The sequence below is a fragment of the Flavobacterium psychrophilum genome, assembly GCA_001708385.1.
GTDB classification, from domain to species: domain Bacteria; phylum Bacteroidota; class Bacteroidia; order Flavobacteriales; family Flavobacteriaceae; genus Flavobacterium; species Flavobacterium psychrophilum_A.
Window position 1 is genome coordinate 2,422,206 of sequence record CP012388.1, and the last position, 57,671, is coordinate 2,479,876.

Consider the following 57,671-nt stretch of genomic DNA (forward strand, 5'->3'; position numbering starts at 1 on the left):
AGTAAATTAGACCTGAGAGGATAAGTGCTAAATATAGTATGCATGCGTGCAGTCTGATCTGGGGTAAAAGTATTGGCACATTCTTCACCACTGTAATTCATGTAATTGTTTTTTACACTATCATCAATGCTATTGTTATCGCAAACGTTAGGCCCATTATTTCCGCAACCCATGCCCATCCTGTGTGGAGCAGTATCTTCGCAACAATCGCCTCCGCCATTCAGGTTTCCGCATCCGTTAGCAGAAGGGCAGGTAGTGGAAGTACTTCCTTCAAAAGTATGGTACAATCCCAGGGCATGTCCAAGTTCGTGAGCGGTAACTTGAGAGTCTATATCAGTAAAGCCATTATAGGGTATAACCGCACCATTATAACTTCCTGTCCACGGATAATCGGCATAACCTGCGGAGCCATCGCCAATACCCGAAACGATCCAAATATTATAATAAGGCCCTTTTTTCCAGTAAGAGAGATCCTTTACTTCCCAGTCAGGCATGCCATTATAGCTTTGGGAAATGCCGCTCTGCATATACTTAGGGTAACCGGACATATCTACACGATTTATAGCAGTAGTGCATTCACCTTCAAAAGTTCGCACCGCCAGCGAGAATTCAATTTTAGTATCAACTCCGTTGCCATCACCATTTGTTCCCGCTACTTTTCGGTAACGTTCGTTTATCCGGCGTATGGCGTTTTTTACATCATCGTCAGATATATTAGTTCCAACGCCTATAGGTTCGCCTTTATGCATTATGTGTACTACAACCGGAACGCGGAAAATAGTTTCTTCGCCATCTTTTTGGGGGATGTATTTAATAGTTCCGTCCATAAAAGCACGGTCAAAAGTTTCTACTTCTTTGGCATAGGCAGAATCAGTTGCCATTTTTAATTCATGCAGATGGCTTGTGCCGCATTGCAACTCTTGTGAATAGGCTAAGTGAACGCAGCAGATTACAATTAGCAACAAATAAAATTTTTTCATAGTAGGTTGGTTTAAGTTAAAACATTAACAGGATTAAACCTAATTACCCTACATTGGTTAAAATATTTTCTTCTACGAACAAAAGGCTTGATTTTTGTTGTGTAAAAAATCGTTAACAATTGCAGTTTTTTATACGATTTACCTTAACAACTCGTTAACAAGGTGTAATAATATTAAAATAGTACTTGTTTCGTTACTTTAACATTGCTAAATTCACACTCCAAAAAATTTTATAAGGATATGGAAGAAAACACATCAACGCTCGATATTAGGGCGATTAATGAAAAGATAGAGAGGGAAAGTGCCTTTGTAGATTTACTTGTCATGGAAATGAACAAGGTTATTGTAGGCCAAAAGTATATGATAGAACGCCTTTTGATCGGTCTTTTAGGGCAGGGGCATATACTACTTGAGGGTGTACCCGGGCTTGCAAAAACGCTTGCCATCAATACGTTATCTCAGGCGGTTCACGGTTCATTCAGCCGTATACAGTTTACTCCCGATTTGCTTCCTGCCGATGTAGTAGGTACCATGATTTATAATGTTAAGCAAAACGAATTTACCATAAAAAAAGGGCCAATATTTGCCAACTTCGTGCTTGCCGATGAGATTAACAGGGCTCCTGCAAAAGTGCAGTCTGCACTGCTTGAGGCGATGCAGGAAAAGCAGGTAACTATTGGTGAAGAAACCTTTAAACTACAAAAGCCATTTCTTGTAATGGCAACCATGAACCCGGTAGAGCAGGAAGGTACCTATCCGCTTCCTGAAGCGCAGGTAGACCGTTTTATGCTTAAAGCGGTTATCGACTATCCTAAAATGGAAGACGAGCGCCTTGTTATCCGCCAAAATCTTAAAGGTGCTTTCGAAAAAGTGAACCAGGTAGTTTCTGTAGAGCAGATTCTGCGTGCGCAGGAAGCTGTGCGTGAGGTGTACATGGACGAAAAAATAGAAAAATACATACTTGATATCATTTTTGCTACCCGTTATCCTGAAAATTATAAGCTGGAAAAACTAAAACCGCTTATTAGTTTCGGTTCATCTCCAAGGGGTAGTATCAATCTTGCTACTGCGGCAAAATGTTATGCATTTATCAAACGCAGGGGCTTTGTTATTCCTGAAGACGTAAGGGCTGTTGTACACGATGTACTCCGCCACAGGATTGGTGTTACCTATGAGGCTGAAGCAGAAAACATCACCTCTATGGACATCATCAACAAAATCGTTAACGAGATTGAAGTGCCATAAAAATTTGTTTCGAGTTTAAGGTTTAAAGTTCAACGTTTTTTGCACGTTACCCAACTTTAAACCTCAAACATTAAACTTTAAACAAAAGAAGAATGGATACAAAAGATATATTAAAAAAGGTTCGCAAAATAGAGATTAAGACCAGGAGGCTGAGCAATCATATCTTTTCTGGCGAGTACCATTCATCCTTTAAAGGGAGGGGTATGACCTTTAGCGAGGTAAGGCAGTACCAGTTTGGCGACGACGTTCGTGCGATAGACTGGAATGTTACCGCCCGCTATAATGAGCCATACATAAAAGTTTTTGAAGAAGAGCGGGAGCTTACCATGATGCTTATGGTAGACGTTTCGGGTTCTGAACACTTTGGTACACAGGAAAGCTTTAAAAAAGATATTGTTACCGAGATTGCCGCTACTATGGCCTTTAGTGCTACGCAGAATAACGACAAGATCGGGCTTATTCTTTTCTCAGATCAGGTAGAGCTTTTTATTCCGCCTAAAAAAGGAAAGTCGCATGTGTTGCGCATTATTCGCGAGCTCATAGAGTTTCAGCCCAAAAGCAGGAAGACTGATGTTGGGCAGGCACTTAAATTTTTAAGCGGTGTGCTTAAAAAGAGGGCTATTGTTTTCCTGATATCAGATTTTATGGCAACGCCCGATTATGAGCAAACCCTAAAAATAGCATCTAAAAAACATGATATTACCGGTGTAAGGGTTTATGATAACCGTGAAGAAGAAATTCCGAATATAGGTTTGGTAAACATGCTTGACGCCGAAACGGGAGAGAGTATGCTGGTAAACACAGGGTCTAAATCGGTAAGGCTGCAATACGCTGCCTATTACCAGGAAAGGCTTAAATATTTCAGGGATACTTTTAGCCGTTGCGGTGCCGGTACTGTAAGCACAAGGGTAGATGAATCGTATGTAACCAAACTGCTGGGCTACTTTAAGTCCAGATAGATAACCATTGGTTAAAACAAGATAAAAATGATTAGGACTAAATTATATACCATACTATTCCTGCTGGCTGGCATAACTGTTTTTGCACAGCAAAAGCAGGTTCAGGCAAGTATAGATTCTACTAAAATAAGAATAGGCTCTCAGGTTAACCTTACGCTAAAAACCAAAGTAGATACGTCGGCAAAGGTAAATTTTCCCGAAGGTAAAAACTTTGGACAGCTGGAGGTACTGGAATCGTATCCGGTAGATACCATAAGGGATGGCGCAATGTACGAGCTCGTAAAAAAATACGGGCTTACCCAGTTTGATTCCGGGCGTTATGTAATTCCGTCGCTTCCGGTATTTATCAACAACAAAAATATCAGGACAGATTCACTTCTTGTTGAGGTAAATAACATTAAGATAGATACCCTTAAACGCAAGATGTATGATATTAAGCCTGTGCTTAAGGCAAAGTCTGACTCTTCGTTCTGGCTATGGCTTTTCGCTATACTTGTTGCACTTGGTGCGGCGGGCTATGGTGTTTGGTATTATCTTAAAAACAGGAAAAAAACCGAACCTAAAGCGAAAAAAGAAGAAATTATTACTCCGATTGAAAGGGCAACGCGCGAGCTTAAAAATCTTGAGCAGCAAGACCTGCTTTCAAAAGGCGCGGTAAAAGACTACTACAGCCAGCTTACCGATATTGCCCGTACATATATAGAAGAGGCTATTCACGTTCCCGCAATGGAGAGCACAACTAGCGAGCTTATTGAAGCCATGCGTGCGGCAGTGCTTAAAAAGCGAATGAACCTTACTCAGGAAACTTTTGAGCAGCTTGAAAAAATACTTCGCACTGCCGATATGGTGAAGTTTGCCAAATCGCGACCGCTTGATTTTGAAATTGCCGAAGACCGCAGCAGGATAGAAAAAACTATTGTGGTAATTGACCGTAGTATCCCCGAAGAAAAAGAGGACGATGATATGCATACCCAGCTTTGGCTGGAGGCGCAACGTAAAAAGAAAGCCAGAAAGCGCAAAAACCGTGTCATAATAGGGAGTATAGCAGCAGTTGTGCTTGCTTTTGGAATTTCGGTCTACATTTTTGGTATGGACTATTTAAGGGATAACTTCCTGGGCTATCCTACTAAAGAACTGCTGGAGGGCGACTGGGTTAAAAGTGAATACGGTTATCCGTCGGTAATTGTAGAAACCCCTAAAGTGCTTAAGCGTTCAGATTTGTCAGGAACGGTGCCTAAGGAAGCTATGGCAAATATTAAAAATTTAAGTACGTTTAGCTACGGTGCCTTGTTGGAGAAATTCTATATACTGGTTTCAACAACAACGTATAAGCAGCCTATTGATGCAGATCTTAATGCAACGGTTGAGAATACCCTAAAAGCTATGGAAGCACAGGGAGCAAGCAATATCTTAGTTAAAAGCGAAGAATTTAATACTGATAAAGGTATTACAGGTTTAAGGTCTTACGGAAACATGACCCTTCCCGATCCTATTACAAAGAAGCCCGGCAGGGCCTATTATGAGATACTGTACTTTAAACAGGCACAAGGCCTTCAGCAGGTCATGATAATTCATGAAGAAGGCGATGAATATGCCATGCAGATATTAGAACGTATTAAGAACTCAGTTGAATTAAGGGTAAATTAATTATGAAAGACGTTACTTTTTTACATCCGGGTTTCTTTTGGCTGTTTGCTGTACTTCCGCTGGCTATTGGCTGGTACATCTGGAAAAGAAAACAACAAACGGCAACGCTTAAAATAAGTTCAATAAATGCCTTTAAGGCAAAGCCATCATTACTGGGCAGATTAAAACCGGTACTTTTTGTACTAAGGATTTTAGCTTTAAGCTCTATTATAGTAGCTATGGCAAGGCCCAGAACGGTAGACGTAAACAACAGGACAAAAACCACACGCGGTATAGATATTGTTATAGCAATGGACGTTTCGGGTAGTATGCTTGCCAAAGACCTTAAACCTAACCGTATGGAAGCGCTTAAAGATGTGGCAGAGGATTTTGTTGATGGGCGCCCTAACGACCGTATTGGCCTTGTGGTATATGCTGGCGAAGCCTACACCAAAACGCCTGTTACAAGCGATAAGGCTTTGGTTATAGATGCTATAAAATCGGTTAAGTATGATGAAACTGTGCTTAAAGACGGTACGGGTATAGGCACGGGACTTGCAACGGCTATAAACCGTTTAAAAGAAAGCAAAGCCAAAAGCCGCGTTATTATACTCCTTACCGATGGTGTAAATAACGCCGGGGTTATAGACCCGCGAATGGCAGCAGATATTGCTAAAGAATACGGCATTAAAGTATATACAATTGGTATTGGTACTAACGGTAATGCTATGTTTCCGTATGCTAAAAGGCCCGATGGCAAGTTTGAATACAAAATGCAAAAGGTAGAAATAGATGAGCAGTTAATGAAAGAGATTGCTAAAAAGACCGAAGGTAAATACTTTAGGGCTACATCTAACACTAAACTTAAGTCTATTTACGAAGAGATCAATAAACTCGAAACTACAGAGATCGAGGAGATGAAATATTATAATTACGACGAGAAATTCCGTCCGTTTGCATGGGCGGCGTTAGGATTGCTGCTGGCAGAGATCGTATTGAGAAAAACACTTTACAGAAGCTTTATTTAGTATGTACGAATTAGACGAACCAAGATATTTATACCTGCTGGGCATAGTGCCGGTACTGTTACTGCTGTTCTTTTTTAACCTGTACTGGCAGAAGAGGAAACAGCGTGAGTTTGGTAACCCCGAGCTGGTAAAGAAACTAACCCCGGAAAGGTCGGTGTTTAAAGCTGCACTGAAACTCGTGGTGTTGCTATTGGCACTCTCGGGTATAGTAATTGCAATTGTAAACCCTAAGGTGGGCACAAAGGTAGAAACCGTAAAACGCGAAGGTGTAGATATTGTTTTTGCAGTAGACGTTTCTAAAAGTATGCTTGCCGAAGATATGCAACCTAACAGGCTGGATAAGTCAAAGCAGATCGTGTCGCAGGTTATCAATCAATTGGGTACCGATAGAATAGGTATTGTGGCATACGCCGGAAGTGCTTACCCGGTACTGCCTATTACAGGCGATTACAGCGTAGCGAAGATGTTCCTTCAGAATATGAATACCGATATGGTTTCCTCTCAGGGTACTGCAATCAGCGATGCTTTGGAACTGGCTGTTTCGTATTTTGACGATCCGCAGACCAGTAAGCTGGTTATATTAATATCAGATGGTGAAGATCATGGCGAAGGCAGCCGCGAGGCAGCACTTGCCCTTAAAGATAAAGGCATTAAGCTGATAACTGTTGGTGTGGGTACCGAAAAAGGCGGACCAATACCTATTAAAGTTAACGGTCGTACCGAAAGCCTTAAGCGCGATAGCGAAGGCAATGTGGTAATCACAAAAATGTATCCGCAGGATCTTAAGAGTATTGCAGCAGTTACAAATGGTGGCTATGTTTACGGTAAAAGCACCCGCGAAGTATCAGATTACGTTAAGAATGCACTGGGCAACATGGAAAAAACCGAATTCGAAGCCAAACAAATGGCAGTGTACGATTCGCAATACCAGTGGTTTTTAGGAGCGGCATTTTTGCTGCTGTTTATAGAAGTGTTTTTCCTGGAAAGAAAAACAGCATGGATTAAGAAACTTAACCTGTTTAACGAAAAAGAATAATGAGAAAACTATTTACATACAGCCTGCTGTTAGTTACAGTGTTTTCATTTGCACAGCAGGCTAAAAAGCAACAGGACAAATATTTAAAAAAGGGTAACAGCGAGTTTACAAGCAAAAACTATGCTGAAGCCGAAGCCAATTACAGGATATCGCAGTCCAAATCGCCTGCAAGGGCTGCTGCTGCCTATAATCTGGCAAATTCAATTTACAGGCAAAACAAGAATGTAGAGGCGGCTTACGGGTACAGCGATGCCCTTAAAAATGCTACTACAAAACAACAAAAACACATGGCCTATCATAACTTAGGTAATGTGTTCATGAAAGAGAAAGAATACCAAAACGCAGTTGACGCTTATAAAAACGCACTGCGTAACGATCCTACCGATGAGGAGTCGCGATATAACCTTGCGGTTGCTAAGGAGATGCTGAAAAATAATCCGCCGCCACCTCAACCCAAAGACGACAAGAACAAGGATAAGGATAAGAAAGACAATAAAGATCAGCAGCCTAACAACGGCGGTAATAAGGATGATAAAAATCAGCCTCCTAAAGATAAAGGTGACAACAAGGACAAAGGAGGTAAGGGTGATGACAAGGATAAAGGTGATAAAGGCGACCAAAAAGACAAGGGCGACAAAGGCGACCAGAAAGATAAAGGAGATAATGGCGATAAACAGGATCAGGGTCAGAATGGCGGTAAGCCGAAGCCTGAAGCCGGGCAGAGCCCTTCTAAACAGCGAATGGAGAACCTGCTTGATGCCATGAATAACGAAGAAAAGAAAATTCAGGATAAGATACAGGGCAGAAAAGTGAAGGTGAAATCAACACAACAGGAGAAAGACTGGTAACATTTTTGCTGTTTTAGCTACTAATGACATGACGTTTGTCATTCTGTGTGTGGTGAAGCGGAGTCGAAGGATTTCTTAGACTTTCTCTGTCAGCAAAAATTAAAAAAGGATGAAAAGCATCCATACTAAGAACATTATAATTTGAAAACGCAATATATTTCAGGTTAAGGATAAAGAACGATGAAAAGATACATCTTACTATTATTGCTTTTTGTACAGGGCATTTATGCCCAGGTAGAATTTAAGGCGACGCCAAGCAAAACAAAGCTTGGCTTAAACGAGCGCCTTATTGTGGAGTTCGCAGTAAATGCCGATGGCGATAATTTTGCACCGCCACAGTTTCCTAACTTTAAAGTTTCGGGGCCAAGCCAGATGGTGAGCAACTCGTGGGTAAATGGTAAGCATAGCTTTAGCAAGGGCTATAAATACCTGCTGATACCTACTACTAAAGGTACATTTACCATTGGTGCAGCAACTATAGAGGTAGAGGGCAAGGAATATAAAACAGCACCTATAAAAATTACTGTAGGCGACGCTGTTGCGGGGGCCGACCCAAATCCGTACGCTAACAACCAACAGCACCAGCAACAAATGCAGCAAAATGCAGCAGATGGTGTACACCTTGTAGCTGAGGTTAGTAAGACCAATCCGTATGTAAACGAGCCGGTAACGGTAGTGTATAAAATATACGTTAGTCCGTACACATCGGTAGGCGGCTGGAAGGAAGTAGCGAGCCCACAATACAATGATTTCTGGAGTCAGAATATCGACATCAAAAATCTGGTACTACAGCAGGAAAACTATCAGGGGAAAGAGTACCGAATGGTAGTGCTTAGAAAAACCGTGCTGTATCCTCAAAAAGACGGAAGGCTGGAAATTGAACCGCTAACGCTTGATGTTTCTATGGAAGTGCCAAACGGAAGAGCTGATTTCTTTGGCCGCCAAATGATGGTGCCTACAAGCAAGGTAGTATCCGCAGGAAAGAAATTTATAAATGTAAGGCCACTTCCTGAAAAAGGTAAACCTGCCGACTTTAGCGGTGCTGTAGGTAACTTTACATTTACGGCAAAACCGTCTAAAACTACATTAAGCGATGGCGAGACCATGCAGCTTAACCTAACTGTTTCGGGTAAGGGTAACTTGAAGTTATTTACCCTGCCTAAGCCACAGGTGCCTGCTGCTTTAGAAATGTATGATCCTGAGCACACAGAAGATATCTCTACGCCGTTAAGCGGAATGCAGGGTAAGATGTCTGACAGTTACACTATAGTGCCTCAAAACAAAGGTAAATATCCTATTAAACCTATTTCATTCTCATGGTTTGACCTTGCAACAAAGTCGTACAAAACAGTGACGCAGGAAGAGATCATGGTAAATGTACTTAGCGTTTCGGGCAAAGAGAGCGATAAAGACGATTTTGCCAACAAGAAAAAAGTAGAATCGGCAGAGCCATTCCGTTTCATAGCACTGGAAACTTCGCTTAAAGAAGTTGGGCGTGATGATTTCTTTGGGTCGGGATTATTCTTCGGGTTGCTTTTTGCACCATTCTTGCTGATACCGTTCATCGTTTTAGGTAAGAAGAAAAAAGAAGCATACGATAGCGATGTTACCGGAAGCAAAATAAGACAGAACAATAAACTGGCTAAAAAATACCTTGGTGAAGCAAGGAAACAATTGGGTAATAAAGCAGCCTTTTACCTGGCACTTGAAAAAGCCCTTCATAATTTCCTCAAGGCAAAACTTAATATTGAAACCAGCGAAATGAGCAGGGACAATATTAAAGAATTGTTATTATCGCGTAATGCCAAAGAAGAGACAGTGTACGATTTCAGCAAAATAATGGACAACTGCGAGTTTGCAAGATATGCGCCTTCATCAGATTCGGCTATGCAACAGGATTATGACAGTGCCGTTGCGGTAATAACGGCATTAGAAAAACAAATGTAACGTTATGAGAAAGCTGGTAATAATATCTGTTCTTATGATAGCGCAAGGTTTGTTCGCCCAGGTTAGTTATACCCTGAAAAACGAGGAAGCCATTTTTTCACTCGAAACCAAAAGCGGAAAAATAGCGGTGCTTTCTAAAGATAAAGGCGATAGATACATAGTATACCGATTTGGTTCTAAAGATAAAATTGAACTTGAATATCCCGGAAAATCTCAAGATAGCTGGAAAAAGTTTAAGTATTCGTTTTATTTGCGCGGAGGCGGTAAAGCCAATGAGGGTATGGACTTAAATTATGTTGCTTTTGAAAATAATGGATACAAATATGTAATCTACGATACGTATAGTGCTTCTGATGAAAAAAGTGAAACCGGTATTTTAGTCACGAATTTAAAGACTTCGAAAACAAGTAATATAAAAGCTAAACGTAAAAAAGGCACGCTGATAGATTTTAGGGAGAACCATCTTTTAGAAATTAGCGACGAGCTTTATAATTAATAGTATAGCAATACAGTAATGAAAAAGTTAGCATATATATTTATCACTATATTTTTTGTGCAGTCAACCTTTGCACAAGATGCTTTTACTAAAGCAAATGAGCTGTACCGTAAGCATAAATATGCAGAGGCGGCTCAGGAGTATGAAACCATCCTGAAAGGAAAAAAAGAATCGGCAGAGGTATATTTTAACCTTGGCAATGCGTATTATAAACTGGGTAAGATAGCGCCATCGGTTTATAATTTCGAGAAAGCCCTTTTACTGAATCCAAATTATAAAGATGCACAGATAAACCTTGGCTACGCAAAAAAAATGGCTATAGACGACATTAAGGAAGTGCCTAAAGTAGGCTTCTCTAAAATGTTGTATAACCTTACCGGAACATACCATTACAACACCTGGGCCTGGATAGCTGTAGGTTTTGCCTTTGGTTTCCTTGCGCTATTTGTTGGGTATTATTTTGCAGGCACAACACTTACAAAACGTATTTTCTTTGTAGGCATGTTCGTGGCTTTACTGGTAATAGTGCTTAGTGTAGTATCGGCAGTATTTGTAAAATCGGTAACATCAAAAGAACGTCCGGCAATAGTATTTGCAGAGGTCATTGCTGTTAAGGCAGAACCTTCGCAAAATGCAGAAGACGCTTTTGTACTTCACGAAGGCACAACAGTATCTATTTTGGAAGAAGTAGACAACTGGAAAAAGATAGAACTTGCCGATGATAGTGTAGGCTGGATTGAAAGTAGCGCCATTAAGGAAGTAAAATAACCCTCACTATATTACAACCCGGATGACACAGATTGTACAGGTTAACACAGATTTTTTTGCATACTAAAAGATCTGTGAGCGTTTGTTAAAATCGGTGTCATCCGCGTTCATTTTTATATAATTTGTGAGATTTGTGTAATTCGAGTCAAAAGTATCCTCCTCACTTATTTTTATTAACTTTGTCGCACTAAATTTTTTACATGATACAGTCGATGACAGGTTTTGGTAAAGCCTCTTTACAATTACCTACAAAAAAGATTACCGTAGAAATTAAATCGCTAAACAGCAAGGGGCTTGACCTTAGTGTAAGAATGCCATCATCGTTCCGTGAAATGGAACTTGGCCTTCGAACAAAAATTGCCCAGAAGCTGGAACGCGGAAAAGTAGATTTTTCACTGTTTGTAGAAGTTACAGGCGAAGAAACCTCGTCAAAGATCAACGCACCTATCGTTAAGGCGTACATAGCCCAGATGAAAGATGTAATTCCGGATGCCGATCCTACCGAACTGATGAAAATGGCAGTGCGTATGCCCGATGCCCTTAAAACAGAACGTGAAGAGATTGATGCTAACGAATGGGAAAACATCCAGGGGGTTATAGACCAGGCACTTGAAAATATTGTGAATTTCAGGGTTACAGAAGGTGTAGCATTAGAAAAAGAATTTCTTTTACGTATAGGCAATATCCTTTCGAACATGAATGAAGCGGTATCGCTTGATGGCGAACGTATAGCTACCGTTAAAGCAAGGCTTCGTACAGCAATAGATGAACTTATTGTAAATGTAGACGAAAACCGTTTCGAGCAGGAACTTATCTATTATCTTGAGAAAATGGATATTACCGAAGAAAAGGTACGTCTTGAAAACCACCTTAACTATTTTATAGAAACCCTTGCAGGTACCGAGGCTAATGGGCGTAAGCTTGGCTTTATTACCCAGGAAATGGGTCGTGAGATAAACACAATGGGGTCTAAATCAAACCACGCTAAAATGCAAAAGCTCGTGGTACAGATGAAAGACGAACTGGAAAAGATTAAAGAACAGGTGTTGAATGTACTTTAAGATAAAAGCTTAAAGGCATAAGGCAAAAGATATAGCATGAGAAAAGGAAAATTATTAGTGTTTTCGGCGCCATCAGGGTCGGGTAAAACAACAATTGTAAAACACTTGCTGGAGCAGCCGGACCTTAACCTGGCATTCTCTGTTTCGGCAGCAACACGCGAGGCCCGCGATGGCGAAGTTCATGGTAAAGATTACCACTTTATTTCGCTGGAAGACTTTAAAAAGCATATTAAAGCCGATGAATTTGTAGAGTGGGAAGAAGTATACCGCGATAATTTTTACGGAACACTTAAAGCTGAAATTGAACGCATCTGGGCAGAAGGCAAAAACGTAATATTTGATATTGATGTAGCAGGCGGACTTCGTATTAAAAAGAAATTCCCCGATGAAACCCTTGCTGTTTTCGTGAAACCACCAAGTATAGACGAGCTTAAGATTCGTCTTAAGAAGCGCAGTACCGAAAGTGAAGATAAGATAAATATGCGTATCGCAAAGGCATCTGTAGAGCTGGCAACAGCTCCTCAGTTTGATACCATTATTAAAAACTATGACCTTGATACTGCTAAAGGCGAAGCTTACCAATTGGTTAAAGATTTCTTAGCAGATTAATTTAAGTGTATGAAAAGACAATTCATAAAATGGGCTAAGCCTGTCCTGAAACGATTGCTCGGGATGGGCGAATACAGCGTAATTGATGAATTGAAAAAGAAAGGCCTTAAAGTAGGCGACAACTTTCATATGCAGGAAGGCTGTCTCATAGACGGTTCTCATTCATATCATATACAAATAGGGAATGATGTAAGCTTAGCACCAAATGTACACATATTGGCACATGATGCCAGCACATGGTGGTTTTTAGAATATACAAGAATAGCAAATACTACTATAGGAAACACCGTTTTTATAGGTGCCGGGAGTATTATTATGCCGGGAGTTACTATAGGTGATGAAGTAATTATTGGTGCAGGGTCTGTAGTTACCAAAAATGTTCCTGATAATTGTGTGTATGCCGGTAATCCTGCAAAATTCATGATGTATACCAACGAATATATAGATCGTGAACGGGCAAAGATGAACGCCGAAAATACATTTGGCACAGACTATTCTGAAGCTAATGATGTATCATTTGAAAAGAAAGAACACCTTAAGCAGATGGCCGCAAAATACGGTACTGCCTTTTTAAAATAAAATATGAAAGTAGGATTATACTTCGGCACGTTTAACCCTATACACGTAGGGCATGTTATCATTGCCAACCACATGGCCGAATATAGCGGTCTTGACCAGATATGGCTTGTGGTAACACCTCATAATCCGCTTAAAAAGAAGAGTACGCTACTAGACGATCACCAGCGACTGCAAATGGTATTTCTTGCCACACAGGATTACCCCAAGTTAAAACCCAGCGATATAGAATTTCGCCTGCCGCAACCAAGCTACACTACAAACACACTGGTGCACCTGCAGGAGAAATTCCCAACGCATGAGTTTTCGCTAATAATGGGCGAAGACAACCTCAACTCCCTTCATAAGTGGAAGAACTATGAAGTAATACTTCAAAACCACGACGTTTATGTCTACCCACGCATAAATACCGACACCATCAATCCTGATATTGAAACCAGTGCCCGCATACATCGTGTAGAAGCACCCGTTATAGAGATATCGTCTACCTTTATCCGCGAAAGCATAAAAGACGGTAAAAATGTACAGCCGCTTTTACCGCAAAAAGTATGGCAGTATGTAGAACATAATCTTTTCTATAGAAAATAGTTTTCAGTCCTCAACCCAATCTAAATTTTCAGTCGGTGTGTCATTTTGAGCGCAGCGCAGCGGAGTCGAAAAATCTCAGAAGAAGAGATAATCTATCTGTTTTAAAGAGAGTTGGATATTTTCGTTATACTTTTTCCTCACCCCGCCACCATAAAGGAGAGAAGCAGTTTGGATATGCGGAGCTTTAAATTTTCCATTGTAGAGAGGCCACGGCGTGGGTTATCTACTATTATAAAAACTCAGTACAAACGGTTAACAATACTTTATCACACCCAATTGCGCTATTTCGTACCTTTGGGTAAATTTTATATAAATTATGCTAAACTTTGAATACTATAACCCTGTAAACTTAGTGTTTGGCAGGGGCCAGATTGCCAAATTATCTTCACTTATACCTAAAAATGCAAAAGTACTTTTAGCCTATGGTGGCGGTAGCATCTTTAAAAACGGCGTACACAAACAGGTTACTGATGCACTTGCGGGATATGACATTACCGAATTTGGAGGTATAGAGCCTAACCCACGCTATGAAACCCTTATGAACGCGGTTGAAATAGTTCGTGAAAAGAAACTGGACTTTATTCTTGCTGTTGGCGGAGGATCTGTAATAGATGGTGTTAAATTCATATCGGCGGCCGCCAAATTTGAAGGTGACCCGGTAGATATCCTTATCAAAAGAATCAGAATATTAGATAACACTGTACCATTTGGTACTGTGCTTACGCTTCCGGCAACAGGTAGTGAAATGAACTCGGGTTCGGTTATTACAATTAATAAAACGCAGGAAAAACTTAGCTTCGGTGGGCCTGCGGTATTCCCAGTGTTCTCTGTATGCGATCCCGAAACGGTTGCATCGTTACCAAAACGCCAGGTGCAGAATGGAATTATAGATGCCTACACCCACGTGCTGGAGCAATACCTTACTTATCCGCATGATGCATTGTTACAGGACAGGATTGCCGAAGGCATCCTTCAGACACTTGTAGAGATTGGTCCCGGAGTAGCAGAGAATCCTGCCGATTATAAACTGGCTGCTAATTTTATGTGGTGCGCTACAATGGCGCTTAACGGGTTAATCCAGAAAGGTGTGCCTACCGACTGGGCCACCCACATGATAGGCCACGAGCTTACAGCATTATATGAGATAGACCATGCACGTACACTGGCTATTATTGGCCCTAACCTGTACCGCGTACTATTTGATACCAAAAAAGACAAGCTAGCGCAATACGGGCGCAGGGTTTGGAATATTACTGCCGAAAATACCGATGAAGCTGCTTTGGAGGCTATTGAGAAAACGGTCCAGTTTTTCCATACTATGGGTATGGATACCAAAATATCGAACTACACTCAGGATTATGAAAAGACAGCCGATTTTATCGTAAAACGTTTTGAAGAACGTGGCTGGAAAGCATTGGGTGAACGCCAGAATGTTACGCCTGAGAAGGTGAGGGCAATTGTAGAAATGAGTTATTAAACAGCTATAAAACATAAAAGGCATTCCGGGTAAACCTGAATGCCTTTTAAACACCAAAAACAAAAAATTTTAATTAACCTTTGTTATACACCCCCAATGTAAACAGAAGTCTAAAGGATAACGGCGTCAATTGCGGTATAATTGTACTGTGGCTTCATAAAATCGTGTTAATCTTTTCTTAACGGCGTTTTTAACAATTGGTTTACAGTGCTTAACAAAAAGGGAGGGTAAAATTGTTAAATTTTGAGTATTTTTGGCGTTTCAAACAATAAAGTAAACATGAGTGATACTCCTAAGTTCGCTGTTATAGGTGGTGGTAGTTGGGCAACCGCTATTACCAAGATGCTTTGCAGTAATGTAGACCAGATTGCCTGGTATATGCGTAATGATGATGCTATAGAGCATATTAAACTGCAAAAACACAACCCTAACTACCTGAGTTCTGTTGAGTTTGATACTAATAAGCTGTTACTTACCAGCGATATTAATGAGGCTGTTGCCTACGCAGACTATGTTATATTTGCTATACCGTCGGCATTTTTAAGCAGTGAGCTCGAAAAGCTTACCGTGAGCCTGGATGATAAAGTAATATTCTCTGCCATAAAAGGTATTGTTCCTGAAACAAGCCTTATTGTGGGTGAGCATTTTCACGATAAATACGATATATCATACGATAATATTGGGGTTATTACCGGCCCATGCCATGCCGAAGAGGTAGCATTAGAGCGTTTATCTTACCTAACCATTGCCTGTGGTAATGAGAAAAAGGCTAAGATTATGGGTAAAAACCTTAATAGCCACTACATAAAAACAAAAACAAGCGACGATATTGTTGGTACAGAATATGCTGCCATGCTTAAAAATATCTACGCTATTGCTGCAGGTATTGCCCATGGCCTTGGCTATGGTGATAACTTTCAGGCACTGCTTATGAGTAATGCTATCCGCGAGATGAAGAAATTTATCCGTAAGGTGCATAAAATGAAGCGTAATATAAATAACTCTGCCTACCTTGGGGATTTACTGGTTACGGGATATTCTGTTTTTTCAAGAAACAGGATGTTTGGTAATATGATAGGCAAGGGGTATACTGTAAAATCGGCCATGATGGAGATGAGTATGGTTGCCGAAGGGTATTATGCTGCTAAGAGTGCTTATAAGCTGAATAAAGAATATGGTGCTAAAACCCCGATTATAGATGCTGTTTACAACATTTTGTACGAAGGTAAAGACGCCAAAAGTGTTTTTAATAAACTTACCGAAAAACTGGACTAACCAATACCAACCAATATGGACCATCTGATAAACCACCCCGGAGTATTAACAGCATTCTCAATAATAGTGGTTGTCATGCTCCTGCTGGATTTGGGTGTGTTTAATAAAAACAGCCATGTAGTTTCTAATAAGGAGGCATTAACATGGTCTATTGTCTGGATATCATTATCAATGGCATTTAGTGGGGTAATTTATTATTACCTGGGTTTTGAGCAGTTTACCCAATTTCAAAGTGCCTACTGGATAGAAAAAGCACTATCTGTAGATAACCTGTTTGTGTTTATACTTGTCTTTGGTTTCTTTAATGTACCCAAGCATCTTCACCATAAAGTACTGTTCTGGGGAATCATCGGTGCACTAATCTTCCGTGCTATATTCATATTTACAGGCGTAGAGCTTATAAATCTCACGTATCTGCCCGAAATGAATGTTTTTGGTGAAAATGTACGCGTCAACGTTATTCTTTCGGTATTTGGCTTCTTTTTGCTTTACGCGGGAATTAAATCGTGGTTTGCCCATGAGGATGACGATGAAAATAAAGATTTCTCTAAAAGTCCGGGTGCACGCGTTATCTACCGCTTTTTTAACGTGACAAAAAATTACGAGGGCGACCGCTTCTTTATAAAAGTAGATGGTAAAAGGCTTGCAACACCGCTTTTGGTTGTGGTTGCTGTTATAGAATTTACCGACCTTATCTTCGCGGTAGACTCTATCCCTGCGATTTTTGCAATAGCGCCAGACGATCCGTTTATACTTTATACTTCAAACATATTTGCCATATTGGGTTTAAGGGCACTGTATTTTTTACTGGCCAACTTTATGCATATGTTCAGCAGGCTGCATTATGGCCTTGCCGTTATATTGGCATTCATAGGTGTAAAAATGCTAATAGGTCCGTTTTATCATATCTCGTCACCGCATTCGCTGATAGTCGTTGCAGGTATACTTGTGGTAGCCGTAGGAGCGTCGCTGTTGTTTCCTGTTAAGAAGGCAGAATAGCTTTTTGGTTGTCAGTTATTGGTTGTCAGCAGCGCAGCAATCAAAATTGTTAGCTTGTGGATTCCGTTAACTAGACAAATTTATTTATTTCGAATCCGACAACCAACAACTATCAACCGACAACTATTTTACCGATATCTCGTCCACAAAAATAAACGCGTCGCCACCTGCACCCTGATGCCATTCGGGTAGTTTTCCAAAGTTGTATGCCTTAACTTTTACATATCGGGCTTTGGTATTCGCTAAGTCTGCGTCAAAGCTTTTAACCGTCACGGTGCCATCTTGTGCTGCCAGCGTATTATCTACAGTTTTCGCAAGTGTAAAATTGATATTATCTTCAGATGTATAATAGTCTACTTTAGATGGCATTAGTATCCACGCGCCGCTATCCTGAAGAAAACGTGCCGATACACTCCTCACAGGCGTACTTTTCTGCAAATCGATAACCGCTTCAAAATTCTGACTTTGATATCCCTGCCAATCACCTTTGCGCCAGTTTTCGCTGCCGGTTATGCCATCTATAAGTCCGCCATTACCGCCACCGTGATAACTTGGGTTGTATACCGATTTCGTAGTTATGGTATAGTTATTTGGCTTTTTTATGAAACGTGCCGATACCTGCCTGCTCTTCTCATTATAATTGCTCACATAAGCAACAACTTCTGAAGTAATATTGACTTCAAACGGCATTTGGTAGCGTATAAAGATCTTGTCTTTATTAATGTCTTTTTCATTATCCACCCTGTACATGATTATATCATCCGGATTTGCAGAACTGATGCTAACTTTCATTTTATCGGTAAACGATCGTGCAGCGGCATCAATAGCCGGAACGGTAATTATCTTTTGCCTTGGCAGTGTAGATGCAGCTGTGTTCTCTGTATTAATCTGTTCAGGGTATTGTATTTCCTGTATATAACCTTCAGATTCGTCATCCTTGCCGATTGTACCTGTTGTACCGTCCTCAAAATGAATAACTGTTTTTTCAAAATATGGTTTAGTGGTTGTCCAGTAGTCCAGCCCGGGCGTAACCTGATACAAGCCAATACTGCTAAGCACATACCAGGCACTCATTTGTCCGCAGTCTTCGTTGCCAATTAATCCGTCGGGAGTATTTTTATAGAAATTGTCTAATATGTACTGCACTTTAGCCTGCGTTTTTTCGGGCTTGTCTACAAAGTTGTACAGATAAGCCATGTGGTGACTTGGCTCATTTCCGTGTGCGTACTGACCGATAAGCCCGGTAACATCGGCCTGTTCACGGCCTGTAGTAGCACTTGGGGCATTAAACATTTCGTCCAGTTTAGCCTCAAAGTTTTTAGGTCCGCCAAAGGCATCGATCATGCCGTAAATATCCTGCGGAACAAAAAAGCTGTACTGCCAGCTGTTGCCTTCGGTAAAATTATTGTTTACTTCTCTTGCGTCAAAAGGCTTGTCCCAACCGCCGTTTTTGCGTGGTCGCATGTTTTTTGTTTCAGGGTCTAACAGGTTTTTCCAGCTTTGAGAGCGCGTCATAAAGTAATTATAATCATCGGTCTTGTTAAGCAATTTCGCCATTTGGGCAATACACCAGTCATCATAAGCATATTCCAGTGTTTTAGAAACACTTTCGTGTTCGTCATCTATACTTATAAAACCTTGTTTCTTGTAAGCGTCAAGCCCTAAATGATCCAGCATTGCACTGTGTTTTGCCGCCTGAAATGCCTTTTCGTAATCAAAGCCCTTAATGTCTTTTGCCATTGCATCGGCTATGACAGATACCGAATGGTACCCAATCATACAATCGGTTTCATTGCTTGCAAGTTCCCACACCGGAAGCCTGCCGCCCTGTTCATACTGGTTAAGAAAGGTATTTATAAAATCGGTTGTGCGTTTCTTGTCGATAAGCGTATATAACGGATGCGCCGCCCTAAACGTATCCCATAAAGAAAACACTGAATAATAGGTAAAACCATCTGCTTTATGAATTTCATTGTCACGCCCACGGTAAATACCATCTATATCCATAGCAATGTTAGGCTGCATCATGGTGTGGTATAGTGCCGTGTAAAAAACGGCGAGCTTATCTTTGTTTGTTTCGGTAATCTCAATTTTGTTCAGTTCTTTGTTCCAAAGCGCTTCGGCGGAAGCCTTAACTTTATCAAAATCAAATTTCGGCATTTCGGCAGCCATGTTTTTTGCAGCACCTTCATAGCTTGTAGGCGACAGCGCCACTTTTGCAAGGAGTTTTTCGCCTGCTTTTACATCTTTACTAAAACTTATAGCCAGTAAAGAACCTGCAAAAAAGGTATCGGTTAGCTTAGCGGGGGCAAAGGCATTGTTGTTCACTTTTGTTACCTTAACCGGACTGCTAAATTCTATACGCGCAAAAATATACTGGTCGCGTGCCCAGGCAGTACTGCGGCGCATAACCTCAATAGTTCTGTCGTTAATAATACGTACTTCACCCATAATGAGCTTGTCGCGGTGATTAAGATCAAGAATAAAATTGGCCTGCCCTTTTTTTGAGAAAGTGTATTGATGAAGCCCAACGCGCGGGGTGGTGGTAAGTTCTGCCGTGATGCCGTCATCGTTCAGCTTAACACTATAATATCCGGCGGAAGCTTTTTCTGAAGCATGCGAAAAAGTAGAAGAATAGCCTGCTTTATCAAGATCTGGTTCGCCCATAGTTGGCATGAGCATTACATCGCCATAATCGGAGCAGCCTGTGCCGTTAAGGTGGGTATGTGAAAAGCCGTAGATTGTACCGTCAGAATAATGGTATCCGCTACAACCGTCCCAACTGCCGTCAATGCGGGTGTCGGGGCTTAGCTGAACCATCCCAAAAGGCACTGTAGCGCCCGGAAATGTATGTCCGTGACCGCCTGTACCAATAAACGGATTTACATATTGCGCATAATTGTTTTGCTGTCCAAATGCAGATAATGTAAGTAAAAAGCTTACAATTACAAACGTGCCTCTCATTTCTTAAAATTTTCTTAAAGGTGTGAAAAAAATACAGACTTTGCAAAAATTTGTATTAAAATGAAAAAGGGTGTGTGGATATTTAAAGGACAAGTGAGTCCTCACCCCGATCTCTTACAGGGAAAAGACCAGGGTGAGGAAAATTATGTATCTATTCGATCATTATACCATCCTTAAAGATAAGCGGAACTTCGCTTACAAAATCTTCATGAATAGAATGTGCTTTAAAAGTATATGTCTTATCATACAGCACATTATCAATAAAAAAGGTAACCATAAACTGATTGTCTAATACAAGAACGCTGTCTTCTATCAATTCTATTTTTACGAATGATACCGGCTCAATTTCTACAAAAGCATGTCGAAGTAACGATGTTTTTCGGGGTTCCCCATCTATAATTCCCGATGCGCTGGATACTACCATAGCACCTTCCAGTTTAAAATCGCTGTCGTTTATAAGGTATGCGTACCAGGTTTTCTGCATAAAGTCGTCGTTCCATTCCTGTACTGCCGCTACATATACATTTTCTACCTGTGGAATTACTATATCTTTTTTCATTGTTTAAAGGCTTTAAGGGGCACAAAGATAACCTAAATACTTAATTGGTAAAATAGGGTAGCAGGCTATAACTTTGTACTTTATTTAGGATTTTTAGGTGTATAATTTCTATAACTTTAAGTTACTAAAAATAATTGTATGAAACTATTACAAATTACATGCCTATCGCTGCTTTTGGGTTTTGCCGTAAGCTGTAAAGATGCACCTAAACAACCGGAAGGCCAACAGGATCAGGAAACTGTTCCAGCCACAGTAACCGATACTATTACTGCTGATGCTCATAACAGTCAAAACTCGCTGGACTGGGCGGGTGCATATAGCGGCGTTACCCCTTGTGCCGACTGTCCCGGAATGAAGACAGATATAATTTTAAATAACGATAACACCTACAGTCTGCAGGAACAATATCTTGAAAAAGAGAAAGCACCACGAAGCTTTAAAGGTTCTTTTACGTGGGATGATGCCAGGAACATTATTACGCTTGACGCGGAAGGCGACCATCATAAATTTAAAGTGATGGAAGGAAGCCTTAGGCTGCTGGATAAATTTGGTGATGAAAAGCAGGGCGGCAAACCCGAAGATTTTGTGTTGCCGAAAGTGAAATAAAATAAAATCAGGATTTTAAATCTCCTGCTTTTATTTTATGTAGTTGGGAGATATGCATTTACACCAATACTCTACGATGGCCTTAATGGTATCTTTAATTTCATCGTAATCATTTGGTTTTATAAAAAACCCCTGAACCGATTTAGAATAGGCATCAATAACATTTTGCTGCTCGGCTACGGTAGAGAAAAATAGGTAAGGGATAGATTTAATTCTAAGATTTTCGTTCTCATGAATCTTTTCTCGTAGTTCCATGCCGTTTAGTTTTGGCATATTTATGTCAGAGAAAATAATAAATGGCTCAACTTCCGTATCGGTTAAATATTTTAGGGCATCTTCCCCGTCTCCAAAAAAGAGAATTTCATTTTTGCATTCCAAGTCTATAAATACTTGTGCTAAAATATCCTGGTCGTCCACGTCATCTTCAATAATTATAATGGGGCCTCCTTTGTTCATGTTATAAAGTTGTAAGGTATTAATTACTACAAGGTAAACTATTTAAGTAACATATAGGCCATATAATTGGATTAAAGAATTTTTAACTATTTCAATTAAATAAAAAACCCTTCTTAATAGAAGGGTTTGTAGTATTATATGCTGGCTTTAAACTGCTCCAGGAATCTAACGTCGTTTTCATAAAACATCCTGATGTCGCCAATCTGGTATTGTAGCATCGCTATACGCTCTACGCCCATACCAAAAGCAAAACCATTGTATTTTGTAGCATCTATACCACAGTTGGTTAAAACATGTGGGTCTACCATACCACAGCCGCCAATTTCAAGCCACCCTGTACCCTTTGTGATCCTATAGTCAGTCTCGGTCTTAAGGCCCCAGTAAATGTCAATCTCGGCACTCGGCTCGGTAAAAGGAAAGTACGACGGGCGAAGACGGATCTTACTTTTGCCGAACATCTCTTTGGTAAAGTATAAAAGTGTTTGTTTAAGGTCTGCAAACGAAACATCTTTGTCAATATAAAGACCTTCTATCTGGTGGAATATACAGTGCGAACGCGATGATATAGCCTCATTCCTAAAAACCCTTCCCGGAGAAATAGTACGGATAGGCGGTTTGTTTTCTTCCATATAACGCACCTGTACCGATGATGTATGTGTTCTTAGCAACACATCGGGGTTGGTTTGTATAAAGAAAGTATCCTGCATATCGCGAGCAGGGTGGTATTCCGGCAGGTTAAGTGCGGTAAAGTTGTGCCAGTCATCTTCAATTTCCGGACCCTCGCTTACGTTGAAGCCAATGTTCGAGAAAATATCGATAATCTGGTTCTTTACGATAGATATAGGATGGCGTGAACCTACTGCAAATGGCTCACCCGGACGGGTAAGGTCACCATAAATGCCTTTAGCCTCTTCTTTGCTTTCCAGTGCTTCTGTAATAAAAGCTACTTTTTCTTCAGCAGTTTTTTTCAGGCTGTTAACCACCTGTCCAAATTCCTTTTTTTGTTCGTTAGGAACTGCTTTAAATTCAGCAAAAAAGTCATTAAGAAGGCCTTTTTTACCCAGGAACTTAATCCTGAACGCTTCCAGTTCTTCTTTGTTTTGAGTCTGAAATGCTTCAGCCTCTGCAATATATCCTTTAATTTTCTCTATCATTGTTATTCTGTAAAGTGCTGCAAATTTAGGCATTTTTAATTTGTTGTGCTATTTGAGAGTGTCTTTAATTTTATGGTTTAGTACATAAAAATTAATGTTTACCTGCACATTTTCTTACTTAGCCTCAAAAATTATTTTTGTTGCAAAAGCGGCACTATGTTTGTCTCAGGTTTAAAGATTGATCATTGGTCATGACCACTACAGCCTCTTACTGCAAGCCCCCAGCGGTAGGTAAAGCTAAAACACAACATTAAGAACCCTGTTGGAACCACCCGCAGGGTTTTTTAATTCATATAATCACAACAGTTGTGTTAGTTAACCTGCACATTATCAGGGTTAGCCTCAAAAATTATTTCAGTTAAAAATCCTGCCGTACGTTTGCTTCAGAATTAAGAACATTACTAAAAGTTTTGATTGATATATAAATTGGTTGGTTGGTTGAAAGCCCTGTCGAAAGGCAGGCAAAATGGCAGTAATGCCCAAAGAATTACACTACTTACTACTACTTGAAAAACCGGTGTACTTACTGCACCGGTTTTTTTATTGCTGTAAGTAAGCGAAAACAGTATTTACCTGCACATTCCTGCCGGTAACCTCAAAAATTATTTTGATTGCGAAAGCTGCCGTACGTTTGTCTCAGGTTTAAGAATTTAATAGGTTTTGATTTGATTGAATTAAGTCCTGTGTTGCCCCCAAGACAGGCGGTCCGGCAGAAGTGCCGGGCGTCATAAACAGTATTCCGGAGCCCCCAACGGTATGCTGCAATAAAAAAGAGGCTGTATCATTTTTAAAATGATTACCAGCCTCTTTTTTATTATAGGTCATCACGATAATTGTTTCAATTTACTATTTCGTCAACAACTTTATTCGCCTGTGCAAACAGGGCATCATAATGCGCCTGGTCCCTTTCTCCTTCAAAACCTATAGTGTCGTACAGAAATTCAGCCTTTGCGTCGTTCACGCCACAGTATACCGACAAGCTTTCGATCATCATGTGTTTCATGTACTCGTAATTGCCCTTTGTTTCGAAAGCTTCCTCCGTTTCGCCTGTCAATGCAATCCATCTGGTTTTATTAACGGGAAGCCTGTTGCCTTTTCCATAAGCTAGTCCGTTAGTCCAGACTTTGTCTATATATCCTTTTAAAATAGCAGGGAAAGAATACCACCAAACAGGGAACACGATAAATAAGGTGTCTACACCCTTCAGGCTCTCAAACAGGGTTCTTACTTCTTTGGTGTACGGATAGTTAATATCATCCCATTTGGGCTCGTCTACTTCATTCATAACAGGATTAAAGCCATATCTGTATAGGTCGAGTTCGCTTACATGCAGGCCTTTTTCCTCGGCATGAATTTTCATCGAATTTACAATCTGTGCAGTAAGTGAGTCTATCCTGGGATGCGCCCATACAAAATGTACTTTTTTCATAGCGGTAGGGTAGCTCGTTGATGAGCAGGAAGAACAAATTTAAAGGTATCAATGGTAAAGCAGAACACATTTAACGAAGTGTTGTACTCATGGATTAGAAAGACTGTTAGCCGCGAAAACGGTTTCTCGCCCTGTTTACCTACACATTTTTAGTACTTACCTCAAAAATTATGTCGGTTAAAAATGCTGCCGTACGTTTGTCTCAGGTTTGATTGATTGGTTACAAGTCCTGCTGGTACCCCCGACAGCAGGCAATTTTAAAAAGACATACATTTTGCCCCCAAAATTATGCTGCTAAAAAAACCTGTGCTTCAGCAAGCGCAGGTTTTTTTATGCCATTTTACAGATAAAAAGTGCTGTTGGTCGATTGAATTCTGAAAATCTGCTTCAAATTTCTTCCCCTTAAAAACATATAGTAGTTTTAATATAAGTTTTAAAGTCATTTTTGGTATAAAACAAAAGTCCTGCTTCGGGGGTTGCAGGCAAACTGAAATACATTACGTGCCCCCCACGTATGTAGATTTAGTCAAAAAAAGACCTGTGTTATTACTAGCGCAGGTCTTTTTGTTCTGTTAACCGACACAATTTCTCCCTTAACCTCAAAAATTATTTTGGTTGAATATCCTACCGTAAGTTTGTCTCAGGTTTGAAATTAATACGTTTGATTTGATTGATTAAAAAGTCCTGTTTCGCCCCCAAGTGCAGGCAAAAATTACAAACAACACTTGCCCCCAAAAGTATGTTGTTACTTAAAAAACCCTGAGTTTAGCGACTCAGGGTTTTTTAATGCACTATGTTTTGATATAACAAATGTGGCCTATATCCAGAATTAAAGAATGTTTACCTGCACATTTTTACTACTGACCTCAAAAATTATGTTGGTTAAAAATACTGCCGTACGTTTGTCTCAGGTTTGATTGATTGGTTACAAGTCCTGCTGCTGCCCCCACAGCAGGCAATTTTACAAAACAACATATTTGCCCCCAAAAGTATGTTACTAAAAAATCCTGCGTTGGTAGCGCAGGATTTTTTATTTGGTGTTATAGCGTACTTCTCACTATTCAAATTCAAAAATCTAAATACCCTTTTTTCATTTCCGGATTAACCGACACATTTTTAGTGCCTACCTCAAAAATTATGTTGGTTAAAAATACTGGCGTAGGTTTGTCTCAGGTTTGATTGATTGGTTACAAGTCCTGCTGAATGCCCCCACAGCAGGCAATTTTACAAAACAACATATTTGCCCCCAAAAGTATGTTACTAAAAAATCCTGCGTTTGGTAATGCGGGATTTTTTATTTGGTGTTATATCGTACTTCTCACTATTCAGATTCAAAATCTAAATATCCTTTTTTCATTTATAGATTAACCGACACATTTTTAGCGCCTACCTCAAAAATTATGTTGGTTAAAAATACTGCCGTAGGTTTGTCTCAGGTTTGATTGATTGGTTACAAGTCCTGCTGACTGCCCCCACAGCAGGCAATTTTACAAAACAACATATTTGCCCCCAAAAATGTTGCTAAAAAATCCTGCGTTTGGTAATGCGGGATTTTTTATTTGATGTCATGACTGACTTCTCACTTATTCAGATTTAAGATCCGGTCATCTAACATCAAGTTTCCGGTTAACCGACACATTTACACCGGTAACCTCAAAAATTATTTTAGCTGAAAATCCCGCCGTACGTTTGTCTCAGGTTTGAAATTAATACGTTTGATTTGATTGATTAAAAGTCCTGTTTCGCCCCCAAGTGCAGGCAAAAAAAGAATTACAAAACGACACTTGCCCCCAAAAGTATGTTGTTATTAAAAAACCCTGAGTTTAGCGACTCAGGGTTTTTTAATGGCGTTTACCTACAAATTTGGGGGTTTCACCTCAAAAATTATAGTAACATCTAAATCTGCTATAGCTTAGCCTCAAGTTTAAGTTATTAGAGAAATTTGTAAGGAAATTTCTCTGCAAGTCCTGCCTTAACCTGCAGGCAATTACAATAAACATTACGCTTTTAAAGCAGAATGTATTTCTTTTTCACACTTAAAGCCCGTGCCTAGCACAGGCTTTTTTATTTGGTAGTGCAGCGTATTCTTAAAAACCTGAAACAAAAAAATTACTTTTGCAGTATGAAAGCTATATTTTACCTGAAAACCTGCGATACATGCAGGAAGATTCTAAAATCGTTACCTACTACCGAAGGTTTTACACTTCGTGAAATAAAATCAGAAGCCATTACACCTGCAGAGCTTGAAGAAATGAGACGCCTTGCGGGAAGTTACGAAGCGCTTTTTAGCCGTAAAACAACCCTTTATAAAGAACGCGGACTTAAAGATGCAGTGCTTACCGAAGATGATTATAAAAACCTCATCCTGGAGCATTATACCTTTTTAAGCCGACCTGTTATTGTAGATGGCGAAACTATATTTGTTGGAAACAGCAAGCCTGTAGTTGAAGCAGCTATTGCACATTTGGGATAACGTATTAAAAACCGATAACTACTTACTAGCCGCAGCAAACCATTCTTCCAGTATAGGAAAGATAACGTTAGATACTTTTAAGATAGGGTAAAAGAAAATAGACTCGTCGAGTGTTTTCTTTTCGGCTATAAAGTTGTTGTGGTTTATTTTTACAAAAAAGGTCAGTAATACACTTAGTATTAATACGGTTCTTAATAATCCGAAAATGGCACCCATAATACGGTTTACTAAACCGAGACCTGAGAAATCGGCTATTTTGGTCATGAATTTGGCAAGCAGCGTTATACCGATTACCACACCAACAAAGGTTATAATAAAGGCAACAATTGCTGCTGTTTTAGGATCGTCTGGCAAATGGCCATCGAAGAAACTGCCCACAGCCCCCGAAAATTTTATAGCAATATAAATACCCAGCAATAGCGATACCAGCGATGCCAGTTCTACAAAAAGTCCTTTGCGCACGCCGTTAAAAACGCCATAGCCAAGAATGCAGCATAAAATAATATCTAAACCTGTCATGGGGCAAAGATAGTATTCGGCACACACAAACCAAAAGGCCTGCGGGCATTAAATTTCAACTCACTATCTTTGCGTTTTTAAAACATAAAAATGTCAAGAGACGAACAATTAAAATTACGCTGGGAACAGCTTGTCACTATACTGTCTGACCGATTTGCCGATGGCGATGCGTTAGACCTTGATGCCATCATTTACCTTATCGGGGTGCAGGAACTAGGCCAGTTCAACAAAAAATTCAAAAAAGACGAAAAGGTAAACCTTATGCATATTGCCATTTGCCGCCTTTTAGAGCCTTTTGGGTATTATGAATTTGACTATTTTGATGAAGACGGATGGCCGCACTACACCGTTAAGGAAGAACTGCCACCGCTAAAAGCAGGGGAGCAGAGCATATTGATGAAAGGCGCTATAGTTGACTATTTCCTTGAAAAAGGACTTATTAAATAAGTCTCCGTATACAGAAAACTGCTTCGGAAGAAAAGCAAAAACTCCACGCACAGCGTGGGGTTTTGTATTTTTATAAAGGCACGTGTTACACCACGCCCTGAGCCAGCATAGCATCGGCAACTTTTACAAAGCCTGCAATGTTAGCACCTTTTACATAATCGGTATAGCCTTTGTCGTCCTGGCCGTAAGTAAGGCAGGCTGTGTGAATGGCCGTCATAATATCTTTAAGCCTTTCGTCTACTTCTTCTCTTGTCCAGCTAAGGCGCAATGAGTTCTGCGACATTTCTAGCCCGGATGTTGCCACTCCTCCTGCGTTTGATGCCTTGCCCGGTGCAAATAGCGTTTTTGCTTTCTGAAATTCTATAACTGCTTCCGGAGTGCATGGCATATTAGCACCTTCTGCTACGCAGATACAACCATTTTTAAGAAGCTGTTTTGCCTCGTCGCCGCTAAGTTCGTTTTGGGTAGCACACGGCAGCGCGATATCGCATTTTACCTCCCATGGCTTGCCACCTTCTACATATTTGGCTTTCTTGTATTTTTTAGCATACTCGCTTATCCTTCCGTACTGTACATTTTTAAGATCCATTACATAGGCTAGCTTATCGGCATCTATACCTTCTTCATCGTAAATATATCCTGAAGAATCAGAGAATGTAACCACCTTGCCACCAAGTTCTATAGCCTTTTCGGCAGCATATTGCGCCACATTGCCCGATCCTGAAACCACTACGATTTTGCCTTCAAAGCTTTCTTCTTTGGTTTCCAGCATGCTTTGCGCAAAATATACACAGCCGTAGCCGGTAGCCTCGGGACGGATTAATGATCCTCCAAAGCTTATGCCCTTTCCGGTTAGTACGCCTGTAAACTCATTTCGTATTCTTTTATACTGGCCAAAAAGGTAACCTACCTCACGTCCGCCCACGCCAATATCTCCGGCAGGAACATCGGTATCAGGGCCTATGTGTTTACAAAGCTCTGTCATAAAGCTTTGGCAGAAACGCATAATTTCGTTGTCGCTTTTTCCTTTAGGGTCAAAATCAGATCCTCCTTTGCCACCGCCCATTGGCAGGGTAGTAAGGCTATTTTTAAAAGTTTGCTCAAACGCCAGGAACTTTAAGATGCTTAGGTTTACCGATGGATGAAAGCGGAGCCCGCCTTTATATGGCCCAATTGCCGAATTCATCTGAATTCTGTAACCCCTGTTTACCTGCACATTGCCTTTGTCGTCTAACCAGGTAACGCGAAATAATATAATCCTTTCGGCCTCTACCATTCGTTCTAAAAGCATTTTACCTTTATACTTTGGGTTTTCTTCTATAAACGGAATCACGGTTTCGGCAACTTCGTGTACTGCCTGTAAAAATTCGGGTTCGTTAGGGTTTCTTTTGGTAACGGCGTCCATAAAAGACTGTAAGCTGTTTGACATGTTGTAAATAGTTTGGTAGTTAAAAGATGTGTGTTTGTTAAGAAGAACGTATAAAAAAGCAGCGCAGATAAGACATTTCTGAAACCCGTTTTGCAGATATTCCGTTGTAAGGGAATGTAAATCTGCAAAAAACTGTTCAAATTTGCGTTATCTGCGCTGCTAAATATATCTTAAATCTAAAACAACACTGCGTTATGCAAATGCCTGTTCTATATCTTTTAATAGATCTTCAATGTCTTCAACACCAACACTAAGGCGCACAAGATCGTCGGTAATACCAATCTCTTTACGTTTAGGTTCGGGTATAGATGCATGCGTCATCAGGGCAGGGTGGTTGGCTAAAGATTCTACACCACCAAGCGATTCTGCAAGTGTAAACACTTTTACATTTTCAAGGAAAGAAATTGCATCTGCTTTTGCTCCCGATTTAAATGTAAACGATACCATACCGCCATACTGACCGTTCATTTGCTTTTTAGCAACTTCGTGGTTAGCATGTTTTTCAAGTCCGGGATAGTATACTTTTTCAACCTTCGGATGATTTACCAGGTATTCGGCAACTTTTTGTCCGTTTTCACTGTGGCGCTGTACCCTTAGGTGCAGGGTTTTAATACCGCGAAGCACAAGGTAAGAATCCTGTGGGCCAAGGGTTGCCCCCGTAGCAAACTGAAGGAAATGCATTTTATCGCCCAGCTCTGCATCTTTAATAATTAGTGCACCCGCAATAACGTCGCTATGCCCGCCAAGGTATTTTGTAGCAGAGTGCATAACAATATCGGCACCTAGATCGATAGGTCGCTGAAGGTATGGTGTTGCAAAAGTATTATCTACAGCAAAAAGTATGTTTTTAGCCTTTGTTATCTTTCCGATAGCTTCAATATCTACTACTTTCATAAGCGGGTTAGTTGGTGTTTCTACCCAAACAAGCTTAGTGTTTTCGTTTATAAGCGACTGAAATTTATCAAGGTCATTCATATCCACAAAATGGAATTTTATACCCATATCCTGATAAATGCGTGTAAACATACGGTAGGTACCTCCATAAAGGTCGTCCATAGCAATAACCTCATCGTTAGGCTTAAGCAGCTTCATAACGCAGTCGGTTGCTGCAAGTCCCGATGAAAACGCAAGTCCGCGTGCACCGTTCTCAATGCTCGCAAGGGCATCCTCAAGAGCAGTACGTGTAGGGTTTGCACCGCGGCTATATTCGTATCCGTTTATAAGTACTCCGGGGCTTTTCTGAGCGAAGGTAGATGTTTGAAAAACCGGCGGCATTACTGCGCCCGTGTGCTCTTCATGATGCTGGCCTCCGTGTATGGTTTTAGTGTTAAATTTCATATAATCGTATATTCGTTCTCATTAATTTTAGGCAAATTTACTGTAATTTAATTTCCCGCGTATGCGGATAAGCGTGTTTTACACAACTATAACACTTATACTATGAAACAACTGCTAGTCTTAGCCCTTGCCTTTTCGCTGCTTACAGCCTGCAAGGATGATAAAGAAAAAACAACCGAAGATGTTACAGAAACTATTGTAGAAGAAGCACCTGCACTATCTTTTGAGAACAAAGAGTACAATAAAAAAACAACGTTGCCATGCAAAGGCGATGTTTGTACGTATGTATCTATAAGTGTTCCGGAGGCTAAAGGCGCACCGGAGGTTAGCGATAGCATTAATCATGAAATATTTAAGGTAACAAGAAGCATAGTATACTTTGGTGAAAAACCAACCGCTGCAAAAAGCTATAAAGAACTTATGGATTCGTTTATAGGGTCTTATGAAGAACTTGCTAAAAAATATCCTGCCGATGCCATGCCGTGGGAAGCAAAAATTAAAGCAACTATAGATTACCAAAGCGATAATATTATAAACATAAAACTTAACAATTATATGTTTACCGGAGGAGCGCACGGATACGAAGGCAACCGTTCGCTTTTGTTTGATGCGAAAACAGGAAGAACACTTACGTACGATGCCATTTTACACGACAGAAAAGCGTTTACAGCTTTTGCCGAAAAGAAGTTTCGCGAAAAATTTAATATCCCGGCAGGTAAATCTATAAATGCTACCGGATTGTTTTTTGAGAATGATAAATTTATCCTTCCACAAAATATATTTTATAAAGAAAACGGACTTCTTTTATACTACAACAGTGTAGAGATTGGCTCTTTTGCCGACGGTCCTAAAGAACTTTTATTACCGTATAGTGAAATTGGTACGTTTCTGAAAGTAAAATAACTCTGAATGTTAATTAACATTTTAAAGCTAAGTTATTGATAATCATTTTGTAACTTTATATATGACTTAAAGAAGTCGATTTGAGATTTGCCTAAGATTAAAAGGACATGATGAATTTTCATTTTAAGCAAACATCATCAGATGGGGCAAAAACTACAGAGTATTCGATCTCTATACCTATTGTTGGTATTATAACTGTAGCAATAGCCTGTCTTTACAGTATTTAAATAGAACGCCTCTTCTAAGAAGAGGCGTTCTTGTTTCCGGGTACTTTTAAACAGACTTTCATCCTTTTTTTCAGGGCTTTATACAAAAAACACAATAATGGCGTTTTAGCTTATATTTGTGCAAATAATTGCTTTTGATGAAAAAGATTTTCTTACTGTATTTCTTATTGCTTTCATTTACTTTTTTTGGGCAAAACCAGCCCTGGAGGAGTTTCTTTTCGTATAACGACATTGTAGATGTAACCCAGTCGCAAAGCAGGGTGTTTGGTGCAGCCAGTAGTGCTATGTTCGAAAAGAACTTAGGTACTAACGAGCTTAAAACAATAACCTCTGTAGATGGACTTAAAGTAGAGACAATAACAGCAGTACATCACAGTACCATATTTAACCGCACATTGGTTGGTAACACTAACGGCTTGCTTATTGTTATTAATGGTGATAATACCATTGTGAATAAAATTGGCATAGTACAGGAAAGTACTATTGCTGCTGCCAAAAAAAGGATAAATCATATTACCGAAGCCAACGGAAAGGCCTATATATCTACCGATTTTGGAATTGTAGTTTTTGACCTTGCCACTCTGGAATTTAATGATACCTATTATCTTGGCCCTAACGGATCTGAACTTGCAGTACAGCAGGCAGCTGTGTTAGGCGGCTATATTTTTGCAGCATCTCCTACACTGGGAATCAGGGCAGGTAACCTGTCTAACCCAAATCTTAATGACTATAATCAATGGGAGCAGCCGTTTGGCGGTGCTTTTTCCGGAGTATGTACTTTTAATAATATGCTCTTTGCCTGTGATACAAATGGACTTGTTTTTAGAATTCAGGACGGTTCAGCCAATATTTTTGCTACTCTTCCCTCCGGTGTTACAGATCTCAGGGAAGCAAACGGATATTTGGTAGCTACCTGTGCCAGCCGTGTAAATGTTTATAATGCGCAGTTAATGCAAGCTGCCCAAATTAATGTTATTCCGCTTCCCGAAGCAGAAGGTGCTATTTTTACAAGTGCTACAGTAGTTGCCGAAACCGTGTTTGTAGGTACACGGGATGATGGTATGTTCTCTGCAGGGTTTAACAGTCTTAGTTTTGAGAATATAACGCCAAATGGCCCTTCGAGAAGCAATATATTTGCCATTAAAAAAGCACCAAGTGCATTATGGGCTGTGTACGGAGATTATGATTATTTTTACAATCCGTATGAATTAGATTATTATGGTGTTAGTAAGTTTAACGATAAAGGATGGACAACCATACCCAATACTAAACTTTTTAATGCAGCATCTATATCAGATATTGTAATTAGTCCCGTAAATGAAAACCTAATATATGTGTCTTCTTTTCATAATGGCCTTATCAAAATTGAAAATGAAGAGCCTACAGTTCAATATACTTACCAGCCGGCTATACAAAACGGACCTGAATCTTTAGTTGATTCGGAAAATGCGAACGAACGAAGTGTAAGGATAAATAGCCTTGCCTTTGATAAAACCGGAAATTTATGGATGACAAATGCAAGAATTGAAAAGGCCATAAAAACGCTTAGGGCCGGAGGCGGATGGATATCCTATAATGTTAAAGACATACTTACTACTCCTACCGACAATAGTTATGGAAAAATGGCAATTGATAAAAATGGCACTAAGTGGATACCAAGTAGTTTTGGAGGGCTTATAGGATTTAATGAAACTGCCAACCCACAGTTTAAAGTTATTACCAATGGCGAGAATGGAAATTTACCATCGTATAACGTAAGATGTGTAGCCATAGACAATAATAATCGCTTATGGATAGGTACTGTTAGCGGATTAAGGGTGTTACAGGGAGTAGACCGTTTTAATACCGAAGACCAGCTTACTACAAATGCTATAATTATTCTTGAAGACGGACTTGCCCAGGAACTAATGTACGAGCAAAGTATAATAGATATTGCTGTTGATGGTGCAAATAACAAATGGATAGGTACAGGGGGAGCAGGAGCTTTTTTAGTATCGCCGGATGGCCAACAGACGCTTTTTCATTTTACGAAAGAGAATTCTCCACTACCAAGCAATACTATAAATGATATTGAGGTAGATAATGTTACCGGAGAGGTTTTCTTCGCTACAGATAAAGGAATGGTTTCCTACAGGGGTACATCAACTGAAGCAGCAGATGATCTTAGCAAGGTGTATGTTTTTCCAAATCCGGTACGTCCTACTTTTAACGGAGACGTAAATATTAGCGGGCTTGTAGACAATGCTAACGTTAAGATTACAGATATTGAGGGTAATCTTGTGTACGAAACTACATCTGAAGGAGGAACCGTTCTATGGGACACACGTGCTTTTGGAAAGTATAAAGTGGCATCCGGCGTGTATATGATATTTATATCTTCTGAAGATGGCACAAAAACTAAGGTTAAAAAGGTAATGATCATCAGATAATTTACTATCGGTACTTACCGGTTTTATCATCAATAATATATGCTCGTAAAGACAAAGGCTATAGTGTTAAGTGCGTTGCGGTATCAGGAAAAAAGCCTGATCGTAAAGTGCTTTACCGAATCTGACGGGCTTAAGTCATATTACGTTCGCGATGCTTTTACATCAAAAAAAAGCAGCCAGAAAACTGTGTATTTTCGGCCGCTTAATATACTTGAGATAGAAGCATCTCATAAAAATAAAGGAACACTTGAATATTTTAAGGAAGTGCGCATGGCATATCCTTACTTTTCAATCACTACAGATATTACCAAAACAACTATTGCCATTTTTATATCAGAGATGCTGCATCATTGCATTAAGGAAGAAGAAAAAAATCAAAGCCTTTATTCCTTTCTTGAAACTGCATTACTTTGGCTTGACAGTCATGATGGAGCCGCTAACTTTCACCTGATTTTGCTTTTGGAAATTACTAAATTTCTAGGGTTCTATCCGGATGGTTCAAACGAAGAATATTCTTTTTTTGAAATGACAGGAGGTGTTTTTGTGCCTTATGCTTCGGTAAGCTGCCTTTCGGCAGAGGAAACCCAGTTGTTAAGAAGACTTATTCCTTTAAAGTTTGATAACAGCACCAAAGCCTTTCATGTTTCAGAAAGGCAGGCGTTGCTAAAAATATTGCTGGACTATTATGCATTTCACCTTGATGGTTTTAAAAGACCAAAATCGCTAGAAGTACTTAAAGAGGTTTTTAGTTGATTATTTTGTAAATAGAAATCCGCTTGCAGATCCTAACATAAACCAAACGAACCATTTTTTAAACCAGGGTTGACGGATAGTAATTTCTGCGGAAGTTATATTGTTGGTTTTTAAATATGGGTTGCTGTTTGTGATATCAGTTACCAGAATTTCCTCCCCTAAAAACCAATTTCGTTTAAGTCCGTTTATCACGGTCACTGTATTTTCAAAGTGCAATGAATCGATTCTAATGCCTTTTTGGTCAGATTGCCAATTGAGTGTGTACCATTTCTCATTTATGGTTCCTGAGCGTTTAAAAACACATGGAACAGTATCTTTATATACTATTGGGATACTATCAATCAAAGTAACGGTTTCATATTTAACCAAAGATCTGATTTTTGAGAATTCAGCGGTAAGTTTTCTCAGCTCAATATCTTTGTTTATAAGTAGATTTTGTAACTGCTTATTCTCTAGTTGTAACGTTGATTTTGTTGCTGTAATAGTACCTAGTCTGTTCTTATAATAGTTTACAGTATCAGTCAATAATGAAGTGTAATTATTTGCTACACTTTTGTTTGAACTACACGTTTGAACAGATGCAAACAGCAGCACTATCAGTACTGCTGTCGCTGTTTGCCAAATGTATTTCATTAATCTAAAACTTTAAGATGTACAAACAGTACATTTTTTACACTTCGCGTACGGTTCATTACTGCTCCGCCATCACTTTGATTGGTTAATGACGTATTGCCTTCTATGGTATAAAATTCCTTATCCTTAACTTTCCATCCATTAAATATACCAACGTGATCGTGTTTGCTATCGCCATTCCAATCGAAAAATACTAAGTCTCCCATTTGTGGTGAATTTGCTACCTCTCCAGTCTTTTTAAAATGGGCTACTGCTGTCTGGCATCCGGCAAAACCTTTTGTATAGCCAATTTTACCTAAAGGAACACCTGCCTGGGCGTAAACCCAGCTGCAAAATATTCCACACCACGCTACACCGTCTAAACCAAACCACTTTCCATATTTTGTTTTATTGCTGTTAAGTGGGCTTTCTTTTTGACCGACCTCCCCGAAAGCAATCGCAATTATTTTTTCTCCTTTTGTCATTGTTATTAAATTAAATCGTTAATATCGTTTTTAATCTCTTTACTACGTTTCAGTGTGCTCTTAAGCCATTTTATTATATCCTTGCCAGTTGCTTCTTCGTAATTTTCTTTAATAGAAGTAAACTCAATACTTACCAAAACCAGAGCAATAAGCTTTGTGAAAAAATAGTCAACCGAAAACCATATCTTCATAAACTCTGATAGTAGGTAATGGTCAATTATAAACAGAAGGATTATGCAGGCCTCATAGATGATCAGCTTACCTATGATATCGGACATATACCTGCTCTTAATTGGTTTCTTTAGCTTATTGGCTTTATACAGTCCGGTTACTGTATCTAAAAAGATTGCTATGGCAACTGCGATAAGTACACCCTGTATTGGAAGTAAAAAACCTGTAACGCCTGCAGTGATCGAATAAATGAATTTCATTTTGTTATAATTTCATTGATTAAGCTGGAGTTACAACAGCAGCGATTGGACTAATAACCCATTCTGCAGATGAAAGTTTTTTACAAGCGAACGACCCACTGGTATGAATTGCGTATACCGTATAACCCAAGCGTACACTTGGATATTTAGCATTTAAGGTAGTAAACCACCCGGAACTGCCGGTATAATTATTATCAATGACAAAACCTGTTTCAAGATCCAAAATTTTAGCATCCAATTGCGACTTATTAATTGGATGACTACCTAAAGTAGCATTAGGCACAATAGGGGCATCTATGAAAGTTAAAGTTCCACTCTTCGTAGTGGCACCATTTTTTATTATATAATTAGTAGCTACATTGTTGGCAGCAGTTGCTTGCGCTGAGTCCAACTGCCCTAATGCAACATATTCATTTGCATTTTGAGCGTTAGCTCCCCATACCCTACCAGCGGCCGTTACTCCAAAAACATCTGTGTTACCAACTTTAGCCCTAAGAACATCAGAAGCGTTTCCATTATTGGTCTCAAATCTATGTGCTACAGTATTTGTAGATTGAAAATACACATTAGTACCGCTAGCATTGCCGAAACTTATTCTGCTACCTTGTGGATTTGATCCTGATATAATATTTGCATTTAAAATTACCTGATCGGCAAATGTTGTTGCAGCAAATCCTATATCAACTTTTGCTACATTGCCTCTTTCCAATACCAAGTTATATCCATTGTTTGTTCCTATAGTCATGACTGTATTGAAACTATTACCGCCTTGTAAAATAGATCCAGCTGTAACTTCGTCCAGTTGCCCTTTATTTATGGCGTGACTTGCTAACGTACCGGCAGGTACGACCGGAGCTTCAGTAAATGTTTTAGTACCGTTTACAGTTGACGCTCCGCTTGAGGGTATATAGTTGGATGCTACATTATTTGCTGCTGTATTCAATCCTGAATCGAGTTGTGATTTTATAATCACTTCCTGTGGCAACACAGCAGCAGGAGCCTGTAAAGTTCCACCGTTGATAGGTTTAGTAACACCTTGTGGGGAGACCTCAAGTCGCTCTGTATCTACACCATTTAGATATGTAGCTACCCTGGCGGCACCACTAGTATCATTACCTTGCCTCGCACCTCTAAATGATGCCATTGTTTGAACACCATTCGAACTGGAACTTTCAATTTGCACGGCTATTCCACCACCAAATCCATCCTGAGAAGCAGCGCTGGTTTTTGCTACTGCTGTAATTGCGGCAAATGACTGAGCAGCTACATCTATTTTTCTTTTGAATTGGTATAATGAATTTGAATTTGAATCCCATGTGTGTGCACCTATCCAAGTTTTGTCACCTCCAATACTACCTTGATTCGTACTTGTCGTAACAACACTAGTTGCATCAGCCTTTAAATCAAGCTGAGCTTTATTCACAGCATGCACAGCCAATGTACCGGCAGGCACCGTCGGAGCTTCAGTAAATGTTTTAGCACCACCAATTGTAGAAGCTCCACTGGATGGAACATAACTCGAAGCAATATTGTTGGCTGCTAAAGAGAGACTTGAATCTAACTGGCTCTTTATAACTACCTCATTTCCATTTGTAGCAGGAATAGTAGTTACTTTTCCTGTAAAGTTTGCACTACCATCTACACCATTTATAAACCACGTCTGACCTGTCGCAAGTCCTGAATAACCTACTAATTTAAAGCCGTAATTGTGACGTATTTCCTTAGCATTATTGTATAGTTCCCAAACAGATTCACCTAAAGTGTTGATAGAGCTAATACCAAATTGGCCTTGTAATTTTAATCTCCAAGTATTGACAGCTGCCCCTCCTATACCTAAATTATCGTTAAAAGTTTTTTGACCTGTAACTGACTCAGTGATACTTCCTAACTTATGCAGTACTTCGGAGTCGTTAGATTTTAAGTCAAGTTGTCCCTTATTTACAGCATGATTTGCTAAAGTACCCGCAGGCACCACTGGAGCTTCGGTAAAAGTTTTAGTACCACCAACTGTAGAGGCTCCAATGGATGGAACGTAGTTAGTGGCAACATTATTGGCAGCAGTTGCGAGCGCTGCCGTTACCCATGATCTTTCCGCTAGCTGTTCCCATACACTGTTAACACCGCTATATCTTGATCTGTATCTGATACCACCCGTTACAGACTGAGAGTTAGCTGCAATATGTAATTGTCCTCCAAACATCCCATCAGTAAACATCATACTTAGAATAGATCCGGATGTCGGAAAGTTTATTACGTTCGAACCTCCATAACCCATCATTGTATTTAGTGAATTTGCATCAGCTGTAGCACCCAATTGGGTCAGACCGCCTCCATTACTATTCAAGGTTAAATATTTTGAGGAAAGACCATCCATTTGTCCTTTATTGACAGCATGATTTGCCAATGTACCAGCAGGAACCATCGGAGCTTCGGTAAATGTTTTAGCTCCATTAATCGACTCCACTATTGATCCTGTTCTATGAACTACTTCTGCATCGTTTGCTAATAATTTCCAGGGCTGCCATGCGCTACCATTCAATGTCCGGATAAACAGTTGGTTGATATTGTTTCCTAAAGCATGATAGGCCTGATAAACCTGTGTCGCAGAAAATCTAACAACCTCCAATTTACCCGCTTGGATGATAGGGTAATTAAGTTCTAAAGTAACACCTGTGTTATTGCGTTTAAGATATAGTCCTGTATCTAAATATGTATTTAAATCGGTATTTTCCGGAACATCCAAAACTTTGGTATCCAAAGTACCTGCCTTATCGGCTTTTAGACCGATTGATGCAGTTATATTAGCCAAAGCGGTTACTAGCCCAGATATATCTGTGATTGCCATCGCCAACCACAGTTTGAAACTGGATAGTGTGTATCGTTTAACTCTCGTTTGAGTGCTGTCATAACCAGCAACGTGTGTTATTCCGTTTCCATCATTTAAAAAATCACCGTAAGCTCCGCCAAACTGTTCTGTTTGGGTTGCAGTGCTAGCAGAATTAACGCCAATAGGCCAAAATCCTGTAGCATTAGAACCATTTGCATTTGCCTTTGTGTTTAACGCAGCCTGCAAACCCTGAATATTGTTTATTGTAACCGCAACAGAATCTACAATATTGCCCGTAGCATCTTTAAACTCTAGAAGACTTTGGTTTGAACCGTTAAATTCGACCGAATGCATTAAATTCGAAACAAAAGCACTTACCAGTACTTGACTTAAAACTTCGCCTGCATCATTTTTAAGTTCGAGCTTTTCTGTTGTGTCATTATAAAAAAACGTTGTTCCTTCGTTGTTTAAAAAAGCAAGATTCACAGTCGCTAAAATTGTTCCTTCACTGTTTTTGAGATACATTTCTGCCGCTGCCTGATTAACTGTAACCGTAAGCCCATTAACTGCTGCCTCTGTAGTAAAAGGCGAAGTACCGTCTCCGTTATTGACTAGTTGGGAAATATTTTTATTGCCACCCTGTTCAAGTATTTTTTCGAGATTTGGGACATCGGTAATTCTGCTATCGGTACTCGATACAAAATCATTTGCTGAAAATTTATTGGTATAGCTAATTCCATATAATCCCGGTGTACCTGTAAATTGGGCAAAATACAGTACATCATCTGTTTCGTAGCTAAAGTAATAGGTCTTTTGGCCTGTACCGCCTTCCGTTCCCGAATCATAAAAGTTCCAGTTAGAAGCATTAGCCTTAGCTATAAAATTACCATCAGCTACCACACCAAGATTTTCAATTATTGCATTCGATTGCCCTAATAAATCGTCTATTAAGTAATTACGAATGGTAATTTCTTCAAGATGCCTGGTAGAAATAGTAGTACCATTTTGTCCCCAGTTGCCTTTTCCAGGTTTAAAAAGGTATTTGTATATTTTTGTAACAGACAGTCCGTTCGGACCATCGGCTAACAATGAAGCTGTGATTATTACAGGTGTTTCTTTTGCAGTAATCACAATTTCCATAGCATTTAGCTTTTCTGCTACTGCCGCTACCACCGAGTATACAGGTACGTAATTAGGAGCCGGGCCTACAAATCCAGCATCTATTGTCCTGCCGGTATTATTTTGATCGATAATAGAACTGTCGCCTCCGGTAAGCCTTGAATACGTTACATCAAGTAAAGCGGCTTGTAAAGCAGCAGCTGAGGTGTAAGACGAACCATTAACTGTAAACTCTGAAAAATGGGTTAGTGAAACAAGCACATCTTTACGTTCATAACAGTTATAGAGCTCTATTTTATTGCCGTGTACCGCCGAGACATAGTTCCTGAAATATTGTATGCCATTAAGTGTGAAGTTTTTGTCGTTTAGCGAATTTATACTGTTCATGCTATACTATTTTTTTGAATCTTAGGCCATTTGCTGAGATTTGACAATGGTTAAAGTCGGTAGAGTGGGTTCTGCTTAAATACTTTTTTACATTTTCCCAAATCTGAAAAGCGGCGTCACGGTTAAGGCCGTAGATGGTTTTTTTAGATGATGCATCCGCAGGCATGCTGTTATCGTTGAGTTTTTCAACAACAGAATATGGGGTATCGGTAACAGATGAAAACATAATAATACGCGCATAGGTAAAATAAGCAAGAACCATTTTGAGTCCGTAATTGGTGTAACTAATGCTGTCAACTTCATAAATGCCGCCATTTAATAGTTCTTCAAAATCCGATGGACTGGCGAGAAGCTTATTGTAAAGGCTTTCTCCAATGAGTGGCTGAAGATCCAACAATTGCGCATCGAGTATCATTTCGTTAAGCTTGGCATCGTTGGCCGATTTGCTTATCTGCCTGTATTTAGCAATGTCGTTACGGGTTATCAGGGGCTGGCATAGCATCGGCAATCAGGTTTTGAGGTTCAACAACAAGGCTTGAAAAATCCTGAGAGCGTGCAAAGAGCTGATTGATAACAGATGTAAGCAGGCTGCGTTCTTTAGTCGTGTTTTCCCAATACGTGCGTTTCATCTCACGGATAGCCTCTCCAGAATTACCAAACATAGAAGACTCATTGTTTTTTACCAGTCCTGACGGAAGGTTATTAAACGCTACAAGTATGTTTTCGCGGACGCTGGTTTCGGTATAATTAAAAAGCTTATCGTCTATTTTACTCTCAATTTGCTTAATTAATATGGCATCTTCCAGCTTATCTCCTGCAAAATCCATTTCCAGGCATAAAACGCCGCCAGTATTTTCGGCACCCAAACTGTCTTTAATGGCTTTCTGAAACTGTTCTCTTTCACTTTCGGCATTCAAAAGGGCTTTACTATCTAATCCTTCGCCTACAAGGGGACGCGTAACTACCAGGGTATTACCGAAAAAGCCTTTGCGAAGCAGCTTGTTTTTATAAATCGATGCCTGTGCTTCACTGTCGCAATCTTCGGCAACGGAATCAATACGCGATAAAGGATAAAGCAGCTTGGTGTCCATATTTACATAAAGTACCTGACCTTTATAATGCTCCCATCCTCCGGCTTTTTCTACCTGTGCATCAATCACTTTTTTGCGCGGGTTAAAAACATCTATCAATTGTATATCTGCTTTTTTTGGTTTGAGCCATTCTTTGCAAATTGCAATCTTTCCGGCATAGTCATTACTATCGGTACGGCCTATGCGGCACCACTCAAACGGAATAACGCTAAAGTCGCAAACCTGATACAGTGCATTCCAGTTCACATGAATAAAAACGCCGCGCTGCTTTACCAGGTCATCAGCTACATCGTCGGCAAAATCTATCAGTTTCAGTTTCTTTTCTTTATTAATGATAAGCCTGTCGTTTTCTGCGCCATATCCTTTACCGATAAGATATTGCACCATGATACTGGCAGCCGACTTTGCCGTAACACTATTGTTGATAAGCCTGTCCATACGTTCGGGGTAGGCGTTGTCGGTATCGTTAGCATAAACATCTGCCGACTTATTCCAGGGCGTTAGCCTTTTCCATACATCTATCAGCAGGGTTCTCATTCAGAGGACGGGTTGGCAGAAATACTTCCGGCGGATGCCGTATTGTTTTTAATGACTTTTGTTTTCTTAACCGGAACTTCAGTTGCTTTTGGCATTTGGGCGAAATAACGCTGACCGTTATTGTGCTGTAAAAGCTTTTGGGCATACGCATCCGTTATATTGGCGTTGTTAACCAGTATGGGAGATCCAAATTCAAGCGGAATATTTTCGTATTTGGCATGAAGCCTGTAATTGCATGAGTTTGCCATGGCTTTAAAATGGTTTTTGTACCTGTTGAGGTAGTCGGTTAAACATTTAGGGCAGGAGGGATTTACTTTTTCCTTAAAAATGGAGGTGTATTCTTTTAAAAACAACTCCAGATAGCGCTCACCGCTACCCGTAACAGAACGGGTAACGGTGGCAATATCCATAGTGGTAAAGTCCATATAGCCTTAAGCCTGTAAGAACTTGTTATTGAAAATGGTTTTGGTAGCAGCATACGTTTCGTCAAGAAGCGTACGCGGCATAGTAGTCTCTTCATAACCATCGGCAGAAGAAAGCTCGAACACGATCATGTTGTCGTTTTCTTTAGAGTTGTTGGTCATAGTCATTAGCTCAAGTCCGCTTGATAATCCTAAGATCTCAAAGGCATCTTTACTGTCGGCACCTTTCCATACCTGTTCTAAAACCACCACATATTTAGCACCTTTAGCAAGAGCGTCTGCCTGTTGTTTGTTAGCAGCGCTTGGGTTAAAAATTACACCGCTAAAAGCGTGCTTAAATTTGTCGGGGGCGTTTTCCTTTTTAACCAACTCCCACGCTTTGCCGTTGCTTTGTTTTACTCCGCTAAGCAGGTGGCCCGTTTTACCGGTCTTAAGTTGAAGGTTTGTAACCAATATACGGTTTGTAGCGTCGGTAGTGGTGTTTACTACATCTATATCGTCTTTGGCGATAAGTATAACATTTTGTTCTATACCCCCAATTGGAGCGTTAGAGCAATCGAATAATATATCTGTTGTTAGGTTTCCTGTACAATCTACTGGCATGTTGTTTTTGTTTTGTGAGAAGTATTGTTTGGTTATTTGAGCCGGGTTGAGGCCCTGAGATGTTAGGTTTGAGTAAGTAACTTTAAACTTTAAGCCTGAAACAGCGCAGCTTAATACGCTGCCACCGTCATATAGCTTTCAAGATGTTTGGCATCTATAGTATATGCAGCGTCCATAATGTTTGTTTTAAGGGTTTTGTCGTAGAAAACATCCAGTTTGGTAAGGTCTTCTTCGCTTAATGTACCCACCGGGATATTACTTTTGGTGGTAAATACCGCCCTGTGTGGAAGGTTCCATTTTGTAGCGTTATCCTGGTAGGTTTTAATGTACCTGTCCCAGTCGTAACGTACTTTAACTTCTATACCGTCAAAGTATAATTTCGGACGTCCTTCTTCAACCACTTCAAGGAAACCTGACCCTAAGTTTCTGTTACGAAGCGTAGCACGGTAGTTATCGGCTAAAGAGCGTGTGGCAAGGATAAAGCTGTCATCGGCAGACACAAGCCTTTCATCGGCAGCAGTTACCATTTTTTCAAAGATGGCAAGGGCGGCATCTTCGGCAAGTGCCTGTCCTGCGTATGACGTTCCTGCATTCGCCGAAATAGCTACGCGGTTAAGCGCATCGCTTGGAACTTCGGTAAAGATTTGTTTGAAAAGACCATCGAAAGAATCAAAGTAGCCAAGATCAGTTCCGTTCTTAAACACACCACCATTGGCAACGGTCTCGGCAGCAGTATCGTTAAACCATATCTTGCGGTGCATGTTCTCTAGCATGGCAGTTTCTACCGCAGAGATAATTACACCAAATTCCTGCGTGCCAACTGCATCAAAAAAGTCGGGGTTAATACGTTGCGATTTCCTGAACAATTTTAGCAGCGCAGGCATATCGGTCTGGCAATGTTTCAGCCTAAAGTCTTCCAGAACCGGAGTCCAGAATTTCTCTGTCAGTTCAAAACCACCCGCTTCGTTAGGAGTACAGCCAGTAGTTTTTTTACCTAGTAAACCTAACCTTCCGGCAAAGGCAATCTGGGTTTTTACGTCGATACCCGTTTCAATTTCGTGGAATTCGGCAAGTTCGGAGTCGTTATAAACCCTGTTAAAAATTACCTCGCTTACTGTTTCGGCCTCGCGGGCATTAAGTGTTAGAGCGTCTGCATTTACAAGAGCCATTATTTTGTGTTTTTATGCTTCAAATATTCTTTCATACCTGCAAGTTTGTCGCCTTCACCGGCTTTGCGATAGGTTGCTTTTTTACCATCTACGCTAAAGTTTGATGTTACCTGGCGTTTCAGTGCCAATACTTCGCTTTTTATAGCCGTAAGCTGTCTTTTAAGGGCTTTGTTTTCTGTGCGAAGAGCAGCAGCTTCTTCAGCGTCTTCTTCCGGTTCGATGATCTCTGTAAGCTCGCCCGCAGTAAACACATAAGTAAAGCCATCGGGTAAAAGGAATTCGCCTTCGGCAGGCTTGCCGTCTACAGTGGCTGTAGCACCTACTTCAATTACAGCATCATCGGGCAGGTCGGTAAAATCAATTTCGGCACCTGTAGCATCCTGAATTACTTTGTTAAACATGTTGTGGTGTTTGAACTTGCCAAGCACTTTTTCAAACAGGCTTTCCATCCAGTGCCTGTCCTTTTCGGTAAACGATCCGGTCATAGTGGTAGTTTTGGGTTTTAAGAAGGCTTTAGCGGCAGCTTTTACCTGCTGCGGGGTGGTGGTGAAGCCCAGGGCGGTGAGTTGTTTGCCCGTAAGCCAGGTTTCGTTTTTAAGTAGCGGCATTATGGCCTGCTCTTCAATACTCAGGGCTTTGGTGTAAAAGCCAACCATTTTCTTTTCTATGGATCGAAGCTGGTCTGCAAACTGTTCCAGCTCATCGGCAGTACCCATAGAGCCTCCCCAGGGAAGGTGAATCATAAATGGGGTGTTTTCGCGTATCTGCCTTTTGGTGCCTGCCATAAAAATTACGGTGGCAATACTGGCTACAATTCCGCTGCCTATGGTGGTAACGGGCTTGCCAAGAGATTTAAGGTAATGGTAAATGTCGAAACCCACATCTACCAGTCCGCCTTCGCTATTAATGTGTACGTTGTAGGCAGTTGCTTTTGGCTGTTTTTTTACCTGGCCTATTACATCAATCAGCTCTACACCGGTAACACCATCAAAAGTGCCTATCTGGCCGGAGATATAAATGTTTCCTGTCATTCATTAGATTTAAAATTGAAAAATTTAATGATTGAAAGATTGAGGAGAATTGAAAGATCTAAATATTGAAGGATTAAAAGATTGAGAAGATTGGTTAATTTGAAGATTTGAAAATGAAAACTCGGTAAGATTTTAGAATTGATTTTCCGGAAGTCAATTGAATACTTTTGGGTTGCTGTGCATTTTCAAATTGGAACATTTTCAAATCTTCAAATCCCTAATTATTACACTGCAAAGGTACGGCGGGTTTTTGGGTGTTTACTGCAATGGGTTTTGCAGTGGAAGACTAATATAGATATGTTTACTGTGTTGTATAGAGACATAGCAGCGCTACGTCGCTACCTGGATAATTGAATGGAAAGTTTGGTATATTTGGCCAGCAATACATCATTATGAAACATTTCCTTGCCCTGGCCGCTATTCTTCTTTTTATCAGTTGTAAAAAAGCTGAAACCACAACTGTAAAACAAACAACAGCAACAGATACTCTTGCTGTTACTTCCGCGGATGGCAAAACTAAGGTTTATATAAAAGACAGGTCAAAATACGACCCTTCGTTTATTAAAGCTATAGAGCGTTTTAGCGATACTTCTATTGGGTCTATTAAGGTTATCGACGGTTACGTTCAAATGGATAATGATACCATAATACACTTCCCTTCGGAATTACAAATGGATGAAACGTATGAATTTTTAGCTAACAATCAGAATCATCAGTACAGGCTTACTGTAACTAAGATTAATCATACATCAGTACATTATATATTCATTATATCTGTTGGCGAAAAAATCACCTTCACATCTAACAGTAATGCTCATCTGAATATAAGTTTTCTTTTAGCAGGCGAAGTGCCCGAAGATGAAGAAACAGGTGAGTCGTATCGTGCTAATGAATATGATAATGACTACAGTAAAGACGGACGTTTTGAACTGCTTATAGGCAGTGCAGACAAAAAAGGAAGGCTTAGGGCTGTTGTTCGCAATTACAACAAAGATAAAATGTTTCCGCCGGAACTTGAAAATATGCCAACACTCCGTCAAATTATTACAATAGGCGAATAATATAATTGTTTCCGGGTTAGACAACTATCTTCCCTCCATAAAAGCAATCACGTTAAACATGGTGCGTTCGCTTACTTTATATTCTTCGGCAACCATGCCGGCTGCCCAGGTTTTCTTTGGTTTGCCATATTGTTTTAGTAGCAGTTCGGTTTCTTTAAGGTAGGCTTCGTAGTATACTTTCCAGTCGAGTATATGCACGGGAATTATGCTCTTCCCCATAAGTTTTATAAGATCGTCTCCAAGGCTTGTTATAGTTTCATAACGGGTCATTTACCATTTATTTTCGGGACAAATATCGTTAGAGCGCACTTTGGCACTAAGAGGGCAGCTGCATATTTTGCAGTATGTGCCTTCAATCTCTTTAAGGCTGTCTTTTATAAAGGCGAGCAGTTTGCCCTGCCGCGAATGTGGACACGCAGCGCAAACAGCTGCCCTTTTTTCTGCAATGTTTTCGGTTACTTCGCTTTTATCTATATAGTTTTTCCAACCGTTAAGAATATGATCTAAAGTGTTCAATACTATTTTTTATGTAAGAAATATTGTCGGATTATATTTTTTATATATTTGCAGCATTATAAACCATTTAAATTATTTATACGCCATGAAAAAAATCATGTTATTACTTGCCTTACTGTTAAGCTTTATTGCTGTTGCTCAAAAAAAAACTACTACTAATAATTGTAGACTTGATGGGTATTTTAATGATAAAACCAATGAGATGAATTATACAACACCTCTCGTTGATGGTATTATCCTTAAAAAGATAAAAAATATTAAAGACAACATAAGCTACATAGGAATGGTAGAAGCTAAATCTACCACTAAAATTACTGGGAATGGTGTGCAACTACTTTTCGAAAACGGCGATTTTATTAGTGATCCTGAAGCAAAATTAGTAGAACAAAAGCTGGACGATGGGAGCTTTTCTTATGTTGCGGTATTTATAATTAGTGACGCAGATATTAACTCTTTTGCATTGAGCAAATTAAAAGGTGGTAAAGTTGGTACTGTTATAAAGCTGGTTTCTCAGGGAGATGAGATAAAAAAGATGGCCCGTTGCCTTATTGATAAATAAAATACCAAAAACTCCCCGAAACAGCGGGGAGTTTTTCTTTTTAAAAATTAGCCGCATCCCTTACTTTTACATAACTGTTGCCTTCTGTAATTATATCCTGTACGGCTACTACCGGAGGCGGTAAACTTCTGTTAGCTTGTGCTATTTTTAGTGCCAGTTCGTCGGTATTAAGGCTTTGCTGTGCAATTTCCCGCGACACTATACCACCTCCTGCAAAATAATTGGGAGCCGAAGCCCCACCTGCCGGGAATGCGTTATTAAATGCCATAAAGTGGCGTGCCGCATTTCGGTTCATAACGCCAATTAATTCTCCCTGTTCGGCTTCAAACTGTGTGCCGTCTGCACCGGTAAACATGGTTCCGCCTGCACTGTGCCTGTTGCCGCCAATGTTAAACAAAGCTCCTTTCTCTGCTTTAGGCGCTTTGGTAGAGGCTATCTTTTTAACGTTTGCCAGACCGGATACTACAGCTGCCCCGGCTGCAATACCACCAAGTGCCGGGCCAACAATTGGTATGCCCGACATTGCCTTGTAAGCTGCCGTTGCAGACTGATACGTATCTATAGTGGTTTGGGCTATAGCCATAGCCTTACCCGCTGCACTTTCTTTGCCCATTATAGTGGCAAGGTTGCCAAAGGTAGAAGAAGCAAGTTCCAGCTTATTATTAAGTACGGCTGCCTCTGTGTCCTGCCTCATTTTTGCATACTTTTTCTCTATAAGGTCTTTATTTGCACCTGTAGCTTCGGCGGCCTCAAGCTCTTTTGCTTTTTGCTCATCCAGGCGTGCTATTTGTACACCAAGGTTGTAATCGTAGTTTGCAGTGTCTGTTGCCATCTTGTTTTCAAGATCTATGGCATCTGCCGATTTTTGAGCTTCTTTGCGTTGAAGTTCCAGTTGTTGCTGTGCTTCTGTATCTGCTTGTTTTAAACTATTAAGCTGAAGGGTAAGATCCTGTTCGCTAATGAGGTTGTTCGCTTTTTTTTCTTCAAGAAATTTTATTTCTTCGCTAAGTGTATTGGCTAACCGCGCCTTCTCTGCGTTAAAAAGTTCTTCCGAAAGAAAAGTACCGTCTTTAAGCAGTGTCCGGTTCTTTTCTTTAAAGGCATTAAGCTCATTCTGTGCATTTTCTACAGCTACACGGCTTTGAGTTTCGGCCAACTCTTTTGTAATGTTTGCATTGGCAATATCCTGCCTAAGTTTATCATTGGCAGTTTTTTTGGAGGCATTAAATTCTGCCAGGGCAATTTGTCGTTTCTTATCGGCTACAGCCTGAGCTAACTGTAATTCATCGGTCATTGCCTTTCCTTTTATACCCTGATTTGCCAGCAGCAGTTCCAATTCCAGTTTTTGACCCTCAATAGCGTCTTGTACCTGTTGCGCCCTTTTTTGTTCTTTTTCCACACGTTTTCGGGCTTCATCCTGTTCTGCTTTTTCGCGTGCCTGCTGTTGTTTATTTAAACTGTCGGCATACTCCCGGTCTATTTTTTGCTGCCTTGCTATAGTTTCATTAGCAATTTCGTCTTTTTTCTTCTCTGCGGCTTTAAGGGCTTCTATTTCTTCATCCGAGAATTGCTTCACCTTTTGCAATTTTTGCAGGTAAGCAAAACCTTCTTTCTGAAGCCGCTTTTCTTCTTCCTGGGTTAGGTTAGCACCGTTTTTTAAAGCCCGTACAGCAAGGTTGTACGATTCATTCCCCTGTTTTACCCTTGCATCAAAGGCTTCTTGTTCTTTTTGCTCAAGCTGGGTTACGGCGTTTTCTCTTTCTTTTTCGGTAAGTGTCATGTCCTGCGATTTTCGTCGCAGTTCGTCCAGTGCATTGGCATTTTTTTGGGCGGTAACCTCCTGTAGCTCCATCGCTGCTTTTAATTCCTGCTGTGCTTTTTTAAGATTATATGCTTCGGTAGCTGCCTCTGCAGCACCTACAGTGATATTACTGAAGAAATCTGAAACAGATTCGCCGGCAGTAAATAGCCCGGTAAATGCATTTTTTACCGTTTCTATAACTGCGCCTACTCCTGCCATAACCTGTTCTACCTTTTCTATTATAGGTGTAAAGTTTTTGAATACAGCCATTCCCAATTGTACAGCAACAACAATAGCGGTAAGTATTGCACCAATAGGGTTAGAAACAAATCCCCAGGCGGCTTTAGTCATTCCCACGATACCGCTGCCTATACCTTCAAAAGCACCTTTAACCAGCGGCCCCACTCCGCCAGCCTCCTGCGCACGCGATACCAGCCCACTTAATCCTCCGTTAAATATATTTATCTGATTAAACGAATCGGCTACCTGTTGTTTGTAGTCATCCATCGTAGTAATTAATTTAGCATGTGCCGATCCGTTCTCTTCAAGCCAGTTATTGTTCTCGAGCAGCTTGGCGTTTATATTTGCCAGCCTTTTTTCGTAATCGTCATCGTTGCTGTTAAGCTGTTTCTTTAGCTCTAGGAGGCGTTTGTTATTGGCTACATAATCATTTTCGCTGTTATTAACCTCATTTACGGCTTCTTTTACAGCCTTTTTAACCGATACTAGCTTGCCATCTTCTGTAATTTGTGCCGATAGTGCCTGGGTTTGCAACCGTTGTGCTGCGGTAAGGCTTTTAAGGGCAGCCTCGTTTGCCAGAAACTGCAAAGTTCCTTCCTTGCCTTTTTGGGCAAGCTTCTCCTGCTTATCCCGTAGGTCTTCTATTTGCTGTGTAGTTTTTTGTAAGCCCTTTACCAGAGCTTCGGTGTCCATATCCAGCTTTGCAATTGTTATATTTTTTGCCATGTGGGTGCTGTATGCAAATATTAGGGAATAATTACTGTTCTCGCTGCGGGCAGCATAACTGTAACCTTGTTACTAAGCTGTCCGTTGGCTCTTACCTGTAGGTTATAATACCCTCTGTTTAGCGTAATAGTTGCCGGGCTGCTGCCATTCCACGGTAATGAAACCCAACCCATATTGTCCAGTAGGTATTCTATAACAACCCCATCAACGGTTTCGCTGGCCTGAAACGACATTTCTACAGTAAATAGGTTTACCACAACCCTTGTAATCTTTATGGTAAATGGCTCAAAAGCCTGATTGCTCACCTTTATAAGTTCGCACCGTACAGGTTTACCCGGGACATAATTTGTTATTTTATTCATTAAAAAATTTCCACCAAGCTGCTCTATGTAATACCGCTTTTTAAAATCTAAATTTATAATATCGGTATCCTTTAAAAACAGTTCGGCGGTAACAATACGTGCCTTGTCCAGTATTTTTTGAAGTGTTATGTAGTAATTGCTCACTATATCGCTAAATTTTAACCCGGCAAATGTTTCGCAAAAATAGTAGCTAAAAGGAGCGAAGTCGGCTAACAAATCCGACTTAAGCATTATCAAATCCTGTACTTTTTCCTGACGTAAAAAATAGTATCTCTTATCTAGCGATTTGTAGTTTATTGTCTGTGCATTAGTTTCTGCATCCCTGTCTATCTCTTTATCCCAAAGCTTATAAACATTGGTCTTACGGTTAAGATAATTCACCTGCGTTTTTTCGGGGCTGTATATTTTAGATTTAATTACGTCCCTGTTTTCGGCAATGTTTACGTTACTTAAGGGGATAAACGAATCGTTATGGCTGCTCTCTTTCTCATTATAATTGTAACGAAGCCAGTTTTGCTGTGCATAGTTGCTATACAGGTAATTTTCGGATATTTTCTTAGCAAATTTTCCGCTCCAGTTCACTATCTCAGATTGTTCCAGGAGTTCTTTAAGAGTTAAAAAAATGTATTTTTTGGTAGTTGTATCCTTGTACATGGTAAGCCCAAAACGATGAACAATTTCGTTAAGGAAATCGCGCATGCTAAAATCACTCAGGATAGTGTCGAAGTCAAATACCCCGGCTTCAATTTTTGTGAGCTTAACGGTTAGGCTGCTTCCGGAATCGATAGTAAATATATTATAAGGTCTCTCGGATGTTGCACTTATACCCAGACAGATGGCATCACCTTTATTGAGTGAAAGAAATAGGGTTTTAGAAAATTCGCGGTTTTGGGCAAGCCCGTTGAGCAACGTTTCTGAAGCGGGCAGGGTTAAGGGCGATTTAGATTGCGCATTCTTTCCTAAAACAATAGTACAATCAGAAGGTATAGTGCCCGACGGATTGCCCTGATACGTATACACGTATTTTTTGGTGTTTAATTTTCCTGAAATTTCCAGTTTATATCTGGCGGTTTCCGGCACTATAAGATGTGTGTTATCATGGTTTGTAATGCCTCCGCTATTCTCTTGCGTATCTATAAATCTTGCAAAATACTTTCGTATATAGTTGTAAGGCTGTTTTACCTCGCCTGTAAAGCCGTAGTTTGAGCTTTCAAACAAAAGGTCTTCATTTTCTACACTTTTTATACCCATGGGGTAGGTCATCCATAAGTTTTTAAAATCGTCCGATTCAAAGACCTTTCCCTCATAGCCGTAGCCCGTTATATCATGCACTACTTCAAATATCTTTTCGTACAGCCAGGGCACATGAACCGACGGAACCAGGTAATCAATATTAATAGAAGGCAGGTTGCCCGGTGTATAGTCGCTTTTGCCGTTAAAATCGGCCAGAATATATTTATACGGAAGTATTGTGTCGCCAACCCAGGTTGTAATAATGGTCGTTATATTTTTTTCATGCGTAAGCTTTTTCAGATCCAGATCGGCAAGCGATTTATTTTCAATAGCCTTATACAGGTCTATAATACCATCGTACACCACCACTTCATAGCTTTCTCCACCATCGGTAACTACAGCCCAGCCATTGTACACAAAGCATTCGCCGTTGTCGCTATAAAGGCTGCATTCGTTTTTTTGATAGGGTATGTTAGAGTCGTTTCCTGTAAGAGTTAAAAAGTTCATTATTCTAATGTTCGTTGCTGTTTTGGGCAGCCTGAACTTATTGGTGTAATTGGTTTGCCGGTTGTCGAGGCTGTTAAGGTCGTTAACCTGTTTTGTTTGTGCTATAACCTGCCCGGCATCGAGTTCGGCAAGCTGCCCGTTGATGTAAAGGAGCATGTATAATGTATTTGGGAAGTCTTTATTGTGAGTTGCAAAGTTTCAAAGTAGCAGGGTCCTCACCCCAGCCCTCTCCAAAGGAAAGGTGGACAGCATCACTCTTGTTTTTTTTGGTTGATAAATTTCACACAATTGTGTTCCCTACCCTGGAGAACATTAAGGGCGACTTAGGTGCATTTTTTAAAAGCAGCTGACCTTATGACTTTCGCTTTTATGACTTTCGATCTTGTGTGTTATTAAATTGTAAACAACTGGCTAACAGTTGAATCTTAACATTGGATGTAAGAAAAATTTACTACTATTGAGATGAAAAGAAAAAAATAATTTGCTATGAAAAAAATTGCTTTATTACTAGTTGCACTGCCTTTTATGGCGTGCTCTAACGACGACAGCCAGCCGGCTTCCGCGACTACGGAAAAATTTGGCGACCAGACCAATCAATTTGCACCGCCATCGTGGCTACAGGGAACATGGGCTCCCGATGCGGCTAACACTAACGGGCAGCAGTATAATTTCACTTTTACAAGTGATAACATTTGCAGTGCTTCGGCGGCGTCTAACGGTATTTGCTGGAAAGAAGCAGTAGAAGGTTTAAATGCCCAAAATGTAGAGTATACCATTAATCAGCAGGTTACTCCAACAACCTACACCGCGGGTTATATTACCAACGGAATAGTAGTCTCTGTACAATTCACCAAACTTGCCGATAATAAGATTACCGTGTTTGTACCACAGGGGGCAAACCCTCAAGGCGTGACAGGCGAACTGATTAAGCAGTAGTCAGTTTCAGAGTGTCAAAGTAGCAGAGTTTCAAAGTTATTATGACAGTTAGAGTTTCAGGGTAGCTTTTATACTTTGAAACTCTGTTACTCTGCTTCTTTGTTACTTTACATTACAAACTCTGCGTATACCTTACCGGTAACTCTATATCAAAACTAAAATTGGTTAGGGGCTGCTTAAAGTTCTTAAGTCTTGCCGAACCTGTTTTAAGTGTTACTTCTGCCCAGTTGCGATAGCTGTTCTGCGAAAATGGCTTTCCGGTAAACAGGTATATTTTAGGGCTATCAAGTATACCTTCAACAATGCGGCGTTCGTCTTCGGTAAGCAGTTCGGCAACAATTTTTAAAGAATCCTGACTCGTTTTACCTATTTGCAGTGTTCGCCCAAAGCTGTTCTCTACATTGGCATTGTCGCTGTCTATTTCCCCGTTGTATTTCGTGCTTCGGTCTATCGCGTAGGTGTCCTCAAAAAGCCAGTAGCTATAGCCTCCCAAGGCATTAAGCCATTTTAGGTACACACCGTTGCGATAGGGAATCTTTTCTACTACTGCACGTGTCTGTCTCGTGCTATACGCAAGCCGTAATCTGTTAGTGCCTTCGGCGAGCGGCAATACAGTTTCAAGGGTTTCGTCTGATCTTCCGTCAGAAAACACAAGCCGTGTTACATTACGTGCCGGAGAAAAACTTCGCGCCAGCCCATTGGTTTCATTAAACACTTCCAGTCCGTTAAAGATGATAAGAAATCCAACCGAATTAAATATCGATATATCAAACGGGTAACCCTGCCAATATTTAAGGTAGTACTCTTGTGCTGAATCTTTTTTGAAAGGCGAAAGCAACAGCATATTGTTTTTGGCAAGCCTTGTGTAGCTGTCAATCTGCTGTGAGCCTGCAATCCACGCAAGCGATTTGGTTATCGTATCCGGACTTTCGCCGTTGTGGGCAACGCTAATGCTGAGGCTTCCGGTAAGAAAAGTGCCATCGGCAAAAGAGTAGGTAAAACTCGATGCGCTTCCGCTGATGATGTTGGCCTGCAGCGTATCGTGAAAATTACGGGTATTAAGAGCCGCCGCAACATACGGCTGAAGGTTAATATAAAACTGCCCCTGTGGATTAGGATATAACCGCGCCGAAAAATATACTTGTGGCTCTGTGTCGGCAAGCAGAATTAATGAAGATTCGGTTAAGGTAACGTCGGCATATAGTGGTGGGAGTGCCTTGTTGCTATAAAACCTGATAACATCATTGTTGTATGCCATCCGCAGTTTAGCCTCGTCTATATCATTTACAAATTGTATCATGCCTGTAGGGTATCTAAATAATCAGAAATCTTTAGGGTAAATTCATTCAGCTGGCATTCGCCGATCTTGTCTAGTATCTGCTGAATACGCTCGGGTGTTACAACGCTGCTAATAAGATTCGTGCCGCCGTTTGTGTTTCGGTTCCAGCCTTCACGGCCTATTTTGCGGGCAATAAGAAATGCAAGGCTGCTAATGGTCATGTTTTTCTCCAACCGGTTGGCAATGCCTTTGTCTTTCAGCCATTGTTCTATGGCTTCGCTGGGTGGCTGCTTGCCTGGCTTTCGTCCGTTTTCCAGTTGCTCGCCATGTTCATCCTGAAGAAGCTCTGCGCCGTTATCCGAAACTTCAACCGAAAGGCTCTCCGCCCACCGCCCTGATGCCCGCATGCCCAGCTCATCATATTTGGCGATAAGCTCGTTTTTAAGGGCTTCAAATTCGGTAGCCAACAATTGACTCGTATTACTCATGGTTAGCCGGTATATGAAGCTTATAAGAACATAATAGTCCGTCCATATTAGCATCGAGGGCATCGGTAACATCTATATTGTCCCATTGGTTTACTTCAATGCCCAGGCAGGCAAGGCTGTTGCCGATGTCCTTAAACACAGCAAGCAAGGGTTCAATGTGCTGGGTGTATTTAGAGGTTGCTGCATTTCCTGTTTCGGAGAAGTAATTCTGGTCGAAGTCGCTCTGCTTTACCAAAAAGAATTTCCCTTCGTAATTGGCGGCTACAATCTGCGTACCACTTTCATTATACTCGCTTTTTCGGTTGGTGAATTCATGTAGTAGGTAAGTGGTGGCTGCTTCAGCTGATCCGTCCAACAGGTTCAGCGCGGCTTTTTTGCCGTAGTGATAGGTGAGGTTGTTATCCAGGGCTATGTCCTGTACTATGCGTACTATGTCTTTCATTTTTTGTTGTGGATTTGGTTATGTGGTAATTCGGGTATCTGAAGCTTCTTTATATCGAAATTGCTTTTTTTCCATTTCGACCGAAGCGTAGTAACGAAATCTCTAATAAGGTTGAGTAAGACTTCCCCTCCTTTGGAGGGGTGGCTGCAAGCCGGGGTGGTTGTCATAAAAAATACTACTAATGAACCACCCCACACTACGGGCACCCCTCCAAAGGAGGGGAAGGGGAGATGAATTGATCCGCCCAAATCCGCGTCATCCGCGTTCCATTTGATAATGGGAGGTTTACTATATCTTTTCAGGTTTGTTTTTAATTACATGCGCCATGTCATTTCGACCGTAACGCAGCGTAGTGGAGACTCGAGGTTGAAAACCGACAGGCAAAGCAAATCTCAGATAAGTATATGGGATTAGAAGAGATTCTTCAATTCCGCTACGCTGCATTCAGAATGACAGCAACGATGTAATCCGCGCGCTCAATCTGTTTTGAGTGAATTTCCAAACAACCAAACAACCAAATCCACAAATAACCAGATTAACCTCTACTTATCTTCCTGTACTCTGCCTCAACTTCATTCTGTGCTTTGGTTTGTGCCAGCAGGCTGAATATCTCACTATAAGCCTTTCGCCCGAGGTCAAATGGGTACTGCCCAAATAACTTGCCCAGTTGTAGTAACGGAAGCGTGTCACTATACGGTTTCAGTTTATCGGCACCGGCCATTTCCCAAAGGTGACTGTCGGTACTCAGGGAGGCGAGGAGTTTGTTTTCGGTGATAATGGCGCGTTCAAATTCGGCAATCACAAACTTTTTCGCAGCGAAAAAATCGGTTACAGTGGCTTTCCAAAATGTTTTTTCATCGATGTCAAAGCAAATTTCAAAGAGTTGGCGGACACCATTCCAGTCGGATATCTTCGGCAGCAGCCTTATGCAGTATTTTACATTGGCATAAGGCATGGTATTGATGTTCATTTCCTTACTGCAAAAACTGTTTTTTGGGTTGAGGTGATCCAGTATAAGGTCGTAGGCAATGGTATCCCGAAGGAGGGTGTATTGTTTGAGGGAGATATTTTTCATGTAGCGTTATTTGGTTATTTAACACACTCTTAGCCCCTTCCGCCGCGGCGGAGGGAACTTCATTCTTGTTCATATATAGTCAATGTTTGTCATTTCGACCGTAGCGCAACGTAGTGGAGACTCGAGGTTGAAAACCGACTGGCAAAGCAAATCTCAAACAAGTTTATGGGATTGGAAGAGATTCTTCGACTCCATTGCATTTCGCTCAGAATGACAGCAACTGAAATAAATCTGCGGTTATCAGCCTAAATCCGCAGCTTGCCCAGCTTTAGCGGGTCATCCGAGTTCGAAAACAAATAACTGAGACTGCGCTAAAAAACTATCCAACCCTTACTCTCGCCGAATAATCCTTCCTCAACGCAAACCAGTAACGCATCATGATGCTGTCCCATTCGTCGGGCGATCGTCCGATGAGTTCCTTAATACGGTCTTTGGCAATGATGCCCTGGCGTCCGTCCTTATCAATGTCTTTTAGTTTAACCTGTTCCATTTCTTCGGAGGTAGTTTGGCGAACCATAATATCATCGC

53 protein-coding genes and 1 pseudogene (2 of these 54 cut by a window edge) are annotated in these 57,671 nt (G+C 40.5%); 25 read left to right on the plus strand and 29 right to left on the minus strand.

What is annotated here, in order from left to right:
* Positions 1-881, minus strand: partial view of a hypothetical protein gene (locus ALW18_10530; GenBank protein ID AOE52908.1) — the 5' portion only. The gene continues 1,054 nt to the left of window position 1, outside the view; 881 of the gene's 1,935 nt are visible here — the first part of the coding sequence; its start codon is at positions 879-881; its stop codon lies beyond the left edge, outside the window.
* Positions 882-1,220: 339 nt separating this feature from the next.
* Here ALW18_10530 and ALW18_10535 point away from each other — a divergent pair, with 339 nt between their 5' ends.
* The 16 genes from ALW18_10535 to ALW18_10610 all read left to right on the plus strand — a co-directional run bounded on the left by ALW18_10535 (position 1,221) and on the right by ALW18_10610 (position 17,518).
* Positions 1,221-2,225 (plus strand): ATPase, encoded by a 1,005-nt coding sequence (locus ALW18_10535; GenBank protein ID AOE52909.1) that lies wholly within the window; start codon positions 1,221-1,223, stop codon positions 2,223-2,225.
* Between the two features lie 92 nt (positions 2,226-2,317).
* Complete coding sequence (locus ALW18_10540; protein ID AOE52910.1) at positions 2,318-3,184, plus strand: hypothetical protein; 867 nt, start codon at positions 2,318-2,320, stop codon at positions 3,182-3,184.
* 30 nt (positions 3,185-3,214) lie between these two features.
* Positions 3,215-4,831, plus strand: a complete 1,617-nt coding sequence (locus ALW18_10545; GenBank protein AOE54384.1) for a hypothetical protein — start codon at positions 3,215-3,217, stop codon at positions 4,829-4,831.
* Positions 4,832-4,833: 2 nt separating this feature from the next.
* The gene (locus tag ALW18_10550) at positions 4,834-5,838 is read left to right on the plus strand and encodes an aerotolerance regulator BatA (GenBank protein AOE52911.1); all 1,005 of its coding nucleotides are present in this window, start codon (positions 4,834-4,836) and stop codon (positions 5,836-5,838) included.
* Between the two features lies 1 nt (position 5,839).
* Complete coding sequence (locus ALW18_10555; protein ID AOE52912.1) at positions 5,840-6,874, plus strand: BatB protein; 1,035 nt, start codon at positions 5,840-5,842, stop codon at positions 6,872-6,874.
* Complete coding sequence (locus ALW18_10560) at positions 6,874-7,722, plus strand: BatC protein (GenBank protein ID AOE52913.1); 849 nt, start codon at positions 6,874-6,876, stop codon at positions 7,720-7,722. Before ALW18_10555 ends, ALW18_10560 begins: the two co-directional genes overlap by 1 nt.
* Positions 7,723-7,902: 180 nt before the next feature.
* Positions 7,903-9,669, plus strand: coding sequence for a BatD protein (locus tag ALW18_10565; GenBank protein ID AOE52914.1), 1,767 nt, complete (start codon positions 7,903-7,905; stop codon positions 9,667-9,669).
* Positions 9,670-9,673: 4 nt separating this feature from the next.
* The gene (locus ALW18_10570; GenBank protein AOE52915.1) at positions 9,674-10,165 is read left to right on the plus strand and encodes a hypothetical protein; all 492 of its coding nucleotides are present in this window, start codon (positions 9,674-9,676) and stop codon (positions 10,163-10,165) included.
* An 18-nt stretch (positions 10,166-10,183) separates the two neighbouring features.
* A complete protein-coding gene (locus ALW18_10575; protein AOE52916.1) occupies positions 10,184-10,933 on the plus strand; it encodes a BatE protein in 750 nt (249 codons plus the stop codon).
* Positions 10,934-11,133: 200 nt separating this feature from the next.
* Complete coding sequence (locus tag ALW18_10580; GenBank protein AOE52917.1) at positions 11,134-11,994, plus strand: hypothetical protein; 861 nt, start codon at positions 11,134-11,136, stop codon at positions 11,992-11,994.
* A 36-nt stretch (positions 11,995-12,030) separates the two neighbouring features.
* Positions 12,031-12,603, plus strand: coding sequence for a guanylate kinase (locus tag ALW18_10585; protein AOE52918.1), 573 nt, complete (start codon positions 12,031-12,033; stop codon positions 12,601-12,603).
* 9 nt (positions 12,604-12,612) lie between these two features.
* A complete protein-coding gene (locus ALW18_10590; GenBank protein AOE52919.1) occupies positions 12,613-13,182 on the plus strand; it encodes an acetyltransferase in 570 nt (189 codons plus the stop codon).
* 3 nt (positions 13,183-13,185) lie between these two features.
* Positions 13,186-13,767: a nicotinate-nucleotide adenylyltransferase gene (locus ALW18_10595; GenBank protein ID AOE52920.1), complete on the plus strand. Its 582-nt coding sequence runs from the start codon at positions 13,186-13,188 to the stop codon at positions 13,765-13,767.
* 316 nt (positions 13,768-14,083) lie between these two features.
* Positions 14,084-15,244, plus strand: a complete 1,161-nt coding sequence (locus ALW18_10600; protein AOE52921.1) for an aldehyde reductase — start codon at positions 14,084-14,086, stop codon at positions 15,242-15,244.
* Positions 15,245-15,523: 279 nt separating this feature from the next.
* Positions 15,524-16,519, plus strand: a complete 996-nt coding sequence (locus ALW18_10605; protein ID AOE52922.1) for a glycerol-3-phosphate dehydrogenase — start codon at positions 15,524-15,526, stop codon at positions 16,517-16,519.
* A 15-nt stretch (positions 16,520-16,534) separates the two neighbouring features.
* A complete protein-coding gene (locus tag ALW18_10610; GenBank protein AOE52923.1) occupies positions 16,535-17,518 on the plus strand; it encodes a hypothetical protein in 984 nt (327 codons plus the stop codon).
* A 123-nt stretch (positions 17,519-17,641) separates the two neighbouring features.
* Here the strand turns inward: ALW18_10610 and ALW18_10615 are convergent, their stop codons facing one another.
* Both ALW18_10615 and ALW18_10620 read right to left on the minus strand, forming a co-directional pair.
* A complete protein-coding gene (locus ALW18_10615) occupies positions 17,642-20,482 on the minus strand; it encodes an alpha-mannosidase (protein AOE52924.1) in 2,841 nt (946 codons plus the stop codon).
* A 151-nt stretch (positions 20,483-20,633) separates the two neighbouring features.
* Positions 20,634-21,041, minus strand: coding sequence for a phenylalanyl-tRNA synthetase subunit alpha (locus tag ALW18_10620; GenBank protein AOE52925.1), 408 nt, complete (start codon positions 21,039-21,041; stop codon positions 20,634-20,636).
* A 138-nt stretch (positions 21,042-21,179) separates the two neighbouring features.
* Here ALW18_10620 and ALW18_10625 point away from each other — a divergent pair, with 138 nt between their 5' ends.
* A complete protein-coding gene (locus ALW18_10625; protein AOE52926.1) occupies positions 21,180-21,647 on the plus strand; it encodes a hypothetical protein in 468 nt (155 codons plus the stop codon).
* Between the two features lie 30 nt (positions 21,648-21,677).
* On the opposite strand, the gene ALW18_10630 is transcribed toward ALW18_10625, so the two are convergent.
* From ALW18_10630 to ALW18_10645, 4 genes are all read right to left on the minus strand, one after another.
* Entirely contained in the window at positions 21,678-22,103 is a 426-nt protein-coding gene (locus tag ALW18_10630) for a histidine kinase (GenBank protein ID AOE52927.1), read from the minus strand.
* A 134-nt stretch (positions 22,104-22,237) separates the two neighbouring features.
* Complete coding sequence (locus ALW18_10635) at positions 22,238-23,257, minus strand: phenylalanyl-tRNA synthetase subunit alpha (protein ID AOE52928.1); 1,020 nt, start codon at positions 23,255-23,257, stop codon at positions 22,238-22,240.
* 642 nt (positions 23,258-23,899) lie between these two features.
* Positions 23,900-24,082 carry a hypothetical protein gene (locus tag ALW18_10640; GenBank protein ID AOE52929.1) on the minus strand — a complete coding sequence of 61 codons (183 nt, stop codon included), beginning with the start codon at positions 24,080-24,082 and terminating at the stop codon, positions 23,900-23,902.
* A gap of 13 nt (positions 24,083-24,095) precedes the next feature.
* On the minus strand, positions 24,096-24,686 hold the full coding sequence (locus ALW18_10645) for a hypothetical protein (GenBank protein AOE52930.1): 591 nt from the start codon (positions 24,684-24,686) through the stop codon (positions 24,096-24,098).
* A gap of 2,122 nt (positions 24,687-26,808) precedes the next feature.
* Between ALW18_10645 and ALW18_10650 the strand changes: the two genes are divergently transcribed.
* Entirely contained in the window at positions 26,809-27,159 is a 351-nt protein-coding gene (locus ALW18_10650; GenBank protein ID AOE52931.1) for an arsenate reductase, read from the plus strand.
* An 18-nt stretch (positions 27,160-27,177) separates the two neighbouring features.
* Here the strand turns inward: ALW18_10650 and ALW18_10655 are convergent, their stop codons facing one another.
* The gene (locus ALW18_10655) at positions 27,178-27,678 is read right to left on the minus strand and encodes a hypothetical protein (protein ID AOE52932.1); all 501 of its coding nucleotides are present in this window, start codon (positions 27,676-27,678) and stop codon (positions 27,178-27,180) included.
* A 90-nt stretch (positions 27,679-27,768) separates the two neighbouring features.
* Here ALW18_10655 and ALW18_10660 point away from each other — a divergent pair, with 90 nt between their 5' ends.
* A complete protein-coding gene (locus tag ALW18_10660) occupies positions 27,769-28,125 on the plus strand; it encodes a hypothetical protein (GenBank protein ID AOE52933.1) in 357 nt (118 codons plus the stop codon).
* 85 nt (positions 28,126-28,210) lie between these two features.
* Here the strand turns inward: ALW18_10660 and ALW18_10665 are convergent, their stop codons facing one another.
* Positions 28,211-29,554 (minus strand): glutamate dehydrogenase, encoded by a 1,344-nt coding sequence (locus ALW18_10665; protein AOE52934.1) that lies wholly within the window; start codon positions 29,552-29,554, stop codon positions 28,211-28,213.
* A 192-nt stretch (positions 29,555-29,746) separates the two neighbouring features.
* Positions 29,747-30,892 carry a cystathionine gamma-synthase gene (locus ALW18_10670; GenBank protein ID AOE52935.1) on the minus strand — a complete coding sequence of 382 codons (1,146 nt, stop codon included), beginning with the start codon at positions 30,890-30,892 and terminating at the stop codon, positions 29,747-29,749.
* Between the two features lie 195 nt (positions 30,893-31,087).
* On the opposite strand from ALW18_10670, the gene ALW18_10675 reads away from it, so the two are divergent.
* The 3 genes from ALW18_10675 to ALW18_10685 all read left to right on the plus strand — a co-directional run bounded on the left by ALW18_10675 (position 31,088) and on the right by ALW18_10685 (position 35,204).
* Entirely contained in the window at positions 31,088-31,795 is a 708-nt protein-coding gene (locus ALW18_10675; protein ID AOE54385.1) for a hypothetical protein, read from the plus strand.
* A gap of 364 nt (positions 31,796-32,159) precedes the next feature.
* Entirely contained in the window at positions 32,160-34,451 is a 2,292-nt protein-coding gene (locus ALW18_10680) for a hypothetical protein (protein ID AOE52936.1), read from the plus strand.
* A gap of 39 nt (positions 34,452-34,490) precedes the next feature.
* Complete coding sequence (locus ALW18_10685) at positions 34,491-35,204, plus strand: DNA recombination protein RecO (protein ID AOE52937.1); 714 nt, start codon at positions 34,491-34,493, stop codon at positions 35,202-35,204.
* Here ALW18_10685 and ALW18_10690 read toward each other — a convergent pair whose 3' ends face one another.
* The 10 genes and pseudogenes from ALW18_10690 to ALW18_10735 form a co-directional block, all read right to left on the minus strand.
* Positions 35,205-35,837, minus strand: a complete 633-nt coding sequence (locus tag ALW18_10690; GenBank protein AOE52938.1) for a hypothetical protein — start codon at positions 35,835-35,837, stop codon at positions 35,205-35,207.
* 44 nt (positions 35,838-35,881) lie between these two features.
* Positions 35,882-36,301, minus strand: a pseudogene (locus ALW18_10695) (hypothetical protein).
* A 5-nt stretch (positions 36,302-36,306) separates the two neighbouring features.
* Positions 36,307-36,732, minus strand: a complete 426-nt coding sequence (locus ALW18_10700) for a hypothetical protein (protein AOE52939.1) — start codon at positions 36,730-36,732, stop codon at positions 36,307-36,309.
* Between the two features lie 19 nt (positions 36,733-36,751).
* Positions 36,752-41,065, minus strand: a complete 4,314-nt coding sequence (locus ALW18_10705) for a hypothetical protein (protein AOE52940.1) — start codon at positions 41,063-41,065, stop codon at positions 36,752-36,754.
* 1 nt (position 41,066) lies between these two features.
* Positions 41,067-41,567, minus strand: a complete 501-nt coding sequence (locus ALW18_10710) for a hypothetical protein (GenBank protein ID AOE52941.1) — start codon at positions 41,565-41,567, stop codon at positions 41,067-41,069.
* Positions 41,539-42,693: a hypothetical protein gene (locus ALW18_10715; GenBank protein ID AOE52942.1), complete on the minus strand. Its 1,155-nt coding sequence runs from the start codon at positions 42,691-42,693 to the stop codon at positions 41,539-41,541. The genes ALW18_10710 and ALW18_10715 overlap by 29 nt, the downstream gene beginning before the upstream one ends.
* Entirely contained in the window at positions 42,690-43,118 is a 429-nt protein-coding gene (locus ALW18_10720) for a hypothetical protein (protein AOE52943.1), read from the minus strand. The genes ALW18_10715 and ALW18_10720 overlap by 4 nt, the downstream gene beginning before the upstream one ends.
* A 6-nt stretch (positions 43,119-43,124) precedes the next feature.
* Positions 43,125-43,718, minus strand: coding sequence for a hypothetical protein (locus tag ALW18_10725; GenBank protein AOE52944.1), 594 nt, complete (start codon positions 43,716-43,718; stop codon positions 43,125-43,127).
* Between the two features lie 110 nt (positions 43,719-43,828).
* A complete protein-coding gene (locus ALW18_10730; protein ID AOE52945.1) occupies positions 43,829-44,887 on the minus strand; it encodes a hypothetical protein in 1,059 nt (352 codons plus the stop codon).
* The gene (locus ALW18_10735; protein AOE52946.1) at positions 44,887-45,918 is read right to left on the minus strand and encodes a hypothetical protein; all 1,032 of its coding nucleotides are present in this window, start codon (positions 45,916-45,918) and stop codon (positions 44,887-44,889) included. Before ALW18_10735 ends, ALW18_10730 begins: the two co-directional genes overlap by 1 nt.
* 392 nt (positions 45,919-46,310) lie before the next feature.
* Here ALW18_10735 and ALW18_10740 point away from each other — a divergent pair, with 392 nt between their 5' ends.
* Positions 46,311-46,979, plus strand: coding sequence for a hypothetical protein (locus ALW18_10740; GenBank protein ID AOE52947.1), 669 nt, complete (start codon positions 46,311-46,313; stop codon positions 46,977-46,979).
* A gap of 24 nt (positions 46,980-47,003) precedes the next feature.
* Here the strand turns inward: ALW18_10740 and ALW18_10745 are convergent, their stop codons facing one another.
* On the minus strand, positions 47,004-47,249 hold the full coding sequence (locus ALW18_10745) for a hypothetical protein (GenBank protein AOE52948.1): 246 nt from the start codon (positions 47,247-47,249) through the stop codon (positions 47,004-47,006).
* Positions 47,250-47,495, minus strand: coding sequence for a hypothetical protein (locus ALW18_10750; GenBank protein ID AOE52949.1), 246 nt, complete (start codon positions 47,493-47,495; stop codon positions 47,250-47,252).
* Positions 47,496-47,580: 85 nt separating this feature from the next.
* Between ALW18_10750 and ALW18_10755 the strand changes: the two genes are divergently transcribed.
* The gene (locus ALW18_10755; protein AOE52950.1) at positions 47,581-48,054 is read left to right on the plus strand and encodes a hypothetical protein; all 474 of its coding nucleotides are present in this window, start codon (positions 47,581-47,583) and stop codon (positions 48,052-48,054) included.
* Between the two features lie 40 nt (positions 48,055-48,094).
* Here the strand turns inward: ALW18_10755 and ALW18_10760 are convergent, their stop codons facing one another.
* Together ALW18_10760 and ALW18_10765 are read right to left on the minus strand one after the other, a co-directional pair.
* Positions 48,095-50,821 carry a hypothetical protein gene (locus ALW18_10760; protein AOE52951.1) on the minus strand — a complete coding sequence of 909 codons (2,727 nt, stop codon included), beginning with the start codon at positions 50,819-50,821 and terminating at the stop codon, positions 48,095-48,097.
* 20 nt (positions 50,822-50,841) lie between these two features.
* On the minus strand, positions 50,842-53,079 hold the full coding sequence (locus ALW18_10765; GenBank protein AOE52952.1) for a hypothetical protein: 2,238 nt from the start codon (positions 53,077-53,079) through the stop codon (positions 50,842-50,844).
* 330 nt (positions 53,080-53,409) lie between these two features.
* Here ALW18_10765 and ALW18_10770 point away from each other — a divergent pair, with 330 nt between their 5' ends.
* On the plus strand, positions 53,410-53,859 hold the full coding sequence (locus tag ALW18_10770; GenBank protein AOE52953.1) for a hypothetical protein: 450 nt from the start codon (positions 53,410-53,412) through the stop codon (positions 53,857-53,859).
* 112 nt (positions 53,860-53,971) lie between these two features.
* Here the strand turns inward: ALW18_10770 and ALW18_10775 are convergent, their stop codons facing one another.
* The 5 genes from ALW18_10775 to ALW18_10795 form a co-directional block, all read right to left on the minus strand.
* Positions 53,972-55,159, minus strand: a complete 1,188-nt coding sequence (locus ALW18_10775; GenBank protein ID AOE52954.1) for a hypothetical protein — start codon at positions 55,157-55,159, stop codon at positions 53,972-53,974.
* On the minus strand, positions 55,156-55,626 hold the full coding sequence (locus ALW18_10780; protein AOE52955.1) for a hypothetical protein: 471 nt from the start codon (positions 55,624-55,626) through the stop codon (positions 55,156-55,158). Before ALW18_10780 ends, ALW18_10775 begins: the two co-directional genes overlap by 4 nt.
* Entirely contained in the window at positions 55,619-56,068 is a 450-nt protein-coding gene (locus tag ALW18_10785; GenBank protein ID AOE52956.1) for a hypothetical protein, read from the minus strand. The genes ALW18_10780 and ALW18_10785 overlap by 8 nt, the downstream gene beginning before the upstream one ends.
* Before the next feature lie 535 nt (positions 56,069-56,603).
* Positions 56,604-57,023, minus strand: a complete 420-nt coding sequence (locus ALW18_10790) for a hypothetical protein (GenBank protein AOE52957.1) — start codon at positions 57,021-57,023, stop codon at positions 56,604-56,606.
* A 439-nt stretch (positions 57,024-57,462) separates the two neighbouring features.
* Positions 57,463-57,671, minus strand: the final stretch of a protein-coding gene (locus ALW18_10795; protein ID AOE52958.1) for a hypothetical protein. Its footprint extends 1,117 nt past the window's final position; only the last 209 of its 1,326 coding nucleotides appear in the window; its start codon lies beyond the right edge, outside the window; the stop codon is at positions 57,463-57,465.

Excerpts from the sequence above, each read along its gene's own strand:
- ALW18_10755 (AOE52950.1), top strand. The coding sequence starts at position 47,581 with ATGAAAAAAATCATGTTATTACTTGCCTTACTGTTAAGCTTTATTGCT.
- ALW18_10780 (AOE52955.1), bottom strand. The coding sequence starts at position 55,626 with ATGAGTAATACGAGTCAATTGTTGGCTACCGAATTTGAAGCCCTTAAA.
- ALW18_10735 (AOE52946.1), bottom strand. The coding sequence starts at position 45,918 with ATGACAGGAAACATTTATATCTCCGGCCAGATAGGCACTTTTGATGGT.
- ALW18_10690 (AOE52938.1), bottom strand. The coding sequence starts at position 35,837 with ATGAAATACATTTGGCAAACAGCGACAGCAGTACTGATAGTGCTGCTG.
- ALW18_10725 (AOE52944.1), bottom strand. The coding sequence starts at position 43,718 with ATGCCAGTAGATTGTACAGGAAACCTAACAACAGATATATTATTCGAT.
- ALW18_10745 (AOE52948.1), bottom strand. The coding sequence starts at position 47,249 with ATGACCCGTTATGAAACTATAACAAGCCTTGGAGACGATCTTATAAAA.
- ALW18_10535 (AOE52909.1), top strand. The coding sequence starts at position 1,221 with ATGGAAGAAAACACATCAACGCTCGATATTAGGGCGATTAATGAAAAG.
- ALW18_10785 (AOE52956.1), bottom strand. The coding sequence starts at position 56,068 with ATGAAAGACATAGTACGCATAGTACAGGACATAGCCCTGGATAACAAC.
- ALW18_10575 (AOE52916.1), top strand. The coding sequence starts at position 10,184 with ATGAAAAAGTTAGCATATATATTTATCACTATATTTTTTGTGCAGTCA.
- ALW18_10670 (AOE52935.1), bottom strand. The coding sequence starts at position 30,892 with ATGAAATTTAACACTAAAACCATACACGGAGGCCAGCATCATGAAGAG.
- ALW18_10685 (AOE52937.1), top strand. The coding sequence starts at position 34,491 with ATGCTCGTAAAGACAAAGGCTATAGTGTTAAGTGCGTTGCGGTATCAG.
- ALW18_10580 (AOE52917.1), top strand. The coding sequence starts at position 11,134 with ATGATACAGTCGATGACAGGTTTTGGTAAAGCCTCTTTACAATTACCT.
- ALW18_10635 (AOE52928.1), bottom strand. The coding sequence starts at position 23,257 with ATGATAGAGAAAATTAAAGGATATATTGCAGAGGCTGAAGCATTTCAG.
- ALW18_10740 (AOE52947.1), top strand. The coding sequence starts at position 46,311 with ATGAAACATTTCCTTGCCCTGGCCGCTATTCTTCTTTTTATCAGTTGT.
- ALW18_10640 (AOE52929.1), bottom strand. The coding sequence starts at position 24,082 with ATGACCTATAATAAAAAAGAGGCTGGTAATCATTTTAAAAATGATACA.
- ALW18_10655 (AOE52932.1), bottom strand. The coding sequence starts at position 27,678 with ATGACAGGTTTAGATATTATTTTATGCTGCATTCTTGGCTATGGCGTT.
- ALW18_10585 (AOE52918.1), top strand. The coding sequence starts at position 12,031 with ATGAGAAAAGGAAAATTATTAGTGTTTTCGGCGCCATCAGGGTCGGGT.
- ALW18_10705 (AOE52940.1), bottom strand. The coding sequence starts at position 41,065 with ATGAACAGTATAAATTCGCTAAACGACAAAAACTTCACACTTAATGGC.
- ALW18_10660 (AOE52933.1), top strand. The coding sequence starts at position 27,769 with ATGTCAAGAGACGAACAATTAAAATTACGCTGGGAACAGCTTGTCACT.
- ALW18_10790 (AOE52957.1), bottom strand. The coding sequence starts at position 57,023 with ATGCCTTATGCCAATGTAAAATACTGCATAAGGCTGCTGCCGAAGATA.
- ALW18_10550 (AOE52911.1), top strand. The coding sequence starts at position 4,834 with ATGAAAGACGTTACTTTTTTACATCCGGGTTTCTTTTGGCTGTTTGCT.
- ALW18_10765 (AOE52952.1), bottom strand. The coding sequence starts at position 53,079 with ATGCTCCTTTACATCAACGGGCAGCTTGCCGAACTCGATGCCGGGCAG.
- ALW18_10610 (AOE52923.1), top strand. The coding sequence starts at position 16,535 with ATGGACCATCTGATAAACCACCCCGGAGTATTAACAGCATTCTCAATA.
- ALW18_10620 (AOE52925.1), bottom strand. The coding sequence starts at position 21,041 with ATGAAAAAAGATATAGTAATTCCACAGGTAGAAAATGTATATGTAGCG.
- ALW18_10710 (AOE52941.1), bottom strand. The coding sequence starts at position 41,567 with ATGCTATGCCAGCCCCTGATAACCCGTAACGACATTGCTAAATACAGG.
- ALW18_10700 (AOE52939.1), bottom strand. The coding sequence starts at position 36,732 with ATGAAATTCATTTATTCGATCACTGCAGGCGTTACAGGTTTTTTACTT.
- ALW18_10630 (AOE52927.1), bottom strand. The coding sequence starts at position 22,103 with ATGAACAAAGGAGGCCCCATTATAATTATTGAAGATGACGTGGACGAC.
- ALW18_10775 (AOE52954.1), bottom strand. The coding sequence starts at position 55,159 with ATGATACAATTTGTAAATGATATAGACGAGGCTAAACTGCGGATGGCA.
- ALW18_10595 (AOE52920.1), top strand. The coding sequence starts at position 13,186 with ATGAAAGTAGGATTATACTTCGGCACGTTTAACCCTATACACGTAGGG.
- ALW18_10605 (AOE52922.1), top strand. The coding sequence starts at position 15,524 with ATGAGTGATACTCCTAAGTTCGCTGTTATAGGTGGTGGTAGTTGGGCA.
- ALW18_10760 (AOE52951.1), bottom strand. The coding sequence starts at position 50,821 with ATGGCAAAAAATATAACAATTGCAAAGCTGGATATGGACACCGAAGCT.
- ALW18_10625 (AOE52926.1), top strand. The coding sequence starts at position 21,180 with ATGAAACTATTACAAATTACATGCCTATCGCTGCTTTTGGGTTTTGCC.
- ALW18_10540 (AOE52910.1), top strand. The coding sequence starts at position 2,318 with ATGGATACAAAAGATATATTAAAAAAGGTTCGCAAAATAGAGATTAAG.
- ALW18_10730 (AOE52945.1), bottom strand. The coding sequence starts at position 44,887 with ATGGCTCTTGTAAATGCAGACGCTCTAACACTTAATGCCCGCGAGGCC.
- ALW18_10720 (AOE52943.1), bottom strand. The coding sequence starts at position 43,118 with ATGGACTTTACCACTATGGATATTGCCACCGTTACCCGTTCTGTTACG.
- ALW18_10770 (AOE52953.1), top strand. The coding sequence starts at position 53,410 with ATGAAAAAAATTGCTTTATTACTAGTTGCACTGCCTTTTATGGCGTGC.
- ALW18_10615 (AOE52924.1), bottom strand. The coding sequence starts at position 20,482 with ATGAGAGGCACGTTTGTAATTGTAAGCTTTTTACTTACATTATCTGCA.
- ALW18_10555 (AOE52912.1), top strand. The coding sequence starts at position 5,840 with ATGTACGAATTAGACGAACCAAGATATTTATACCTGCTGGGCATAGTG.
- ALW18_10560 (AOE52913.1), top strand. The coding sequence starts at position 6,874 with ATGAGAAAACTATTTACATACAGCCTGCTGTTAGTTACAGTGTTTTCA.
- ALW18_10645 (AOE52930.1), bottom strand. The coding sequence starts at position 24,686 with ATGAAAAAAGTACATTTTGTATGGGCGCATCCCAGGATAGACTCACTT.
- ALW18_10565 (AOE52914.1), top strand. The coding sequence starts at position 7,903 with ATGAAAAGATACATCTTACTATTATTGCTTTTTGTACAGGGCATTTAT.
- ALW18_10570 (AOE52915.1), top strand. The coding sequence starts at position 9,674 with ATGAGAAAGCTGGTAATAATATCTGTTCTTATGATAGCGCAAGGTTTG.
- ALW18_10715 (AOE52942.1), bottom strand. The coding sequence starts at position 42,693 with ATGAGAACCCTGCTGATAGATGTATGGAAAAGGCTAACGCCCTGGAAT.
- ALW18_10650 (AOE52931.1), top strand. The coding sequence starts at position 26,809 with ATGAAAGCTATATTTTACCTGAAAACCTGCGATACATGCAGGAAGATT.
- ALW18_10590 (AOE52919.1), top strand. The coding sequence starts at position 12,613 with ATGAAAAGACAATTCATAAAATGGGCTAAGCCTGTCCTGAAACGATTG.
- ALW18_10680 (AOE52936.1), top strand. The coding sequence starts at position 32,160 with ATGAAAAAGATTTTCTTACTGTATTTCTTATTGCTTTCATTTACTTTT.
- ALW18_10665 (AOE52934.1), bottom strand. The coding sequence starts at position 29,554 with ATGTCAAACAGCTTACAGTCTTTTATGGACGCCGTTACCAAAAGAAAC.
- ALW18_10600 (AOE52921.1), top strand. The coding sequence starts at position 14,084 with ATGCTAAACTTTGAATACTATAACCCTGTAAACTTAGTGTTTGGCAGG.